General features: G+C 52.2%; 33 protein-coding genes. 19 read left to right on the forward strand and 14 right to left on the reverse strand.

Annotation, left to right across the window (positions count from 1 at the left end):
* From F4Y39_10695 to F4Y39_10725, 7 genes are all read right to left on the reverse strand, one after another.
* Nucleotides 1-547 (reverse strand): hypothetical protein (locus tag F4Y39_10695; protein MYC14181.1); only part of this gene is annotated, 547 nt, incomplete at its 3' end.
* 231 nt (nt 548-778) lie between these two features.
* Nucleotides 779-1,471 (reverse strand): ABC transporter ATP-binding protein, encoded by a 693-nt coding sequence (locus tag F4Y39_10700; GenBank protein MYC14182.1) that lies wholly within the window; start codon nt 1,469-1,471, stop codon nt 779-781.
* Entirely contained in the window at nt 1,468-1,839 is a 372-nt protein-coding gene (locus tag F4Y39_10705; protein ID MYC14183.1) for a GntR family transcriptional regulator, read from the reverse strand. Before F4Y39_10705 ends, F4Y39_10700 begins: the two co-directional genes overlap by 4 nt.
* Before the next feature lie 41 nt (nt 1,840-1,880).
* Nucleotides 1,881-2,636: a hypothetical protein gene (locus F4Y39_10710; GenBank protein ID MYC14184.1), complete on the reverse strand. Its 756-nt coding sequence runs from the start codon at nt 2,634-2,636 to the stop codon at nt 1,881-1,883.
* A gap of 147 nt (nt 2,637-2,783) precedes the next feature.
* On the reverse strand, nt 2,784-4,400 hold the full coding sequence (locus tag F4Y39_10715) for a hypothetical protein (protein MYC14185.1): 1,617 nt from the start codon (nt 4,398-4,400) through the stop codon (nt 2,784-2,786).
* A gap of 243 nt (nt 4,401-4,643) precedes the next feature.
* On the reverse strand, nt 4,644-6,020 hold the full coding sequence (locus tag F4Y39_10720; GenBank protein ID MYC14186.1) for an amino acid ABC transporter substrate-binding protein: 1,377 nt from the start codon (nt 6,018-6,020) through the stop codon (nt 4,644-4,646).
* A gap of 164 nt (nt 6,021-6,184) precedes the next feature.
* On the reverse strand, nt 6,185-6,382 hold the full coding sequence (locus tag F4Y39_10725; GenBank protein MYC14187.1) for a hypothetical protein: 198 nt from the start codon (nt 6,380-6,382) through the stop codon (nt 6,185-6,187).
* A gap of 320 nt (nt 6,383-6,702) precedes the next feature.
* Here F4Y39_10725 and F4Y39_10730 point away from each other — a divergent pair, with 320 nt between their 5' ends.
* The 6 genes from F4Y39_10730 (at nt 6,703) to F4Y39_10755 (ending at nt 14,810) form a co-directional block, all read left to right on the forward strand.
* Nucleotides 6,703-8,064, forward strand: a complete 1,362-nt coding sequence (locus tag F4Y39_10730) for a 3' terminal RNA ribose 2'-O-methyltransferase Hen1 (GenBank protein MYC14188.1) — start codon at nt 6,703-6,705, stop codon at nt 8,062-8,064.
* A 3-nt stretch (nt 8,065-8,067) separates the two neighbouring features.
* Complete coding sequence (locus F4Y39_10735; protein ID MYC14189.1) at nt 8,068-10,605, forward strand: polynucleotide kinase-phosphatase; 2,538 nt, start codon at nt 8,068-8,070, stop codon at nt 10,603-10,605.
* A gap of 17 nt (nt 10,606-10,622) precedes the next feature.
* Entirely contained in the window at nt 10,623-11,783 is a 1,161-nt protein-coding gene (locus tag F4Y39_10740; GenBank protein MYC14190.1) for a hypothetical protein, read from the forward strand.
* Between the two features lie 59 nt (nt 11,784-11,842).
* Nucleotides 11,843-13,132: a sulfatase-like hydrolase/transferase gene (locus F4Y39_10745; GenBank protein MYC14191.1), complete on the forward strand. Its 1,290-nt coding sequence runs from the start codon at nt 11,843-11,845 to the stop codon at nt 13,130-13,132.
* A gap of 39 nt (nt 13,133-13,171) precedes the next feature.
* Nucleotides 13,172-13,933: an aldolase gene (locus F4Y39_10750; protein ID MYC14192.1), complete on the forward strand. Its 762-nt coding sequence runs from the start codon at nt 13,172-13,174 to the stop codon at nt 13,931-13,933.
* A 475-nt stretch (nt 13,934-14,408) separates the two neighbouring features.
* The gene (locus F4Y39_10755; GenBank protein ID MYC14193.1) at nt 14,409-14,810 is read left to right on the forward strand and encodes a hypothetical protein; all 402 of its coding nucleotides are present in this window, start codon (nt 14,409-14,411) and stop codon (nt 14,808-14,810) included.
* 506 nt (nt 14,811-15,316) lie between these two features.
* Here F4Y39_10755 and F4Y39_10760 read toward each other — a convergent pair.
* The 5 genes from F4Y39_10760 to polX form a co-directional block, all read right to left on the reverse strand.
* Nucleotides 15,317-15,502 carry a hypothetical protein gene (locus tag F4Y39_10760; GenBank protein ID MYC14194.1) on the reverse strand — a complete coding sequence of 62 codons (186 nt, stop codon included), beginning with the start codon at nt 15,500-15,502 and terminating at the stop codon, nt 15,317-15,319.
* A gap of 418 nt (nt 15,503-15,920) precedes the next feature.
* The gene (locus F4Y39_10765) at nt 15,921-16,991 is read right to left on the reverse strand and encodes a pentapeptide repeat-containing protein (protein MYC14195.1); all 1,071 of its coding nucleotides are present in this window, start codon (nt 16,989-16,991) and stop codon (nt 15,921-15,923) included.
* A 118-nt stretch (nt 16,992-17,109) separates the two neighbouring features.
* Nucleotides 17,110-18,408, reverse strand: coding sequence for a Glu/Leu/Phe/Val dehydrogenase (locus F4Y39_10770; GenBank protein MYC14196.1), 1,299 nt, complete (start codon nt 18,406-18,408; stop codon nt 17,110-17,112).
* A 72-nt stretch (nt 18,409-18,480) separates the two neighbouring features.
* A complete protein-coding gene (locus tag F4Y39_10775; GenBank protein ID MYC14197.1) occupies nt 18,481-18,921 on the reverse strand; it encodes a TraR/DksA family transcriptional regulator in 441 nt (146 codons plus the stop codon).
* Nucleotides 18,922-19,044: 123 nt separating this feature from the next.
* Nucleotides 19,045-20,754 (reverse strand): DNA polymerase/3'-5' exonuclease PolX, encoded by a 1,710-nt coding sequence (polX, locus tag F4Y39_10780; GenBank protein MYC14198.1) that lies wholly within the window; start codon nt 20,752-20,754, stop codon nt 19,045-19,047.
* A gap of 110 nt (nt 20,755-20,864) precedes the next feature.
* Between polX and F4Y39_10785 the strand changes: the two genes are divergently transcribed.
* From F4Y39_10785 to F4Y39_10810, 6 genes are all read left to right on the forward strand, one after another.
* Nucleotides 20,865-21,893, forward strand: a complete 1,029-nt coding sequence (locus F4Y39_10785) for a Gfo/Idh/MocA family oxidoreductase (protein ID MYC14199.1) — start codon at nt 20,865-20,867, stop codon at nt 21,891-21,893.
* An 82-nt stretch (nt 21,894-21,975) separates the two neighbouring features.
* Complete coding sequence (locus F4Y39_10790) at nt 21,976-22,830, forward strand: sugar phosphate isomerase/epimerase (GenBank protein ID MYC14200.1); 855 nt, start codon at nt 21,976-21,978, stop codon at nt 22,828-22,830.
* Nucleotides 22,831-22,843: 13 nt separating this feature from the next.
* Entirely contained in the window at nt 22,844-23,734 is an 891-nt protein-coding gene (locus F4Y39_10795) for a hypothetical protein (protein ID MYC14201.1), read from the forward strand.
* A gap of 14 nt (nt 23,735-23,748) precedes the next feature.
* The gene (locus F4Y39_10800; protein ID MYC14202.1) at nt 23,749-24,858 is read left to right on the forward strand and encodes a hypothetical protein; all 1,110 of its coding nucleotides are present in this window, start codon (nt 23,749-23,751) and stop codon (nt 24,856-24,858) included.
* Between the two features lie 25 nt (nt 24,859-24,883).
* Entirely contained in the window at nt 24,884-26,287 is a 1,404-nt protein-coding gene (locus F4Y39_10805; GenBank protein ID MYC14203.1) for a sulfatase, read from the forward strand.
* Between the two features lie 12 nt (nt 26,288-26,299).
* Complete coding sequence (locus F4Y39_10810) at nt 26,300-27,646, forward strand: sulfatase-like hydrolase/transferase (protein MYC14204.1); 1,347 nt, start codon at nt 26,300-26,302, stop codon at nt 27,644-27,646.
* 65 nt (nt 27,647-27,711) lie between these two features.
* Here the strand turns inward: F4Y39_10810 and F4Y39_10815 are convergent, their stop codons facing one another.
* Both F4Y39_10815 and F4Y39_10820 read right to left on the reverse strand, forming a co-directional pair.
* A complete protein-coding gene (locus F4Y39_10815; GenBank protein ID MYC14205.1) occupies nt 27,712-30,873 on the reverse strand; it encodes an efflux RND transporter permease subunit in 3,162 nt (1,053 codons plus the stop codon).
* Nucleotides 30,874-31,103: 230 nt separating this feature from the next.
* The gene (locus tag F4Y39_10820; protein ID MYC14206.1) at nt 31,104-32,279 is read right to left on the reverse strand and encodes a hypothetical protein; all 1,176 of its coding nucleotides are present in this window, start codon (nt 32,277-32,279) and stop codon (nt 31,104-31,106) included.
* 231 nt (nt 32,280-32,510) lie between these two features.
* Between F4Y39_10820 and F4Y39_10825 the strand changes: the two genes are divergently transcribed.
* The 7 genes from F4Y39_10825 to F4Y39_10855 all read left to right on the forward strand — a co-directional run.
* Complete coding sequence (locus F4Y39_10825) at nt 32,511-32,978, forward strand: CBS domain-containing protein (GenBank protein ID MYC14207.1); 468 nt, start codon at nt 32,511-32,513, stop codon at nt 32,976-32,978.
* An 18-nt stretch (nt 32,979-32,996) separates the two neighbouring features.
* Nucleotides 32,997-34,889: a 2-oxoacid:acceptor oxidoreductase subunit alpha gene (locus F4Y39_10830; protein MYC14208.1), complete on the forward strand. Its 1,893-nt coding sequence runs from the start codon at nt 32,997-32,999 to the stop codon at nt 34,887-34,889.
* A 12-nt stretch (nt 34,890-34,901) separates the two neighbouring features.
* Nucleotides 34,902-36,443, forward strand: a complete 1,542-nt coding sequence (locus F4Y39_10835) for a CBS domain-containing protein (protein MYC14209.1) — start codon at nt 34,902-34,904, stop codon at nt 36,441-36,443.
* A 661-nt stretch (nt 36,444-37,104) separates the two neighbouring features.
* Entirely contained in the window at nt 37,105-38,289 is a 1,185-nt protein-coding gene (locus tag F4Y39_10840; GenBank protein ID MYC14210.1) for a hypothetical protein, read from the forward strand.
* 164 nt (nt 38,290-38,453) lie between these two features.
* Nucleotides 38,454-39,329, forward strand: coding sequence for a methyltransferase domain-containing protein (locus F4Y39_10845; protein MYC14211.1), 876 nt, complete (start codon nt 38,454-38,456; stop codon nt 39,327-39,329).
* Nucleotides 39,262-40,320: a Gfo/Idh/MocA family oxidoreductase gene (locus F4Y39_10850; GenBank protein ID MYC14212.1), complete on the forward strand. Its 1,059-nt coding sequence runs from the start codon at nt 39,262-39,264 to the stop codon at nt 40,318-40,320. The genes F4Y39_10845 and F4Y39_10850 overlap by 68 nt, the downstream gene beginning before the upstream one ends.
* Nucleotides 40,321-40,328: 8 nt before the next feature.
* Nucleotides 40,329-40,438: shikimate kinase (locus F4Y39_10855; protein MYC14213.1), on the forward strand; the 110-nt coding region annotated here is incomplete at its 3' end.

Raw genomic sequence — 40,438 nt, forward strand, 5'->3', positions numbered from 1 at the left:
TTACAATACCAAAAATAAACATCATATAAGTCGCAAGCTCCAAACTCGCTACCAGAACAAAATCAAAAAACAGCATACGCTCTACTCCAAATATAACTCTATATATAAACTTAGACTCTGCCTCTCCCAACAAGTCGGCAACATGCGCTATCGACAAATACACACTGCCAATAACAATCCCACCACCCACAAAGCCTACACTCGCAACCGCAGCGATCTTTGCCAAAATCACCGTATATTGCGACAACGGCAGCGCAAACATCTGATAATGCGTTTCTGATCGCCACTCGGAGCTGAAGGTGTATGCCAGAAAAAAGGGCAGACTCAGAACGAGGATAGTTTTTGTCAGACTGATGGGCAACGTAACGGTTATCAGAAATTTGATGATCGTCCCCATCTGTTCTTGTGCAACAAGCTGTTCTTGCGAAACATTTGCCACCTTCATAAGCCCATAAGCATTTATCCCAGCAATCAAAAGAAGCAAAAACAGAAAAAGGATTTTATTTGCCTTAAGTTCCTTCACGTATAATGCAAAAAATGGTTTCATGTCACGATTCCAGGTAAAGGTGGAAAATGATGTTGCATCCCGAAGACGGGCGGACGGCTAAAAACCTTCTGGATCGCGGCTCAAAAACATGCCGCGATGACAAAGCCTGCCCCTGCATGTTCTAACCAGGGGGACCGTCCCCTACAACAGGATAGTACCAAACCCTACATTACCGGGCGGGCACGGGGGCGTCGCCCCTACATTGATGGAAGGACGTAGAGAGACACCCTCCTACATCGCCACCATCTCAAACATCTCCGAAAGCGACTCCCCGCGTTCTTCTCTCAGCGCATCTGCATTGCCAGAAAGCGCGATCTCGCCCTCTTTCATAAACATCACATCCTCGATAAACTCGCCCACTTCGTGGACCAGATGCGTCGAAATCAAAATTGTCTGCTCCCCAAATCGAAACTCGCTAAACAACGCTTCCACAATGCGTTTGCGCGACGGGGGATCAATGCCGGACAGCGGCTCATCCATCAAAACAAGATCACTCGGCCAGGAAAACGCGCACACCACCTTGAGCCGTCCCTGTTGCCCCCGCGAAAGCGCACCCACCTTCTTATCGCCATCCAGCCCCATAAAACTCAGCAAACTGCGCGCCTTATCCATATCCCACATCGGATAAAAGCGCGCCAAAAATTCGACCTGCTCCATCACCTTCATCCAATCGTAAAACGGATTGACCTCCGTCAAATAAGCCACATGCTGTCGGGTCTTCACACTCACCTCTTGCCCCATCACCTCGGCGGATCCCCGCGACGGACGGGTCAAACCAGCCAGAATGCGGAACAAAGTACTCTTCCCACTCCCGTTCTCGCCCAACACACCTTGCACGCGCCCGCGCTCAACCTGAAAAGAAACACCGCGCAGTGCCCACGCGCCCGGATATCGCTTCCACATGTCTCGAACATCGATCATCATGTCAAATCCTCCTCTATCTTGCGCAACAAATCGGCAATTTGCTCGCTGGAAAGATCCAATTCGCCAACCTCTACAACAAACCGCGCAGCAGCGCTATGTGCCAACGCCCGCTTCTCATCCTCAATCTTTTTCCCATCCTCTGTCACAAACGAACCCTGCCCACGCCGCGTAAAAACAAACCCCTCTCGCTCAAGCTCTGCATAAGCCCGCGCCATCGTATTGGGATTCACGCCCATTTCCTTCGCCATATCCCGCACAGAAGGCAACTTTGACCCCGGCGAATAAACCCCGCGCACCGAACGCTTTTTGATCTCGCCGATAATTTGTAGATAAATAGGTGCATTCGGATCAAACTCATAAGGTGGCATACAAATGCCTCCTGACTTTTTTTACAGTCATAGATTGAACCTCATATTTCCGCGCGTTTTTCATACACAACAAGCCCAATAACCATAAAGATGACACCCATCAGAATGGTATAGACAAAAGGTGCCAACTCTATTTGCCCAGAAGGCGTGGGAGTAATTGAAATTTGCCCTAAAAAGTCTAATACAGTCGTCATTTGGTTGAAAAATCGAAAAAATAAAAACACAGCAATTGCAAAAAAAACAACCGCTGTCAATCCCCGATACCGCTTAACCGCAAATTTCACCCCCTCCATCCCAGTCACAACGCCGAGAATGAAAACCATATATGTCACGAGCGCCAAACCAGTTATAAAAACAAAATTCAAAAATCCTGTAACTTCTGTGTTATCAAATGCTATAATCTGTACGTCTGGCAAGTCGGCCAACACCCAAAAATACAGACCACCAATAACAATCCCACCACCTACAATACCCTTACTCGCAACCGCAGCGATTTTTGCCAGAATCATTGTGTATTGTGATACCGGCAGTGCAAACATCTGATAATGCGTTTCTGATTTCCACTCTGCATTGAAAGCATGTGCCAGCAAAAAGGGCAGACTGAGAACAAGGGTAAAAGGAGGAAGAAGAATAAAGAAGGACAACTTGAGAAATTCGCCGGATGCAATTTGTTGCGAAATATCTTCTATTTCGATAAATCCATAGATATTTATCCCCACAAGCAAAAGGAGCAAAAATAAAAAAAGGGTTTTATTCGCTTTGATCTCCTTCACATACAGCGCAAAAAATGGTTTCATTTCATACTCCTTTGAAATCGCGGTAGACTGGATCGCGGCTCAAGTTTGCCTCTGCATGCTTTAAGCAGGGGATAATACCGCGAGGACAACCAAAACCTTCTGGATCGCGGCTAAAATCCTGCCGCGATGACACTCTCTTCTCACATTTTACCCCTGACCTTCTTTCAACAATTCAAGAGCTGCGTTGATCAAAGGATCATCCTCTGGCTTATCGGGAAATTCAACGTGAACATCAGGTGATATACCCTTCCCTTCTAACGGCTCGCCATCGGGCGTCAAAGCCACCCACGACGGAAGAAACACAGTCACCTTATTTGCCAGGCGCATGGGTTTTGGATTGCCCGAACTACCGTAGGACTTCTCGCCCATCAGCGTGCATTGCGGTGCCTGCTTCATCATCAACAAAAACGCCTCGCAACTGCTCATATTGACCGGCCCCATCAAAACGACCGTGCGTCCTCGAAACCCGGGCCGAATCGGCTTCAGCGTTCGCGTCTTAATCTTGGAAAAACCAGAAGGACTGGAAGTGTCGCGATTGAGATGGCCAGCATATACCACAGATCGCTCGACAAATCGACCAGCTATCTTTTTTGCCAACCGCTCGTCGCCTCCGCCGTTGAATCGAATATCCAGAATCAGTGTATCATCGGGCGACAGTCCGTCGACCCATTTCTCGGCGGCCTCAATATTCCGCTCGATATTCCGGGCAGTCTGTTGTGACCAACTTCCAATCATCAGATACGCAGGTCCATCTGGAAACCTCCCGGTAGCCACCACCTGATTGAGGAATTGAAACTGAGGTACTGCTTTTTTTATTAAATCAAAGTCCACGTTGGGGCGAACGCTTCCGCTTCGTCGAAAGCTGGCGAAGGTTTCACCATCTGTATTGAGCAAGGTTGCCACCTTGATCCGGATATGAGCATCGCGGGCAACCTCAAGGAGTTGTCCGGCAAGAATGGCGAACTGGCGGGAAGTCTTCGCATTGACCAACCGAGACTCGAACTCGGCAAACCTGGCGTCCCAATCTATGCCCCGCAGATCGCGATGGGAATACTTCTCCTCAATGGCTGACCTCAACTGCATCAACGATTTCTGATTTTGGAGTTTTTTCTTTCGCGCGTTGGCGGGATCAGAACCCTCCCGGTGATCGCGAAGCAAAATAGGCAAGATGCGTTGAGCCTGTTCATGGTCTTGCTCGGCGGCCAGGCGAACCCACTTCACGGCTTCATCATCGTCTTTTGGAACACCCATACCCTCGTAATACATCACGCCAAGCCTGAATTGTGATCTGGGCAGTCCCAGATCCGCAGCCTTGCGATACCACTTTACAGCCTCTGTATTGTCTTGTTGCATACCCTCGCCTCTAAAATACATCAAGGCAAGGTTGTACTGTGCCTTTGTATCTTCTTGCTCAGCGGCCATGCGAAGCCATTTCTTGGCCTCCTTATAGTTTTTCAACACCGTCAAACCGAGGCGATACATTACACCAAGTCGGACTTGTGATTTAACATCTCCTTGCTCAGCAGCCATGCGAAACCATGTCGCTGCCTCTTCTCCATCTTGATCTACACCCTGACCTTTGTAATACATATAGCCAATGAAATACTGTGCTCCGGCATGGCCTTGCTCAGCAAGAGGTAGCAATTCTTTGAGTGCCGTCGCGTAGTCACCCCGGTTATAAGCCTTTCTACCGTCCTGATAATCCCCCCACGCCAATGGCGCGAGGATCAGACACAGCGAGAAAATAAAAAGCAAGCGTCGCATTTGCCCCTCCAATCGAGTGAAAAATCAGCAGTGTCTTAGTGTTCTACCTAAATAATACACTAACACGCATCAATTGTCAAACGAAAAAATAAAAAACTCCTCAAAACCCGAAGGCTCTGAGGAGTTAAATAGCGATCTATTGCCTGGATGATACACGGGACGGCGGCACAGGGCCTGCCCCGTAGTGGCTCTATACGAGGACCGTCCCCTACAACAACATACCGCGATGACAGCCAAATTATATCATCGCCCCTTCCACATCCTGGCCCGGGTTATGAAAACTGAGGGATCTTGCCGCCACTCTCCATAGCCGATGCGTTGGTCATCTGTCAGATAATTGATCTTATCATCAATACAGGCAGCCAAATCCGCATCTTCCACACCAAGCGTAAAGCCACCATACTCAACCGCCGAATCCAGCGCCGTCACCACAAACGCACCACCCGAAGCATGAACCGCATCGCGGTTGCCGATCTCTCCTCGCGCCAGGACATCTACCCTACCAGACGCAAGCGCACCCAGTAATTCCTCTTCCCCCAGATAAACCACCTGCGGCATCGTATCTACAGCCGGGAAAATGCGCTGCCTGCCCTCGAGGTTCGGCGACGCGCCAGCAGCAGTGATAAAAAAATTCGCACTCCCATCGGCGACCACCGTATCCGTCTGCGTTTCAACGCGCACACCCTCAGCGAGCACACCATCGGCATTGACCAGACCCGTCAGCACCAGTAAACGCGCCTCACCCGTCGTACTCGCCAGAACCCCCACGCGCACATCGCTCGTCAAATCGTCGTGACTCGCCCAGCGCGCCCCATCTTCGGCACGCACCAAAAGCGACTGCCGAAACACAATATGCCCCGAAGTAAAAGTCACCACCTGATTACCCATCTCATCGCGGGTTCGAGAATCCAGAATCGTAATACCACCGCCGACAACATCGTATTCCGGACCAGCCGACAGCAACCATATATTGGGCCATATATCAATACCTCGACGGGAAAACGACAACCCCGCACCATCCATAGCCTCAAGAGCCGTCAACAAATCCGCCTCATAACCCATATGCGTATTAAACCCGGCAGAATTCGGATCGGGATCTGCACTGGAACTAACCGGCGCGAAAAAAGCGAAAAAACCAAAATTGAGCACGCGATCCGCACAAGCCGACGACGGAGACATCCTCGTCACCTGCGCCCTCCCCCCAACGGGCAAATTGACCACCACCTCATCGCCGGCATTAATCGGAATACTCGACCATAAACCGATCACGCGCCCGTCCTGCGATACACGCGCCTGATAATAACCCGTCGCATCGCCCGCAATCTCCAACCGCATCCGACCATCTTCATCCGTCATTCCCGACCACGCATACTCTGCCACCTGCCCCGCAATAGAACGCGCAAACTCTACCATTGCACCACTCACCGGCCCATCATCCTGCTGCACAGAAGCCACCACCACAGCCCCTGACGCATTGTTTTCCACCGCCAACTTACTCAGCGGCTGTCCAACCTGCTCATCCACCTCCATCATCACCCGCTCACCACCACAGTGCCACATCAATCCAGCGACAAGGACCAGTACAACCACACTACCAAACCCTTTCATCATAACAATCATCCTTATACTAATTGGTCAGTCAAAAAAAATTAGCTAACATTTTTCTAATAGACTGGATTGCGGCTAAAATCATGCCGCAATGACAACCGTCGTTCGTCACGCCCCTGCTTAAGGCATACAGGAGCAGGCTCTGCATGTTTTAAGCAGGCGTCCACCAGATACACTCACTCATCTCTCTTGTGCTTCATCCTTTGATAGCGCGTCACCTGATTTTTATTTTTTACAAAAGCAACCACAACGATCACCACAAATACACCAATAGCCAACAGACTTCCCACCTCTTTTTTTGGATGATCCATCCACCACGCCAGAGCAATCACTGCCCCAACGGATATGCCAGCCATTACAATCTCGCGTATCATTTGCTCGCCCCTTCAAAAATGTAAATCCCTTCAAACCTCTTCGCATCCACCAAAAAATACACCATCAACAAATTTCAGTCCACACAAAAAGACTGACATAGGCACAGGCACAAGTAACACTATCATTTATATAATTTTATATATATCTTGAAACAGCACTCTAATGCACAACGTCAGTAATAACAAACAAAACCTCTAGATCGCGGCTCAACACCATGCCGCGATGACGAGGGCTATCACCCGTATAACACTTTATGGGGCAGGCTTTCACAGTGAACTGGTCTGGATTGCGACCAGTTGTAAACCGTTCCACACTTCACATGCTCTTAACCATCACAACCACATACAACCCCGCAACCGACCTGGGCTACCTGCTGCACAAACATCCTGGTCGCGCACAAACGTTTGACTTGTCTTTTGGTCGCGCACATGTATTTTATCCCGAAGCCACAGATAAAAAATGCACGGCTGCCCTATTGCTCGACCTCGACACCATTGGCCTCAAACGCCGTCGCCAAAACACCTTTGCATTTCGCGATTACGTCACAGATCGTCCCTATGTCGCCTCCTCGTTCACCAGCGTAGCCATCGCCCGCGTATTTGGCACCGCGCTCAAAGGCCAGTGCGCTGACCGACCTGACCTCGTCACCCGGCCCATCCCCTTGCGCGCGGAAATCCACGTTCTTCCTTGTCGCGGTGGCGACCAACTGCTCAACGACCTGTTTCAGCCATTGGGATATAAAGTCACAGCCAAACCGCACCACCTCGATGAAAAATTCTCAGAATGGGGGTACAGCCCGTATTACACCGTCGCACTCGAAGCGAACATCCCACTAAAAGACCTGCTCACCCATCTCTACGTCCTCATCCCCGTACTCGACGACGACAAACACTACTTCGTCAGCCAATCAGAAATCGACACCCTGATGCGCCGCGGCGAAGGCTGGTTATCAGACCATCCCAAACGCGACCTCATCATCGACCGATATCTCAGACACCAGCGCATCCTCACCCAAGAAGCCTATCGCCTTATGGATGAACAACCCTTAGAGCGCAATATCAAAGACAACGAACTCGTCGTCGAAAACAACCTCAGGCTGAACCAGCAACGGCACAATGCCGTACTCAAAGAACTCGAAATCAGCGGCGCACAACGCGTACTCGATCTCGGCTGCGGTGAAGGCCACTTCACACAAGTCCTGTCAGAACGCCCCCAATTCACCAAAATCCTCGGCATGGAAGTTTCACACCATGCCTTGAGCCGCGCTCACAAACGCCTCGAGCAACCCATACAGCGCAACCGCATCGAACTCATCCACGGATCGCTATTCTACCGCGACACGCGCCTCGACGGTTATGACGCCGCAGTACTCTTAGAAGTCGTCGAACATCTCGACCCATCGCGACTACCTGTCTTCGAACGCGTCTTATTCGAATATGCCCATCCCAACACCGTCATCATCACCACCCCAAACGCCGACTTCAACACGCGCTGGGAATCTCTTCCCGCCGGACAATTTCGCCATCCCGACCACCGATTCGAGTGGTCGCGCAAACAATTTCAACACTGGACACAAGGCATCGAAAAAAAATTCAACTACCACACAACAATCAAACCCATCGGTCCCGTAGATCCCGAAGCAGGTCCACCAACGCAAATGGCCGTATTTAATACAAAATAAACCATGAACATCACACTCCCCGAAATCTCCCTCGTCGTCCTCATCGGCGTATCTGGCTCTGGTAAATCCACATTTGCCAAAACCCACTTCAAACCGACCGAAGTCCTCTCCTCCGACTACTTCCGCGGACTCATCAGCGACGACGAAACCGATCAGACCATCACAAAAGAGGCATTTGAAACCCTCCACTACGTGGCAGCCAAACGCCTCGCCAATTACAAACTCACCGTTATCGACGCCACCAGCGTACAGGAAAGCGCCCGCAAACCCCTCGTCGCACTGGCCAAACAACATCACGTCTTCCCCATCGCCATCGTCCTCGACATGCCCGAAGACCTCTGCCGCGAGCGCAACAAACACCGCCCAGACCGCAACTTTGCGCATCGCGTTATCGCACAACAACGCCATCAACTCCGCCGCTCGTTCAGACGCCTCAAACGCGAGGGATTTCGCCGCATCTACACCCTGCGCTCAGAAGAGGAAATCCAGCGCGTGTGTGTCACACGCGAAAAAGTTTGGCCCAACCGCCGCGACGAACGCGGCCCCTTTGACATCATCGGCGATGTACACGGCTGTTACGACGAACTCCTCACGCTACTCGACAAACTCGGCTACGACATTCAGTCCAACCATATAGCACCACCGCCAGGGCGCAAAGCCATCTTTCTCGGCGACCTCGTAGATCGCGGTCCCAAAACACCCCAGGTGCTCGACCTCGTCATGCAAATGGTCGATTCCGGCGCCGCCCTCTGCATCCCCGGCAATCACGACACGCGCCTCGTTCGCGCGCTACAGGGCAAAAAGGTCAGACCCACTTATGGCCTTTCCGAAACCCTCGAACAGCTCGAATCATATCCCATTGAAGACCACAAACGCTATGCAAAATTCCTCGACAGCCTCGTCAGCCACTACATACTCGACGACGGCAACCTCATCGTTGCACACGCCGGAATGAAAGAAGAACTCGCCGGACGCACCTCGGGCACCGTGCGCGCCTTCGCGCTATATGGCGAAACCACGGGTGAAACCGACGAATTTGGCCTGCCCATCCGCCTCAACTGGGCGGCGCGATATCGCGGCACAGCCACCGTCGTCTATGGACACACCCCCGTATCCGATCCCGAATGGCTCAACAACACCATCAACATCGACACGGGCTGCGTCTATGGCGGCGCACTCACAGCCCTGCGCTATCCCGAAAAAGAATGCGTTTCCTTACCCGCGCTCAAAACATATAGCAAACCCTCGCGTCCTCTTACCTCTCAGACCACGCGCTCCGCACAGCAAACGCACGACGACATGCTCGACATCGCCGACGTCAGCGGCAAACGCGCTGTAGATACCTTTCTCATCCCGCGCATCACCATCCGCGAAGAACACGCCACAGCCGCACTCGAAATCATGAGCCGCTACGCCATCGACCCCAAATGGCTGATCTACCTGCCGCCGACCATGTCCCCATCAAAACCCAGTTCGCGTCCCAATATCCTCGAGCACCCCGATGAAGCTTATGCCTACTACCGGGAAAACAACATCACTCAGGTCATAGCAGAAGAAAAACACATGGGATCCCGCGCCATCGTCATCCTGTGCAAAAATGACGAAGTTGCCCGCACGCGTTTTGGCCTATCCGAACCCGCACCCGGCGCGTGCTATACCCGAACAGGCCGCTCCTTCTTTGACGATACAACCCTCGAAACCGCATTCCTTTCCCGTCTCCAAAATGCCGTCTCCAAAGCCGACCTCTGGAATGACCTCAACACCACATGGATAGCCCTCGACTGCGAACTCATGCCCTGGTCTGCGCGCGCACAACAACTATTGCAAGAACAATACGCAGCTGTCGGTGCCTCTGCCCGTGCCTCGCTCAACGCCACCATCGAGGCCCTCAACGCCACCGCGACCAACAACATCGACGTCGCCGATTGGCTCGCCAAATACAGAGCCAGTTCACAGCGCATCGACCACTACATCCACGCGTACCGCGCCTACTGCTGGCCCGTTCACAATCTCACAGACCTCAAACTCGCGCCCTTTCACATCCTCGCCACAGAAGGAAGCGTTCACCACAACCATCCACACACCTATCACATGGAAACCCTCTCAAAACTGTGTGTGGCTGATCCCGAACTCCTCCATGCCACGTCATACCGCGTCGTCGATCTCAACGACACACAAAGTTGTGCCAACACCACTGCATGGTGGAAAGAAAAAACAGCACAGGGCAGCGAGGGCATGGTCGTCAAACCCATAGATTTTATTGCGCAAAATAAAAAAGGCCGGCTGATCCAGCCCGCCATCAAATGCAGAGGACGCGAATACCTCCGCATCATCTACGGTCCCGAATACACCACCCTCGAAAATCTCGAAAAATTGCGCTGGCGCAATGTCAAAACCAAGCAATCCCTCGCCCTGCGCGAATTTGCCCTGGGCCTCGAAGCCCTCAGCCGCTTCGTTCAAAACGAGCCCCTGCGCCGCATCCACGAATGCGTCTTTGGCGTCCTCGCGCTCGAAACAGAGCCCGTGGATCCGCGGCTGTAGTCAGGAGGAGGTCGCAAATGTTTTTCAAAAAAGCATTTCTATTTGTTACCACCCTTGCATTGCTGGCCCTTGTGAGTCAAGCCTCTGCTGGTCCAAATGCAAATGCTACGCTATCGCTCGATCTCATTCCCGATGGTGGACCGGGCAACCAGACAGATGATGGCGTTACTTCAGGTACTATCTCTGGACAGGGCACAAAAATTGCTATTGAAGTCTTCGCAAAAGGTGTGAGCACACCTCTCGCTGGCGTAGTCGTCATATTCGATTTTGATCCTGCTATTTTGACTTTTGACAAAGCCGAAAACAGTGCGTTCGCCTTTGTTGTTCCAGAACCAGACTCGACTGGCACAAACTTCGCATCTGCTACCCTTGTCACCCTGCCGGAATCCGGTTTTGTAGCACGCGCTGAATTTACCACTGCAGTGGATGTAACGGATAAGGCATTTACCCTTGGCATTAAAATGGTTACACTTGCTCAAAGCGTGGCATTGATCGACGAAATCACAACGACAAATATCATATCGTTTAACGAGCCTACAATTGGCGAATTTGAAGGCATGCTACTCCACCTCGACACACAAATTGAAACACCCGCTGTACAGAACAACAGACTGATCATACCCGAACAAACAGCAGGCGATACGATACAATTCCAACTCTTTGTTCCAATGGCTGCAGACAAACAAACTTATGGTTACGAAATAGAACTCGACCTGCCAGACAAGACATTTTTCGACTACATCGGCAACATATCGGGCACGAGTTTTACAGGTGCCTCCCTGCGCCAAACACCGGACCGTCCTGTCCTATCGGCACTGCTCATCTCTACCCCTGCTGTGCCAGCCAATGGTTATCTCGGTCAAATTGACCTGCAAGTGACCAACACCCTTGCACCAGAAACAACGCTCATTGTCAAAACCACTTTAATGGCCGACCTCAGTGGACAACAGGACTCATTGGATGTGTCCAACGCCGTGATCACTATTGCTATCATTTCCGGCGATTTCGATGGCGACCACGACGTTGACTTTTCCGATTTTCTCGCCTTTACCGGCGTTTTTGGATTATCATCATCAGATGCCAATTACGATGCCCGTATGGATATGAACGACGATGGTGTCATTAACTTTTCCGATTTTCTCATCTTTGTTAGCGTCTTTGGCACCACATACTCATAGATGAAACCAGATTTTTTTTAACCATCGAGCTACCGCTCACTTTCAAAAAAGGATATCTCATGCCAGATCGTCCCAATATTCTCTTCATCATCACCGATCAGCAATACGCCGGGGCCATGTCCTGTGCGGGCAACCCCGACGTACACACTCCAAATATGGACAGCCTCGCCGAAACCGGCGTGCGCTTCACCCGCGCCTATTGCACGCATCCCCTGTGCGGTCCCCAGCGCGCCAGCTATATGACGGGCCTCTACCCCCATCAAAACGGCGCCACGAGCAACGGCACCCCGATCAAAGCCGAATACAAAGGCAAAACCCTCGGCAACTTTCTCAAAAACGCGGGTTATGACTGCGCCCTCTCGGGCAAATGGCACGTCCCGGGCACCACACCCGAAGAAAGCGGCCTCGAAGTCATCTGCGGCAACCGCGACGACGAAGTGCCCCTTTGCGCCATCGAATTTATGAAACGCGACCGCGACAACCCCTTCTTCCTCATCGCGTCATTCCTCAATCCCCACGACATCTGCCAGGTCGCCCGCAGTCAGCCGCTTCCGCAAGGTCCCGTGCCAGAACCCGCAACCATAGAAGAATGTCCCAACCTGCCCGCGAACTTCGCCATCCCACCCTATTCACCAGACATTTTGCAAATGCTGCGACAGGCCAACCGCCGCGTCTATCCCACTATCGAATACACCGAAGACGACTGGCGACACCTCCGCTTCCTCTATTACCGCCTGTGCGAAAAAGTCGATGCCGAAATCGGCGTCCTCCTCAACGGCTTGCGCGACCTGGACCTCGAAGACGATACGTACATCGTCTTCACCTCAGATCACGGCGACGGGCACGGCGCACACAATTGGAATCAAAAAACCAGCCTCTACGAAGAAGTCATCAACATCCCATTCATCATCAGCCACAAAGGCGTCACGCAACCCGGCGGCGTCAACAACACACACCTCGTCTCCCTCGGCCTCGACCTGCTGCCCACATTGTGCGACATCGGCGGTGCGAGCATACCCGATGGCCTCGACGGATTGAGCCTGCGGTCTCTCGCAGAAGGCAACACATCCGGCGAATGGCGCGACGACCTCGTCGTTGAAACCATTATCGACCTCGGATCTGGTCCAGGCGGTAGCGGTGCTTCGCGCGCCGTCCTCACCGACCGCTACAAATACAGCGCCTTTCCCATGGGCCGCCACCGCGAACAACTCATCGACCTCCAGGACGACCCCGGCGAAATGGTCAACCTCGCCGTCAACGCGCGTTTCAAAAATGAACTCGACGACCACCGCCGCCGCCTGCGCGACTGGTGCGAAAAAACAAATGATAGGTCTTTTACAGGTGTATAGTTTTACCGCTTAAATCTTTACCTTAACAGGAGTTCCAAAATGGCCGAAAACCTGCTGAAAAACAAACTCTCCAATGGCGGCGTTGCCATCGGACCCTTCGTCAACCTCAGCTCTGGCGCGCTCATCGAAATCGCGGCATACAGCGGATTTGACTTTGTCATCCTCGACACCGAACACGGGCCGCTCGACATTCCCACCTGCGAAGACCTCTGCCGCGTTGCACACGGCGTCGATATCACGCCCATAGTCAGAGTGCGAGAAAACGATCCCGCACAGATCCTGCGCGCCCTCGACATAGGCGCTGGCGGCGTACAGGTACCGCAAATCTGCAACAAAGCCGATGCAGAAGCCGTTGTGCGGGCAGCCAAATACTCACCGCTGGGCATGCGGGGCGTCTCGCCCTATACCCGAGCAGCCCGTTATTTTGCAGATGGTGGCGCCATATTTGAACGCCTCAATGCCTCATCGATGATACTCATCCACATCGAAGGCGTAGAAGGCCTTGAAAACCTCGAAGAAATCATCTCCGTTCCAGGTCTCGACGTCATCTTCCTGGGACCTTATGACCTGTCGCAATCTCTCGGCATACCCGGCCAGGTCAACGACCCGCGCGTGGTTGACCGAATGCGCGAAGCCGCAAACTTAATCAACGACGCCGGACTCACCGTCGGCACATTTGCCGACTCTCCCGAAGCCGCCAACCGCTGGATCGACGCGGGCGTGGGCTACATCTCGCTCTCCGTTGACACGGGCATCTACCTCTACGGCTGCCGCCACATCCTTCAAGAAATCCGCACCTGACCCACCATTTAAAAAAAAGAAAAAGGAGATACCGTCTGGTATCTCCTTATTTTATTCAATTCTTGACATCACCCTTGTAATCCGCCATAATTGCTATAATAGGGAAAGGATAGACAGACGATGACCCCTATTTACGCATATTTTGAATTAGTCAGGCTTGGAAAGCTGTGGTTTGAATCATGCTAATCAATCGAATCTCTGAAAGCCCCTTATTAATCCGTGAAGGTAGAAAAACGCTAAAATCTCTCCAGGGAGAAATTAAGAAAATTACCGATCAGCTAAAAAAGGGAAATATGAACCCGGGTATAGGCAATAAATACATTGGAGGGGGTATTGCCGAATCGCGTACCCGTGGGGGTGCAAGGGTCTATTGGAGAATCAGAGAAGGCCAGACTGAGATTTTAGGCGTCTCTGGCAAAGACAACCAACAGAGGGTGGTCAATGAAGTTTTACAGCGTTTTGGAGGTCAATAGCGATGGATAAGCCTTACACGATTGTTCAACGTGACAAGTACAAATTGACGATTTATCGCGGGATTGCGCCCCTGGGTTCCAACAACGATAACGTCGATGTTCAAGTCACCTTTCCCAATGGCGAGCGTTTCTCTGCTGTCTTCTTTACCCTTCGTAATATCGAAGCCTTGATGAGGCGGTATAAAAAAACTGGAGAGTGTGCGGATGGCCTGTATTTTGGGGCATCTGACATGATAATTGTCGAAAGCCTGACCGAAAAGACCATCTGTAAGACCATTGACCATTTATTGGCAGAGGACGAGTTTGGGTACATTTTTTCAAAAAATGAAGATCCCAAAGATGTTTCTTCCGAAGAGGGAGATAAACTCTTCGAATGCTTTGACGAATCTCTCAAAAAGTTCTGAATCTAATGAAAAGGATAGACAGACGATGACCCCAAGAAAAAAATAAATTATAAAGGAGCTTAAACCTGGTTGGTTGAGGAGGTTTTTCGGCAACAGAGCAAACGCCCCATTCAATATCTCAGGCTTTCTACTCATTGTGCTATTGCTATCCGGGATTGTAATGATATTTCTGCCTTATGAGGATCCCAATGCCCTTAGCGTGACCCCAAAAGAATACTGGGAGATCATCGTTCCCCTCGTAACCCTGATATTGGGCTACATGTTTGGCGAGCGCAGCAACGGAGACTAATCGCGTCCAAATGCGCGTGCCAAAAGCCCCAGGACACGCGCTGAAAGAGCAGATGAAATACAGAAAGGAGATACCGCTTGGTATCTCCCTTTTTTATTCTACAAATATCGCAAGTACAACCAACTAATCGGACGCCTCATTTACGACAAATTGGTGCAGTGCCGATGAATCGGTCGCTACCTCCTGAGTAGAAAGACCAAGATATTCCAGAGCGTACTTATAGCAGGGGCCTGAAGATTCTTTCAACATAAATTTTCTCTGTCACCTTTTTGTCTTCGTCCTGTGTCCGAACAACACTTTGTAAAATGAGCAGTAAGGCATCCAGATTCTGGTCTTCGTCATAAGTCTCCAGGGCGACATCAATATACTCATCTGCATACCTGGAATCTTTGAGTTTTGGCATCAGATAATCTTCAAATGGACGACTTCGGCGTCACGCCAAGAGTAACAGATGAATATCATGCGTCACCATACGAGTGCAGCCTGGAGATTGTCCGTCGTCTGAGTAGCGGCGATTCCCGCAATGACTTCGGTGAGAAACACAAAGAGAGAAATGACCCAAAGCGGTGTCATCTTAGCAGGTAGCTTCGCATTTGTAATTGGACTCGTAGCCATAGTTTATTTTGTTTTATACTAACATAGAAATATCTGTAATCACAACTTGTCAGGTGTCGTCCTGTGCTAAAAAATATATCCCAATACACCCAGTGGTGTCAACCCGCTTTTGCGTGCTCTACACGCATTGGGCAAGAAGAATGGCGTAGCGCATTGTGGGTAAGCCACTGCCATAGATACTCTCAGACCAACTGGACCAGCATCCCCTACATCCCCCAAAACTTCTGCCATTGTTTAATAGCCTCCTCTCGACTTCCCCAGTGCGGGGGCCGAATCACGTCATTGGGCAGGGATGTTTTTTCATCTCCAAATGCTTCTTTGAGCATCTCGGTCTTTAAACCTTTTGAATCTTGGGGGCGGACTTCATAACGGAATGCCTGCAATAGACCAACTTTCGAAAAGTTAGCACCCGATAGATTGGCTCTCCAAAGGCGAGCATTAGATAGATCGGCTCCCAAAAGGTCAGCATTAGATAGATTGAGATTGGCTTCCCAAAAGACTACGTTCGAAAGGTTAGCACCCGATAGATCGGCCAATCTTAGATTAGTGCCTTTACGTGCAAGCCCCCCGCTCTTGTTCCAGAGCGTCGCCCCCTGAAAGTTTACCCCGGTGAAGTCCGGTTGGGTCTCATTTTCGCTCGTGCTGGTCCAGTGGCGGTTCTGTTCCCGACGGCTCAGTACTATCAAGACCGCTGCCACATCGGAGCGATCCGCTGGAGGATTTTTACTCAGGGACTCAATCCACTCTTGCCATGCCCGATTGAATTCTTCCCCGCTCGAGTCATCGTCATTAAAAGGTTTTGGATCGCGGCAGTGCTCGCGGATATAGGCGGCGAGTGTTTCAATGATGGGGCCATAATCACGCTCGCTGTCCTTTGCAAGCCGTTCCAGGGAATAGATTGCGCCGATCCGTATTTCAAGGGCAGGTTCAGGCTCCTTGCCAGGTACTTCACGGACTGCGCCAAGCTGCTCCACTGCTTTGGTGAAAAGCTCGGTGTAATGGCTTTCTTGACTGATTTGTGTTTGCTTGTCCGCGAGTATTGTGCGCCAGACCAGAAAAGGCACACCATACCAAGCTGCGAGGACCAGCATAATTGTCCGCACATGGTTGAATAAATTTTGCGGCGATCCTTCTTCCTGCCATGAACTGATCCAATTTGGGTTCCAGTACAGTAGAATTAACGGTAATAACATCCAAATAAGGACAATAATCTTGACCAACCAGGGCCATTTTTTCCAAAACCCTCTTTTTCTGTTTTCATGCTCTCCAGCATTCATAATTCAATCTCCTTTTCATCATTCCCAACATCCCTATCAGAGCAAGTTGCCTTTCCATCTGCGGATAGCTCATAGTGCAATCTCCACATCTCAATTCCCAACAGATTGGACTTTTATCTCAATCACTCCCACCCGTGAAATAGCTCTTGGTACCCTTGGCTTGCACCGCATCGCCGATTCGGTTCAAAGCATGCACATAAGCCGCCGTACGCTGGGAAATACCCTGTGTCTGGGCAATATCCCAAACGCGTTCCGTCTCCTCGACCATCTTCTGTTTCAGCCGCTGATTGACCTCGTCCAGAGTCCAGTAAAGACCCTGGCGATTCTGCACCCACTCAAAATAACTCACAGTCACCCCACCGGCATTGACCAGAATATCGGGAAACACCACCACATCTCGCCCACGCAAAATCTCGTCCGCCTCCGGAGTCGTCGGACCATTTGCCAGTTCGTACACCGCCCGCGCCTTAATATCGCGGGCATTCGACGCTGTAATCTGGTTCTCCAGCGCCGCTGGCGCCAGAATATCGACATCGAGCGTGAGCAATTCCTCATTGGTAATCGTCTCGTGATCAACCGCATTGCACACACTACCTTCGCAATAAACGGCTTTAAGCGCGCGGGTCGAATCCTTGAACTGACGCACACTGGGAATATCGAGACCCTCTCGCCGATATATCCCGCCCTGAGAGTCACTCACCGCCACAACCTTATAACCGGCGTTAAAAAGCAACTCGGCAATAATAGCCCCGGCATTGCCAAAACCCTGCACTGCCACAGTCGTCGTAGCGGGCGAGCCACTCAACCCGAGCCTGGGCAAAGTCGCCTCCATCGTAAAAAAGGCGCCCATAGCAGTCGCCTTATCCCTGCCGAGACTCCCCCCCATAGTCAAAGGCTTGCCAGTAATCACCGCAGGCGCAATCTGCCGCGTAATAATGCTATACTGATCCACCATCCAGCCCATAATCATCTCATTGGTATAAACATCCGGAGCTGGAATATCGACATCCGGACCAATAAAATCGGCCACCGCGTCGATATACCCCCGACTAAGCCGTTCCAGTTCAAAAGGGGACAGCGACTTGGGATCAACCGTTATACCGCCTTTGCCCCCACCGAAAGGCAAATTGGCCACCGCACACTTGAAAGTCATCCAAAAAGCCAGGGATTGCACCTCGTCAATAGACACATCTGGATGAAAGCGAATACCCCCTTTGGTGGGACCCCGCGTATCGTCGTAGCGCACCCGGTACCCCGGAAAAATACCCAACTCGCCGTTATCCATCCGCACCGGAATAGAAACTTTCAAACTCGACCTGGGCAATTTGAGCCGCTCAATGGCTTCCTCGGAAATAGAAGCATAAGCCAGAGCTTCATCAAGCCGTTGGCTGGCATCGCTGAACAATGATTCGGACATGGATCCTCCCCAAAGAGAAAGCCGCCAGGTATATCCTGACGGCCATGGAATAATCACTTGCAAATTTCAAAGTCACTCATCGTCATCTGTAGAAATGGGCAAATCCTCGCGCTTCAAAGCGCGGCGGCGGGGCCGACTACGCTGTTGGGGTGTGCGCTCGAGCCGTTCCTGAACCTGCACCGTATAACGCGCCGTGGGCATCGCCTCGAGCCGCATCGGATGAATCGGTTCGCCGGATTCCTCGCAGAATCCATAAGAACCATTTTCAATTTTTTGCAAGGCATTGTCAATCTCTGCCAATTCGAGCCGCTCGTGATTGCCCAGCGTCGTCATCAACTCCAGCGACGACGCATTGCCCGCCGCATCGAGAGGATCGGCTGCGACATCGCCTCTAATTTCATCGAGATCTTCATCTTGACTGAGCACCTGCTTGAGCAACTCGCGCTTGCGCTCAGTCAAAATTTTTTTATAAAACGCGAACTGTTCATCACTCAAAGGTTCATGCTTTGTCATTACCTATTGGTCCTTTTTTTATTTCCCAGAAATCTGCTCCCATAAATTTGTCCGCAATTATATGTCAGAGGCAAAATAATGTCAAGTCTTCCAAAACAAAAGTAAATCGCAATCCCAGGTATTCTATCCCCCAAGCGCAGCCAAAAAATCTTCTACAGAAAGCGCATTGAGCACACCATCAGCCGTCAGACCACCCTTTCTGGCAATCCCCAACCCAAAGCACATATCTTTCAGTCCCTCGGTACTGTGGGCATCTGTATTAATCGGAATTTGCACACCCTTCTCCCGCGCATAAGATAAAAATCGCCAATCCAACTCCAAACGCGCGGGATTGGCATTGATCTCAATTGCCGTACGCGCCTCGGCCGCAGCGTCAATCACAGCCTTCATATCGAGCGGATAGCCCTCACGAGACAATAACAAACGGCCTGACGGATGCCCCAAAATATCGACATGGGGATTCTGAACCGCGCGAATCAACCGATCCGTAGCCTCTGTTTCAGTCATTGAAAACTTCGAATGCACAGACGCAACCACCAGATCAAACTCGGATAAAAATTCATCGTCGAAATCCAACCCCCCATCGCTCAAAATATCCACCTCAATACCCTTCAACACCCGAATATCCTCCACCGCATCGTTGATCCGATCGATCTCATCCCACTGCAACCGAACGCGATCTTCATTCAGCCCATTGGCATAAGCCGCGGCCTTGCTGTGATCGCAAATACCGATATACGCATAACCCAGCGCCTTTGCCGCCCGTGCCATATCCTCCACACTATGCCGCCCATCGCTATACGTCGTATGCACATGAAGCGTACCCTTCAGATCGGATTGCGCGACCAACTCCGGCAACGATCCTTGTGCTGCGCGTTCAATCTCATCCCGTCCCTCGCGCAACTCAGGCGGAATATAATGCAAACCCAATGCACCAAATAACGCGCGCTCATCAGCACAAACCGCGTTTTCATCTCCCTTGAACAAACCGTATTCATTGAGCTTCATACCCCGGTCTTTTGCTCGCTGCCGCATCGCGGTATTGTGTTCTTTGCTCCCCGTAAAATGGTGCAATGCATAGGGAAACGCCGCATCCGGCACAATCCTCAAATCCGCGCGCATACCCGAATCCAGCACAACACTCACCTTTATTTCGCCGCGACCCGTAACCTCTGCCACACCGGGATACGCGACAAAAACCTCGGCAAGCGCGCGCCCGTCTTTCGCGCTCGCAACAATATCCACATCCTTGCTCGTCTCCATACATCGCCGCACACTGCCCGCCACCGATAGACGCATCACCCCCGGTTGATCCGACAGATAAGCGCGCAACGCCTCTGCTTCATCCTGCGCCGTGCGGCTCAAAAAACGCCCGCGATGTTGCTGCAAATAAGACACCCCATGCAAAATACTCTCAGCGGTCTTCTTCCCGAACCCGCGCAATTTTTCGACCTCACCCGCCTCGCAGGCTTTTGCCAGCGCATCCACATCGGCAATACCCAATTGCTCGTAAATAGACCGCACCCGCTTCGCGCCCAAACCGGGCACCTCAATCATCTCCAATAGCCCTTCGGGCAGAGCGGAACGCAAATCGCCCATACCCGGCAACTGCCCCGTATCAATAAGTACTGCAATATTTGCCGCCATCTTCGCGCCAATACCGCGCACAGATTCCAATTCACCGCGCGCGCTCAAATCCGAAGCGGACTCTTGCAACAGTTCAATCTGCCGCGCTGCATTGACATAAGACCGAATGCGAAACGCATTCTCGCCATTCAGTTCCATCAGCGTAGTCATCTCTTCCAAAGCCGCGGCAATATCTTTATTATCCATTCAAAACCACCGGGAAATGTAGTGGACATTTGGCAATCTACATGGTTATTTTAACTTCAATCGCCTGCGTCAAAGTTTGGAGAATATAGATACAGAATGGAGCTAAGTCAATGAACCAAACCACAAAAATCGCCATCGTCGGACTGGGTCGCATCGGCTGGCGATTTCACTTTCAGCAAGCCCTCTCATCCAACCAATTTGAACTCACCGCTGTTGTCGATCCCCTGCCCGAACGCTTATCCGAAGCACGCGCAGCAGCGGGTTGTGAAACCCACACCGATTTTGAATCTCTCTGGTCCGGCCCATTGCCCGACGTGGTCGCCATTGCCACACCGACCACATTGCACGAAGACATGACCATTCGCGCCCTCAACGAAGGTTGTCACGTCATCCTCGAAAAACCCATGACCACCTCCCTCGCCTCGGCAGATCGCATGATCGCCCAGGCCCAAAAAAATAACCGCCGCATCTTTCTCTATCAACCCCACCGCCTCACACCCGAAACGCAAACCGCGCGAGAAATTATTCAAAGCGGCATGCTGGGACCTATCTACTTCATACACCGGGGCGTATATCGCTATGTGCGCCGAAACGACTGGCAGAGCTTGCGAAAAAACGGCGGCGGCATGCTCAACAACTACGGCGCGCATTACCTCGACCAACTCATCTATCTCTCGGACGACTCGGCAATCACAGAAGTCGATTGCAAACGCTGGGCAATAGCCACCCGGGGGGATGCCGACGACGTAGTCAAAGCCTGGGTGAAAAAAGAATCTGGACAACTCTTAGACGTACAGATCAATCAGGCCACTGCCCATATCATGCCCCTCTGGCATATCTGTGGAAAATACGGCACAGCCATTCGCGAGGACAACGTATTCAAAGTACGATATTACGACCCCGCAGAAGCACCCCCGCTAAACATCGTCGAAGGCGCAGCCCCCGAACGCAGCTACGACAACCGGGACCGACTGCCCTGGCGGGAAGAAGACATCCCCATTACCCGGGACAAACAGCGCGACTTCTACGCCAACATCTACGACGTAATCGTCAACAACGCCACGCCCTATATACGCATAGAAGAATCGCGCGAACTCATGCGCGTCATGGACTTATGTCGCCAAAGTTCCAAATTCTGATCAGGATGTGCCGGATTAAAGGATATACAGGATAAAATCCGTAGATTGAACCAACGATGCAATCAAACTATCAGGAGACACGATGAAACTTTCACTCACCTCTGTCATGCTTCCCCGATGGGATTTGGAAACCACATTCAAAAAATTGGAAAAACACGGTTACGAAGGCATTGAACTCCGCTGCCGATACAATCCCGAAGACCCCAATGCCGAATTGTTCTATTGGGGACGCCACCTCACGGATGTCAGCCCGGACAATATCCTGGACAAGGCAGCGCAGATACGCGACCTCTCAAACCAAACCGGCGTGCGCGTTTGCACCCTCGCATCCAATTTCACTTATGATCGGACTGATATCATCGAAAAAATATTCAAAGGCGCGCGTGCAATCGACTCCGATAACCCACCCCTCATTCGCGTTGGTGCCCAGAGCCACGACCGCCAGGCGCCCTATATTCCCCAATTCCTCAAAGCGCGTATCGGTTTTGCCGACCTCGTTGAAATGGCGCGCGATTACGGCGTCAAAATCATCTATGAAATTCACGTTGGCACCATCGCTGTGAGCGCATCTCGCACCATCGCCCTCTTAGAAAATCTCGATCCCAATCACATCGGTGCCATCTGGGATGTGCCCAACATGATCCGCGTGGGACTTGAAGACAGCAAAATGGGCCTCGAACTACTCGGCCCGTATCTCGCCCATGTACACATCGGCAATGCCACACCCGTGCAAACCGAGCGCGACGAGACCGGAAGCATGCAATGGGAATGGGATTTTAGCGACCTGCGAGAAGGCATGGCAGATATTCCCCAAATTATCCAGGACCTCAAAGACGTCGGATATCGGGGTTATATCTCACTCGAAGAATTTGGTCCCGGCGATGACGAAGAAAAAATCAGTTCCCAGGGCAACTATTTGAAATCCCTCATCAATTAACAAGGAGCATACTATGGTCCCCCTCATCAGCAACCTCGCCTCTGGCCCGCTCGGCGCGTGTCAATTGCCCCGCACATGGTGGAAAGTCCTCACGCGCAACGCCGGTATTTTAGACGACGAATATCCCGACATGACGGATAATGGCCTCGACCCCCGCGTACTGCGCGCATTAAACCTGGATATCGACACCACATTGGCCTACTTGCGCGAAAACATGCCCTCATACCTCAATTTTGAAGCCTGGATACTCGAACAGAGAGGCGACGACTTCTGGGGCTTTGAACAGCAAGACGCCATCGTCCGATGGAACGCGTTTATCCGCGCACGGCGACACCGCGGGGAAAAAATCGAAGAAACGTACACAGACACGGGCCTGCCTCGGGATGCGGGCATTGATTCTGCAACCGTACTCAACTGCCTTCAGGATATGCAGTTATTTTACAAGCGCGACCTGTCCGAACTGCGCGGAAACATCGTCCCCCTCATCGCCACAATCGACTTCGGACCCCTCGGCGTGCGCCAATTGCCCCGCACCTGGTACAAAATCCTCCTCCGCGCAAAAGGCCTGCTACACCCCGACTATCCCGACATGACAGAGAGCGGCCTGGACCCCCGCGTACTGCGCGCATTAAATCTGGGCATCGACGCCACATTAAACCACATCCGCACAAACCTCCCATCCTATCTCGAATTTGAAGGCTGGGTACTCGAACAGTGCGGCGGTCAAATTCCCGTACAAGCCGTTGACGAATGGAACGACTACTTGTGCAATCGCATCCACAACGACGCCAAACGCGCAGAAATCCGCGCAACCGTGGGATGTGGCGACATATCCTCAGCCGTCGTACTCAACCACATCGAAGACTGGCATCTGGCACATCAGTGGCTCTTAAGTGCCGTGTGAAAAGGAGAAAAACAATGTCTATCGAACTCGGCGAAATGTCCAATGGCGTGGCACTCACACAGGTGACCACAGACGAACTTGAAAAATCCAACATCTACTGCGAACTGCCCTACTGCTCTGCTGACTCGCGTGTCTTTGTCTATGAACAAAAAAATTCAGACACCGCGCCCAACACCACCGAATACATCGCCTGCGAATTTGGCACATGGAAAACCGAAATAATCGGTTGCGGTCTGGGCGGACCTGGCATGACCCACAGCGGCATCTTCTTTTATAAGCGCGTCATTCCCAACAAATGCCAGGAACTTGTGCGCGTTGACCTGCGCACGGGCAAACAGCGCGTCATCCATGAATTTCCCGAAGACCTTCAAACGCGCGGCCTGGGCACCCTATCGCCCGATGAACGCTATTACGCCTATGGCGTCACCATCAGTTATCACCCCAAAATGTTTGGCATTGAACTCGTCGATCTCGAAAAGGGAACGCGAGAAATCATCAACACCGACCCCGACATCTGCAATCCACACACGCAATTTGAACCCACAGAAGGCAAACAAATTATGGTTCAGCACAACCGGGGCTGCGAATTTAAACCCGATGGCACCCGCCTCAAACTCGTCGGCGACGAAGGCGCCACCGAATACCTCGTCGATATACCCGACGGCAAAGTCACGCGCCTTCAGGTCGGACTACCCCATACGCCGAGCATCACCGGACACGAAGCCTGGATCGCGGGCGCAAATGAAATCCTCCTATCCGTCCGCGCAGAAGGTGAGTACGCACCCGACAAGGGCAACCTCGTCAAAGTATCGGCAAACAAACCCCCAGAGCGCGTCGGCACGCCGGGCTATCGCTTCAACCACGTCGGCACCTCTCCGTGTGGTCAATACTTCTTCTGCGACGACTGGCAGGGCGCCAGCAAACTCATCGTCGGCAATATCCAGACCGGCAAAACCGCGGTCGTATGCGAAGCGCACACATCCATGAGCACCGAGCAAAACACACACGGGCATCCCTATCTCTCTCCCGACCTCAAATGGCTCGTCTTCAACTCGGACCGCTCGGGCCATCCCCAAATCCACGTCGCATCCGTGCCTTCTGACCTCATTGCTCGGTTGAATTAAAAAACCACAACCAAAAGGAGCGCACATGAGCGAAAGACCCAATATTCTATTTATCATGACCGACGACCATGCATCGCATGCCATGAGTTGTTATAACAGTCGGATTAACGAAACGCCCAATCTGGATCGCATAGCAGAAGGCGGCATGCGCTTTAACAACTGCTTTTGCACCAACTCGATCTGCGCGCCGAGTCGGGCGGTAATCTTGACCGGCACGTACAATCACGTCAACGGCGTCACCACATTGCGCACAAACCTGGATGGACGACAGGTCACATTTCCCAAACTCCTGCAAGCCGCGGGCTATCAAACCGCAATGGTAGGCAAATGGCATCTCGGGCACGGCGGACACAATGACCCCACCGGATTTGACTACTGGAACGTACTCCCCGGCCAAGGCGCGTATCACAACCCCATGATGTACGACATGGGCAAAGAAGTCCACTACGAGGGATACACCACAGACATCATAACCGACCTCGCGCTGGACTGGCTAAAAGACCGCGACAAAAACAGACCCTTCATGCTCATGTATCACCACAAAGCACCCCATCGTCCCTGGGAGCCAGACGACAAACACGCGGACATGTACGAAGACATCGACATCCCCGAACCCGAAACACTGTGGGACGATTACAGCAACCGCGCCACAGCGGCATCGCAGGCGGAAATGCGCGTCAACCGGGACCTGAACCCCCGCGATCTGAAACAGCCCGTACCCGAAGGCTTGACCCCCGAAGAAGACATGAAATGGAAATACCAGCGCTACATCAAAGACTACTTGCGCTGCGTAGCATCCGTCGATGACAATGTCGGCCGCGTATTGGACTACCTGGACGAAGAAGAACTAACCGACAACACCATCGTCGTCTATACATCGGACCAGGGCTTTTACCTGGGTGACCACGGCTGGTACGACAAGCGATTCATGTACGAAGAATCCCTCCGCATGCCATTCCTCATCCGGTACCCCAAAGAAATCAAAGCGGGTAGCGTTTGTGACGACATGATCCTCAACGTAGATTTCGCATCCACATTCCTGGACTATGCCGGAATAAATATCCCCAGCCATTTTCAAGGACACAGCATGCGCCCCCTATTAAACGGCGACCGCCCCGCCTACTGGCGCGCCTCGATGTATTACCGGTACTGGATGCACCTCAACGGACACAATATCTACGCACACTACGGAGTCAGAACACACCGGCACAAACTCATCTACTATTACGCCGACGGATGTGGGCAGGAAGGCGCCTCGGACGACGCCCGAGAACCAGAATGGGAATTATTTGATCTGGACAAAGACCCGTATGAATTGAACAGCGTCTATCACAATCCCGAATACGCAGAAATAGTCGCCGAACTAAAAGACGAACTCCACCGCTTGCAGGACGAAGTGGGGGATGAGCGATACGAGAAAGACGTGTAAGAGGAACCTTTAATGCCCAATGTCGTATTCATCATGACCGACAACCAGGGGGCATGGACCCTGGGCTGTTATGGCAACCCGGACATACAAACCCCCAACATCGACAGACTTGCAGATGAAGGGATTCGGTTCTCAAACGCCTATTGCGTAAACTCGGTCTGCTCGCCCAGCCGCGCCACATTCATGACCGGACTGATCCCCTCTCAGCACGGCGTACACTGCTACCTCGGCGGAGAAAAACCAGACGCTCAGATGGGACCAGACGCGTACTGCACCATTCGCGAATTTGCAAACCTCCCCCGCGTCATGGCAGATGCGGGCTATGTATGCGGACTGAGCGGAAAGTGGCACCTCGGAGACAGCCTGCGGCCCCAGGAGGGATTTTCATACTGGTTTACCCGCCCGAAGGGACACACCACGACATTTTACGACGATGAATGGATCTGGCAAAACCGGGTATATACCGAACCTCGATACACAACCGAAGCCATAACAGAACACGCCCTAAAATTCCTGCGACAAAACCACCACCAGCCATTCTTCCTCTACGTAGCGTACAACGGTCCCTATGGCCTGGGAACAAGCATGCTGGAAACACACCTCAACCGACATACCGAATATTACGCGGACAAAGAACTGCCGAGCTTCCCCAGAGAGCCAGTGCATCCGTGGCTGCGCAGCAACCGGGACATGATCAACAACCCGATAAGCATTCGCGGATATGCCGCAGCGGTCAGCGGCGTAGATGATGGGGTAGGCGAAATAACAAACGCCTTAAAAGAATACGGATTGGAAGAAGACACACTGGTAATTTTCACAGCAGATCAGGGCTGGTGTGGCGGACATCACGGAATGTGGGGCATGGGAGACCACTCCCGACCCCTGCATACTTATGAAGAAACCATCCACATCCCGCTGATATTCCGCCAGCCCGGACGGATACCGGCAGGCAGAGTATTTGAAGGGCGAACATGCAATTACGATTTCTTCCCCTCCGTACTGGACCATCTGGAATTGCGGGAACGGATCGCCGACAACCCCAATCTCCCCGGCACAAGTTATGCCCCAGCACTTATAGGAAAAGAAATGACCTGGAATAATGAAATATTCCACGAATTTGAAAACACGCGCCTGGTGCGAAATGACCGCTGGAAATACACCTGGCGTCACCCAGATGGCCCGGATGAGCTATACGATATGCAGGCCGACCCGGGAGAACGCAACAACCTGGCGAACCGCTCCCACGCAACAGTCATCAACGAATGTCGCAACCGCATCCAGAACTTCTTTAACCAGTATGCAGACCCCCAGTACGACCTGTGGCGCGGGGGACGCTCCAAAGCGGGGCGAATCGGATAAGGGTGAAGCACCACAAAAAAAGACACCGATATATGGTGTCTTTTTTGTATCAACCGTAAAACGCCTTAGTCGGCCGCCTGCGCGTCCATTCCTCCAGTGGGTCGGGCTCGGCGGAAAGCCACCACCGCGATCTGTCGCAATATCCCCCGCAGATCGTCCAGAAAGGTGTAGAAAAGCGGTACCACAAAAAGAGTGAGAAGCGTAGAACAGAGCAGCCCACCCATCATGGTGCGACCCAGAGGCGCGTAAGGTGTCCCCAGCATAGAACTGTTCCCCAGTGCCATGGGCATCAAACCAAACACCGTGGTAAACGTCGTCATCAAAATCGGCCGGAACCGATTAAACCCGGCTTCCAGAATGGCCTCGTCACGTGCCATCCCCTCCGCGCGAAGTCGATTAATCATATCCACCAGCACAATGGCATTGTTCACCACTACCCCAATCAATACAATAAGTCCCACCTGCGCCATCGGATTCATCGCTGTATCCCACAAGTAGAGCGTCCAATAGACTCCCAGAAAAGAAAACGGGACAGCCAGTAACACTGAAAAGGGCAGGATAATGGATTCGAAGAGCACCCCCATGAGCAAAAATACGAAGGTGATGGCCAGAATGATTGCAAAATTCATCATGTCATTTTCTTCTCGATACCGCTGTCCCTCCGTACCCCGATCCCAAGAATACCCATAGGGAAGCGACATGCCGTCCATCACCCGATCAATATCTGTGAAGAGCGTCTTTAGATCATCCTCCATGGTAAAACACTTCAGCCTAATTCGCATCTTTCCGTCAATCCGCCGAATGGTCCCTGGCCCTTCGGTCACCTTGAATGAAGCAAAGGCGGACAGGGGAATACTCTGCCCGTCCCTGGAAGTAAACATATAATTTTTCAACTGCGTCACCTGCTGCCGGTCCACCTCTCGCAACCGGAGCCGAACTTCCACTTCCCGGTCGTCCGACTTGTAACGCGGCAGAAAGGTCCCCCGAAGTTGAAATCCGATACTCTGCCCCACTTCCTGCGCATTAATCCCGTATTTTTTAGCCCGATCCCGATTGATCACGACCTGCACCTCCGGTTCGGCCCGCTCCAGATCGTTTTCGATGTTCACAATCTCAGGGATGGTCTGTAGCCGACGTTCCGCCTCCTCCACCAGGGGGATCAGCCCCTCCTGATCTTCACCGTAGAGAAACACCTTGATATTGGCATCGGTGTTCACCGCCTGTGAATTGTTGGTATTCACAGACCTTCGGACGCCCACATGCTTGGGGAAGTTTTCCTTCATATCTTTGATCACTTCCTTTTTGCTCATGCGCTGGTCCAGAGGAAAACCAATTTTCGCCCTCGCATCTCGATAAATCGTGTACCACCATTCCTCGGCGTCCTGATGATGGAGAAAAGCCTGGATACGCAGACCCGTTTTCCAGTAACTCAGCCGGATCGTTCGAACCCCATAGAGTTCCCGTCTGGCTTCAAAATAAGCCTCGTATTCGGCCCCCAGCTTGCTGATATCCTCAAAGGTGAAAAAAGGCGGCGGATAGGCCCGAACATAGACCTCGTTGAGGTTAAATCCGCCCGCGTTGGCCGTCTTCACCTTTTCCAGCGGATAAAGCATGGTGGCCATCATCCCCACCACAATCAAGGTCGTATCTCGCCGGTGTGTCACGGTCCAGGATAACATGCGGTGATAAGTGTCTCGCATCCAGCGAATCACCCTCAGGTCTGCCTTAATATCGCGCCCGCCAAATCGCTTGGCCGCAAGTGGGATAAACAACAAGGCGACAAACAAAGACCCGACAAGCGCCACCACCACGGGCATTCCGATGCGGGCGAGTTGGAAGGTGAGGTTCCTGCTTCCACCCATTAAGATCAGGGGCAAAAACACGACCACGGTGGTTAAGGTGGCCATTGTAATAGCCAGCCCCACCTCACTGGCCCCACCAATAGACGCTTCGTAGGGCGCGTCACCCTTTGCCCGCCTCCGGTAGATATTTTCAACAATCACAATCGCATTATCGACCACCATCCCCACCCCCACCATCAGCCCCATCATCGTGAAGAGATTGAGCGTCCATCCCACAAAATACAACGCTGTCGTCGTGATCATCAAACAAAGCGGAATAGCCAGCGTGATCAACGCGGTCATGCGCATAGACCGAAGGAATAATAGCAGCACCAGGGCGGCGAAAAATCCGCCCCAGAGGCCGGTGTTCCGCAGATTGCGGATCGACTCTCCGACCACCTTGCCCTGGTTAAAAAAAGCGTCAAATTCGATATCCGTTCTGCTCTCGATCTGGTCTAAAGCGGCCTGGACCCGGTTGCACACATCCACCAAATTTTCGCCGGGTTCCCGAAACACGCCAAGATTGATGGCGGGCTTGCCGTCGATGCGCTGATACCACTGCCGATCGGGCACATCGTAAGCCACTCGGGCCACATCTTTTAAGCGAACCTCACTGTCCTGGGTCGGGATCAGGATATTTTCTATCTCCGACAGGCTGTGGTATTTCGCCATGGAGCGGACGAAAAATTTCTTGCCACCTTCCTGGACATACCCTCCCGTGAGCGAGAAATTGTCTGATCGCAGCCCCATCACCAGTTGGAAGGGCTGCACCCCTCGCGTCACCATCTTTTCCACATCGATCTCCACCAGTACCTCGTTGCGATTCACCCCCCACAACTGCACCTGAGCTACCCCTTCCAGTCGCTCCAGGGGCCTTTTGATGTGGAGATCGGAAAAATAATACGGATCTTCTATCCCATCGGGCAGTGCCACCCCCACCCACATCACCTCCATGTCGGTATCTGGATTCCACTTCCACACAAAAGTGTGATCCCGCACCTCCTCGGGCAAATCGATCTTGGCACGATCCAGGCGATCCACCAGTTGATTATACGCCAATTGTATATTTGCATCTTCCCGCAGCCAGACCCCCATCCACAGGCCCCACTGAGAACTTGCGAAACTTTCAAAGCCTCTGACCCCCTTCACTGTGCGGATGTGCTCCTCAACGGGCCTTCGAATTTGCCGGTCAATCTCCTGGGGCGCCAGGCCCGGAAAGTCCACCCCGACCCAGAGCCATCGGTTCTCCCAGCCACTGGGGAAGGCCTGCGACTGAAGTCGAACATAAGACACCAGACCCACCACCAGCAGCGCCACAAGCGTCACCGTGACCATCACCGGACGCGTGACCGAGATGCGTGGCAGAAAAGAGGAATGGGTTTTCAAGACATTTCTCCTTAGTCCAAGGCTCGGTTTTCTGACCTATCTATTCATCCGACAAAGTAATACATCCAAAAGTTTCGCAATCATGCCATTTACATCAACTTCCGGGATGCCTCCTGCTCCAATAAGGAGAAAAAAGAAAAACCCATTATTAAATGGGTTGTGTTAAATACCTCTGATATGGATAGGACAGACCGATGGGTCTGTCCTTTTTGATGGGCGCAAGCGCCCCTTTACGCCTCCCAAATCAGTGCCAGCGCGCCCGTATAGCTATGCACAAAATTGCGTCCACCCACAGGTGCCAGTTCTGAATTGCCAAAAAAGCCAGCCATTGGAAAAGCGCCCAGGTGTTTTCGAATCACCAGAACATCGTGATCGGGCTGTCCGTAAAGCCCAAATCCGCGTCCCATACAGTTAAAATACAAACCACATGTATTGGACGGGCGCCCGACAGACTGACGCAACTCCTGCATCACCTTCACCATATCTTCGTGCCCCGCGTGGGGCGTGCGCCGATTAAATTGAATGGTCTGCCCCACAGACACCTGTTCATTAACCGCAATCGCGCCCGAATGCTCGTCGATATGCGTCAGACCGCGAATCAAAAAATCGCCTCGTCCCCGTTCAATTGCGTATTCATCCATCGCCAGACCCACAAAAACATTGTTGCGCAAATCGGCCCTTTCCTCTGCCGAAAGCGTATTGAGCGCCTCCTTCAGCGCATCAATAGCTGGAACAAATGCAATCTGCTGAATCACATTGCCCTCGGCTCTGGTAATCGCATAAGCCTGCCCAAACGGCTGGCAACCTTGTGCCACCCCCGTAGCCACCTTTACCCCGGTCAGCAAAGCCCCCACCACCCCGTGTTCACCAATCCACCGACCACACCATTGCAATGTCCGCGGCGACGTTGAACCCCACGGCCACGGATTGCCCGATGCGACACCTCCCACAACGGGCACATTGCCTGCTATCTCGGCAATCTGTTCCAGACAAGCCGCCGGATTGGAGTAAATCCCACACATAAGCACCAGTAACGCATCCTCTGTTCCCTGGGCTATCATCTGCTCGCCAATACGAACCCCTGCATCGTCACCCTCAACCACAAGAGATGTCACCTCAAGATGATCTCCCCCCAACACCAGCACAGCCACTCCTGGCTCGCGATCATTCTCTCGGGCATCCGTCAAAACACCCATGCCACTGCATCCAAATACAGCCTCTGTCTCCACCCGATCAATAACCACATCGACCATGGCAGCGGCATCGCCCATGTGGTGATAGGTCAAAAAAAGAAACGCAGCATCAACCGCGACATCGCCCAGCCCCTTCATCGCTTCGGACAAAGCGGCCTCAACAGCGTACATGCCATCGGCATCATTTGAATGTCCCGCCCCGGATCGCAGCATATCTTCTCCACGACAAAAACAAATTTAAAAAAATAGTGTCAGGCAATATAGAAGCAAAAAACCGCAGATCAAACAATTTCCGAACCGATCTTTTTGGGCAGATGTACTGGACTTGCTTCCCATGCTATATTACTATAACAATACTTGCCACACACATGTAAATACCGTATATTAAATTGCTCTAAAATTATATCCCCAAATCCCTATAAAACTCCCCAAAGAGCCTACCCAATGAATCTGAATCACAGCCTCCACAACGACACAGTAAAACACGTTGATCTCTCTTTTTACGTCGAAGTACAAAAAGACAATTCCGTTGATCAGGTCATCACCAAAATGCAGAATAGTCAGCGCAAATGCGCGCTGGTCATGGACCAGGGCAAACTAATCGGCATCTTTACAGCACACGATATTGCCCGCCGCGTGATCGACCAATCCGAAGTAATCAACGAGCCTATAGAAACGATCATGACCCCCGATCCACTCACCCTGCAATCGGATACCACATTAATCGAAGCCATCCGATTTATGAGCGACAAGCCCCACCGCTACATGCCCGTTGTAGATACAGAAGGGCGCGTATTGGGCACACTGACACACTATGCCATCATCAAATACATGAGCGATCACTTTCCAGAAGAAATCTACAACCTACCGCCAACCCCCGACCACTTTGCCAGCGCTCGGGCTGGTGCCTAAAATACTTCAGGAGGATTTATGGCCGAAATAGACATCGAAGAAACGGCCGAATCGGCGCTTTTCGAACTGTCCGAAATCGAATCAATTGCCATCCGCTTTGCAGGTGATTCCGGCGATGGCAGTCAGCTCATCGGCAAAGAATTTGCCAACACCTCGGCAATCGTCGGCAATGACATCAGTACCCTGCCGGACTTTCCCGCTGAAATCCGCGCACCTGCCGGCACATTGCCCGGCGTTAGCGGGTTTCAAATTCACATATCCAGCGAAGACATATACACCCCCGGCGATGAACCCCAGGTCCTCGTTGCCATGAACCCGGCAGCACTCAAAGCCAATGTCAACGACCTTCCAGACGGCGGCATCATCATTGCCAACACAGACAACTTCACGCGCAACAACCTGCGCAAAGCCGGATACGATGGCGACCCCCTCGAAGGCAATGACCTCTCCAATTACCGCGTGGTTAAAGTACCCCTCACCACGTTGCACAAAGAAGCCGTCGCACACGTTGAGGGCCTGAGCAATCGCCAGATTGACATGATGAAAAACTTCTTCGCACTGGGCCTGTCCTACTGGATATTTGACCGCCCGATCGAGCCGACCATTCGCATGCTCGAAAAGAAATTTCAGGGCAAAGACGAAATCATTGACGGCAATGTGAGCACCCTGAAAGCCGGCTACAACTTTGGTGAAACAGTCGAAGAATTTCAGGTTCAGTACCAGGTCAAAAAAGCCGTCGTCGCACCGGGCACTTATCGCGCCGTCACGGGTACACAAGCCACGGCAATAGGCATGGTCACCGCGGCACACAAAGCGGGCAAAACCCTCTTTTACGGCAGCTATCCCATCACGCCGGCCAGCGCGGTGCTCGAAGAATTGGCCGCATTGAAAAATTTTGACGTGCGAACCTTTCAGGCAGAAGATGAAATTTCCGCATTGGGCTCAGTCATTGGCGCTGCTTTTGGAGGCGCGTTTGCCGCCACGGGCACCAGTGGCCCTGGCATCGCACTGAAAAGCGAAGCCATGAACCTCGCCCTGATGATGGAATTGCCCCTCGTTATCTGCGACTTTCAGCGCGGCGGCCCCAGCACGGGTATGCCCACCAAAACAGAGCAATCAGACCTGCTCCAATGCATGTTTGGTCGCAATGGCGACAGTCCCATCCCCATTGTCTCACCGGCCACGCCCTCAGACTGCTTTGACATGATCATCGAAGCGTTTCGCATCGCCGTTGAAACCATGAGCCCGGTCATTTTCCTCTCCGATGGATACCTCAACACCAGCGCTGAACCGTGGAAAATTCCCGATCCGGATGATATTCCGACCATACAGACCGAGCACAGAACCGATCCCGGGGGCTTCTTGCCCTATCTACGAGATCCAAAAACGCTATCTCGCCCCTGGGTATTGCCGGGCACGCCGGGCCTTGAACACAGACTGGGTGGACTGGGCAAAGAAGACGGCACGGGCAATGTATCCTACGACCCGGATGACAACCAGCACATGGCGAACATACGCGCCGAACGCCTGGCGCGCATCGCCGACCGCATTCCCCTCCAGCATGTCATGGGGCCCAAATCGGGCGATCTGCTCGTCCTGGGCTGGGGATGTACTTATGGTGCGATCCGGTCGGGAGTGCGCCGAATGCGACAGCAGGGCTATTCGGTTGCCGCGGCGCATCTGCGCTACCTCAACCCATTTCCCAAAAATCTGGGTGCCATACTATCGAGTTACAAAACCATACTCGTACCCGAACTCAACATGGGACAGTTGTCTTTGCTGCTCCAGGCCAGATATCCCACACAGGTCATCGTCCCCTTCAATAAAGTTCAGGGATTGCCCTTCAAAATTACAGAAATCTCCGGCAAAATTGCCGAAATACTGGGTGCTCCAAAGAGCGCATCGTTATAGAGGAATCCAAACATGGCAGACGCTATTGAAACACTGACGCGAAAAGACTTCGTATCCGACCAGGAAGTGCGCTGGTGCCCCGGTTGTGGTGATTACGCCATCCTCGCACAGATGCAGCGCGTGTTGCCCGAAATGGGCATTGCGCGGGAAGATATGGTCTTTATATCGGGCATCGGTTGCTCCAGCCGCTTCCCCTATTACATGAACACGTACGGTCTGCACACCATTCACGGTCGTGCGGCAACCGTGGCGACTGGCCTCAAAGTGGCCAATCCCGACCTGCATGTGTGGGTAATCACCGGCGATGGCGACAGCCTATCCATAGGTGGCAATCACCTGTTGCATGTGCTGCGTCGCAACGTCGATCTCAACATCATACTCTTCAACAATGCGATCTACGGCCTCACCAAAGGACAATACTCACCTACATCGCCGCCGGGCACGCGCACCTATTCGTCGCCCATGGGCTCTGTGGAACAGGACTTCAATGCCATCTCCGTTGCCCTGGCAGCCGAAGCCACCTTTGTCGCCCGCAGTGTTGACCGCAACACCAAGCACATGGCCGAGATTCTCAAACGCGCCACCGAACACCGCGGCACATCCTTTGTCGAAATTTACCAGAACTGCAACATCTACAACGACGGTGCCTGGTTTTTTGCAACTGAGGCAGATGTCAAAGACGATCAGACCGTCATTCTGGAACACGGCCAACCCATCATTTTTGGCAAAGACCGCGACAAGGGCATCCGCGTCAATGGACTCGCACCCGAAGTCGTAACCCTGGGCAATGGCGTATCGGAAAGCGACTTGCTCACACACGACGAAACCCTGGACAATCCAGCCCATGCGTATTTGCTCAGCCGCCTCACACATCCGGAATATCCCGTACCATTCGGCGTATTTCGCTGTGTAGAACGTCCAATTTACGAAGAGCAAATCATCGCACAGGGCCGCCAGGCGGTTGAAGAACGCGGTGCAGGCGACCTCAATGCACTGTATCACGCGACAGACACCTGGATTGTTCCCGAAGGTCCCGACGCCGAAACCGTGCAAGAAGTCCACGAAGAATTGCCCACATCGAATATCATTCCCGATATCGAACAAGAAGACCCCATGGCACCGCGCACCGCGCTTCAGCAACTGCTCTACGACCCCATCTCATCGCTCGACCTGCCAGCACCCGAATGCGTATCCGCCGAGACCTCGGTAGCCGATGCCGTCGAGACCATGCGCAGCAAAAATCTGGGATGTTTGCTGGTCGTTGACAAACAGGGCTTGTTGCGCGGCATATTCGCACAGGGCGATCTCTTTGAAAAAGTTGCCGGGCGCGATATAGATCTGACAAAAATAACGGTCGATAGCCTGATGACCAAAGACCCCACCGCATTGAAAACATCTGATCCCATCGGTCACCTCCTGCACCTGATGTCTCTGCACGGCTTCCGCCACATACCCATTGTAGATCCCGATGGGCGTCCCGTGGGCCTGGCATCCTTCAAAGTCATGCTCAAGTTCACCGGCGGCCTCTTCTCAGACGACATATCGCCCAACTAACGATAGCGTCCATATATTTCTGTAAAAAGTAAAAAAATCACCGTAGCTCCGAGAAAAATCTTAAGATAGGGGTGAGAAGTAATATAAACCCTAACCCTGGAGGCTACGATGACCCACCCCAAAGAGATTAAAATTACTGCGCCAGAGCAATTTGCACTTTTGAATGACCCTGATTTTCTTAATCAGGCCGTGACCCGCTTCCTCTAGCAGTTTATGGAAAATGTGGAGATCAGGTCTCCTCTCCCCGATGCAGGGAGGGATCCAATATATAAACAAGAATAAATATCATGCACAAATATCTATTGTCCACCCCGATGATTCTGCTTTTGCTCATTGGGTCCGCCTCTGCACAAACGGTTAATTTTTCTCTACGGGGCCTCGACGGCAATACATATAGTGCTTCTGACTATCGCGGCAAAGTGCTCGTGCTTGCGGTCATCGGTTGGAACTGACCGACCTGCAGGGCCGCGGGTTCGGCCCTCGAAACATTATGGCAAAATTATAACGATAACCCCAATGTTGCCATGCTGGGTCTTGATAGCTGGAATGGTAGTCGTGCTCAGGTTGAGGGTTTTCGCGCGAATGGGGGCATCACCTTAACGCGAGTGGTTCTGCTCCGTCCACGTATGATCGTCTCGTTGTTGTTGGCACCGATGGGACTGTGAAATGGGTATCCCCAGGTATAATTTCAAACGCCCTTTCTACTGCGGAAGCCAAGGTTAAAGAACTGTTGAAGAAAGAACCCGACCCACAGGTGACAATTACGGCGGATTCTGAATCCATCACCGAAGGGGTATCTGCGAGATTCACGATCAGAGCGAACCTTCTACCAACCACTGCATTGAGAGTGGGGGTGAGTGTCAGTGAAACTGGCAATGTCATCAGCTCATCGCCCTCGCAAGTCACTATAAATGCCGATAATACGACCGCTACACTGACAGTGAATACCATTGATGATCAAGCATATGAGCCACATAGCTACGTGACAGCACAACTCCAACAAGGAACGGGCTATACAATCGGCACACCACACTATGCCCGCATCACTGTCAATGACAATGATGAACCAGCGGATCCACCAGCAGATCCACCAGCAGATCCACCAGCAGATCCACCACCGCCACCACCGCCACCACCGCCACCACCATCAATACCGACCGAACCTCAAGTTCCTGATCGCACTGTCATCCGAGATACTCTAAATATCGGGGGTATTCCAAGGACAGATCTATTCTCCCTTGACCTCAATGATAGACCGGGAAATCAGGCTGCTGACACTCTTAATATCGCCCCAGGACAAGATTTTTCCATCCAGATTTACTGTCACGATACTCAAAAGGGAGACAGGATTCGCACCCTGATCGAATACGACCCATCCCAACTCATCTTCAAGAGGTTTAAGGCCGATGGCATTACGATAGCCTCTTCCTATTCAAAAAGTCAGGAAAAGGTTGGGCAGGTGACAGTCACTGCCTATATCTTAAATCAAAGTTCGGGATTTTTGGGGAATACCCTCTTCATGACCACGGATACTTTCTCTGGATCTCAAATAAAAATCATACAAGCTGAATTCACGATCAGCGACCCATTCAGTGACCAAATATCTCGTATCTCCTACGCCTCAGTCGAGGAAACCGCCGAAATACATCTGATGAAAGAACCAACTGAGGTAGAAAAATCCGACTTTAATGGCGATGGCGTCATTGACACCCTTGACTTCATACTGTTTAGTAATGCGTGGGGGACGACCGATCCAAAATATGACCTTGACGGAGATGGCACTGTCAATTACGGTGATTTTGTGATATTCGCGCGGAATTTTGGCAAAACAGTCGATGGAGGATAACGGAAGCATTTCGCTCAAAAAATTGCTATCATGCACTATCCGCACCGCATCCACGCCATCAATGCGACTCCTGTCCAGTTGAAACCCCCTTTACGTCCTCATCAACATCACAGCGCAAAAAGAGTCCGCAAGCACCTCGCGGACTCTTTTTTATTGGAGAAAAAATGAACGATGGCATCATCGGCTCGGGCGGTATGGCGAGTCATAATAAAAGAGGAAAACATGTCTTGAGCACCGCTGCCAAACGCGACTATCTGTTGGGAACAAATGACGAGGAACTGCACCGCCTGCAAGCGCAACACAATACATGGCAGGCCGAAACCACAGACTTGTGGGATCGCGCCACCTTTCGCGCTGGGCAAACGATTCTCGACCTCGGTTGTGGCCCGGGCTTTACGAGTTTAGAACTGGGCGAGCGCGTGGGCGCAGGTGGGCGCGTTCTGGCCGTGGATGGATCAAAGAAATTCGCGGATTTTCTCCGACACCGCGCTGCATCAGCCAGTATGACGCAAATTGAGGTCGTCGTAGCGGATGTCCGCACCCTTGACCTGCCGGTCGCTTCTATAGACGCTGTGTTCGCTCGTTGGCTACTCTGCTTCATAGAAGAGCCACAAAAGGTGATTGAGCAGGTAGCCCGCACGCTTAAAAGAGGTGGACACCTGCTCGTTATGGATTACTGCACTTATGGGGCATTTGTCGCCCAGATTCAATACCCCCACTTGCGGCGCGTGCTGCAGGCAGTACACAGGAGCTTCGGCGATGGACTCGAAATCGGCGATAAGCTGCCCCAACTCATGGAACGTTGTGGCCTGGAGGTCGTGGAAGTCATTCCTATCGGCGGCATTGCCCGCCCAGGCAACCGCATCTGGTGCTGGATAGAAGATTTCTTGCGCATGTATTTGCCTGAACTCGTGGCACGCGGCGCATTGCGCGAAGAAGATTGCGCGGCGCATTGGGAAGAATGGCAAACAAATGCCCGCGATCCACAAGCCACTATTTCATCGCCATCAATGGTCGGCGTTATTGGCGTCAAGATCTAAGTTTGGAGGAAAAATGAACGACATCCGCATTGGCATAATCGGCTCAGGCGGTATGGCGAGTCGCCATGCCCAGCACTTTTCCCGAACAGATGGCTTTGAACTCATTGCCATTGCTGCGCGAAACATAGAAACCGGGCCAGCACTCGCCAACAAGCACGGTATAGATTACTTACCGACCTATCGGGAAATACTCAAACGCGACGACATCGACGCCATCGCAATATGCACCTACAACGACACCCACAGTGAAATCGCCCTTGCCGCGCTCGATGCAAACAAACACGTTTTTACCGAATATCCCGCGGCGCGCAATATCGATGAAGCGCAACAATTGCTTTCCAGAATCGACCACTCATCTCGCGTCCTCCGCGTGGGCCACAACGAAGTACTCTCGCCATCTCACCGGGCACTCAAACGACAAACAGCCCAAACGGGAAATCTCATAACCGCACTATTCACCCGCCTCACCCCGGGCCGAGGTCAACGTCCTGAAATCCTCTTTAATATCTCCATATCGGGTCCACCAGCCCTCTTTTTTGTCTATAACATCTATCCACTCGTCGATTGTTTTGGTCCCGCCACCTGGGTTGAAGCCGCAGCCCACTACGAAAATCTGCGCGATGACAGCACCTACGATAGCTTTGCAAATTCTGTCACAGTCGGTTTTGAAAACGGCGGTATTGGGCAATGGAACTGGGCTGGTGGCATCGAAATTTCCGATGCCGAAGAATATCGCCGTATTGTCATGACAGACGGGACACTCATCAACAGAGGCGATGGCTGGCACCTCTCGACAAAATCAAGCGAACACGACCTGCCCGCAGCCGAACCATCGGACGTCACAATCCAAACCCAATTCCTCAAAGACATCCACAATGGCAACTGGCAAACCGACGCCCGCACAGCCATCAACGCCGCGCTGATCGGCCTCGTAGCCGAACGATCAATAGAAGAAAACCGCCGCGTGCCCCTCTCAGAACTTCTACAGTGAATAATTCCATGAATTTCGTAATTATATTTGGCCCACCTGCTGTCGGAAAAATGACAGTGGGGTATGAATTGTCGAAAATCACGGTCTTAAATGTTTTTCACAATAACATGACCATTGA

Source organism: Gemmatimonadota bacterium, from assembly GCA_009838845.1.
In the GTDB taxonomy this organism is placed as follows: domain Bacteria; phylum Latescibacterota; class UBA2968; order UBA2968; family UBA2968; genus VXRD01.

Coding starts and splice junctions, on each gene's coding strand:
- F4Y39_10750 (MYC14192.1), top strand. CDS start 13,172: ATGGCCGAAAACCTGCTGAAAAACAAACTCTCCAATGGCGGCGTTGCC.
- F4Y39_10770 (MYC14196.1), bottom strand. CDS start 18,408: ATGTCCGAATCATTGTTCAGCGATGCCAGCCAACGGCTTGATGAAGCT.
- F4Y39_10710 (MYC14184.1), bottom strand. CDS start 2,636: ATGAAACCATTTTTTGCGCTGTATGTGAAGGAGATCAAAGCGAATAAA.
- F4Y39_10730 (MYC14188.1), top strand. CDS start 6,703: ATGCTCTTAACCATCACAACCACATACAACCCCGCAACCGACCTGGGC.
- F4Y39_10825 (MYC14207.1), top strand. CDS start 32,511: ATGAATCTGAATCACAGCCTCCACAACGACACAGTAAAACACGTTGAT.
- F4Y39_10805 (MYC14203.1), top strand. CDS start 24,884: ATGAGCGAAAGACCCAATATTCTATTTATCATGACCGACGACCATGCA.
- F4Y39_10755 (MYC14193.1), top strand. CDS start 14,409: ATGGATAAGCCTTACACGATTGTTCAACGTGACAAGTACAAATTGACG.
- F4Y39_10795 (MYC14201.1), top strand. CDS start 22,844: ATGGTCCCCCTCATCAGCAACCTCGCCTCTGGCCCGCTCGGCGCGTGT.
- F4Y39_10835 (MYC14209.1), top strand. CDS start 34,902: ATGGCAGACGCTATTGAAACACTGACGCGAAAAGACTTCGTATCCGAC.
- F4Y39_10745 (MYC14191.1), top strand. CDS start 11,843: ATGCCAGATCGTCCCAATATTCTCTTCATCATCACCGATCAGCAATAC.
- F4Y39_10830 (MYC14208.1), top strand. CDS start 32,997: ATGGCCGAAATAGACATCGAAGAAACGGCCGAATCGGCGCTTTTCGAA.
- F4Y39_10850 (MYC14212.1), top strand. CDS start 39,262: ATGCCCGCGATCCACAAGCCACTATTTCATCGCCATCAATGGTCGGCG.
- polX (MYC14198.1), bottom strand. CDS start 20,754: ATGGATAATAAAGATATTGCCGCGGCTTTGGAAGAGATGACTACGCTG.
- F4Y39_10775 (MYC14197.1), bottom strand. CDS start 18,921: ATGACAAAGCATGAACCTTTGAGTGATGAACAGTTCGCGTTTTATAAA.
- F4Y39_10700 (MYC14182.1), bottom strand. CDS start 1,471: ATGATGATCGATGTTCGAGACATGTGGAAGCGATATCCGGGCGCGTGG.
- F4Y39_10760 (MYC14194.1), bottom strand. CDS start 15,502: ATGCCAAAACTCAAAGATTCCAGGTATGCAGATGAGTATATTGATGTC.
- F4Y39_10705 (MYC14183.1), bottom strand. CDS start 1,839: ATGCCACCTTATGAGTTTGATCCGAATGCACCTATTTATCTACAAATT.
- F4Y39_10740 (MYC14190.1), top strand. CDS start 10,623: ATGTTTTTCAAAAAAGCATTTCTATTTGTTACCACCCTTGCATTGCTG.
- F4Y39_10845 (MYC14211.1), top strand. CDS start 38,454: ATGAACGATGGCATCATCGGCTCGGGCGGTATGGCGAGTCATAATAAA.
- F4Y39_10800 (MYC14202.1), top strand. CDS start 23,749: ATGTCTATCGAACTCGGCGAAATGTCCAATGGCGTGGCACTCACACAG.
- F4Y39_10725 (MYC14187.1), bottom strand. CDS start 6,382: ATGATACGCGAGATTGTAATGGCTGGCATATCCGTTGGGGCAGTGATT.
- F4Y39_10810 (MYC14204.1), top strand. CDS start 26,300: ATGCCCAATGTCGTATTCATCATGACCGACAACCAGGGGGCATGGACC.
- F4Y39_10715 (MYC14185.1), bottom strand. CDS start 4,400: ATGCGACGCTTGCTTTTTATTTTCTCGCTGTGTCTGATCCTCGCGCCA.
- F4Y39_10720 (MYC14186.1), bottom strand. CDS start 6,020: ATGATTGTTATGATGAAAGGGTTTGGTAGTGTGGTTGTACTGGTCCTT.
- F4Y39_10785 (MYC14199.1), top strand. CDS start 20,865: ATGAACCAAACCACAAAAATCGCCATCGTCGGACTGGGTCGCATCGGC.
- F4Y39_10765 (MYC14195.1), bottom strand. CDS start 16,991: ATGAATGCTGGAGAGCATGAAAACAGAAAAAGAGGGTTTTGGAAAAAA.
- F4Y39_10735 (MYC14189.1), top strand. CDS start 8,068: ATGAACATCACACTCCCCGAAATCTCCCTCGTCGTCCTCATCGGCGTA.
- F4Y39_10820 (MYC14206.1), bottom strand. CDS start 32,279: ATGCTGCGATCCGGGGCGGGACATTCAAATGATGCCGATGGCATGTAC.
- F4Y39_10790 (MYC14200.1), top strand. CDS start 21,976: ATGAAACTTTCACTCACCTCTGTCATGCTTCCCCGATGGGATTTGGAA.